Source organism: Pseudomonas sp. TAE6080 (assembly GCF_018732265.1).
Taxonomy (GTDB): Bacteria; Pseudomonadota; Gammaproteobacteria; order Pseudomonadales; family Pseudomonadaceae; genus Aquipseudomonas; species Aquipseudomonas brenneri.
This window is the reverse complement of record NZ_JAHIDY010000043.1, coordinates 1-51,668: the sequence shown is the minus strand read 5'-3', so window position 1 is coordinate 51,668 and position 51,668 is coordinate 1. Positions and strand designations below refer to the sequence as shown.

Below are 51,668 nucleotides of genomic sequence, written 5' to 3'. Positions count from 1 at the left end.
ACTCATGCTGCTGAGGCTGCTAGCTGAAACTGTCCAACTTTTCGGGGGCAGTCCAAAATGTGGGAGCGGGCTTGCCCGCGATGAGGGCGTGTCAGTCGATACATATAGTGACTGACACACCGCCTTCGCGGGCAAGCCCGCTCCCACATTTGTCCGCGTTGACCCAGGAATATCTGCCTCAGCCCGCAACCATCTCGGCCTTGACCTGCGCCTCCTTGGCCTGGGCATCGGCCAGTCGATACAGCTCGATATGCCCATCCCAGTGCTCGATCAATGCCGTGCACGACTCCACCCAATCCCCACAATTGAGGTAGTCCACCTCGCCCACCTTGCGAATCTCCGCGTGGTGGATATGCCCGCACACCACGCCGTGCAACTCGCGCTTGGTCACTTCATGGGCGATGGCTTCCTCGAAGTCACTGATGAAGCTCACCGCAGTTTTCACTTTGTGCTTGAGGTACGCCGACAGCGACCAGTAACCGTAGCCGTAGCGCGCCCGCCAATGGTTCAGCCAGCGGTTGAGGGTCAGGGTGAGTTCGTAGGCAGAGTCGCCAAGAAACGCCAGCCAGCGGTGGTAACGGGTGATCACGTCGAACTGGTCGCCGTGGATCACCAGCAAATGCCGGCCATCGGCGGTCACATGCACCGCTTCGTCGACCAGTTGGATATTGCCCAGGATCAGCTTTGAATAGCGGCGCAGGAACTCGTCGTGGTTACCGGTGACGTAGATCACCTCGGTGCCGCGCTTGCTCATGGTCAGCAGGCGGCGGATCACATTGGTATGGGCCTGGGGCCAATACATGCCGCCGCGCATTTTCCAGCCGTCGATGATATCGCCCACCAGGTACACCTTGTCGGCGTGGTAGCCCTTGAGGAACTGCGACAGGTGTTCGGCCTGGCAATCCCGGGTGCCCAGGTGCACGTCGGAGATCCACAGGGTACGAACCCGTTGCTTGCGGCTGGGTTTGGCGAGCTCGGCGCTGGTCATGGGCATACCTCAAGGGTGTTTTCGCCAGCTTGCTCCCGGGCAATTAATAGCCCATGACAGTCTTGCGTCAGTCAGATGACAGCGCCCGCCACTCATCGCTCGGTGTAAACTGCCGGCCTGCCCGGGAGATTGCGATGAGACCGACCCTCACGCTGCGCCATTACACCCATGATCTGATTGCCCATAGCCACGACCATGCGCAACTGGTGTTCGGCCTGGCCGGCTGCCTGGATTTCGAGGTGGAAGGCATCGGCGGCGAAATCCGCCCGCAGGGGGTGATGGTCCTGCCCTTCTCCACCCATCACAGCTGTGGCAGCCCCCGGGGCAGCCAATGCCTGGTGTTGGATGTGCCCGACGAACACTGGCTGGTGCAATCTTTGGGCGAACACGCGGATGCCAGCCGGCGCCTGCTGGATCAACCGCAACGGGTGACACTGGATGCCCGGCAAGGCCAATTGGTCAACTGGCTGGCGGGCAGCACACTGGACGACCCATTGATCGCCCAGCAAGGCGCGGTCTTGCTGCTGGCAACCCTCAATGGCCAATCGCCCGCCCAGCCTGGGGCACGACGCTTGCCTTATGGCGCATTCAACGCCCATATCGACCGGCATGCAGCCTACCCGCTGCAAGTCGCGGATCTGGCGCGCCTGGCAGATATCTCCGTCGCCCGCCTCCATGCACGTTTTATCGCCGAATGCGGGCTGACACCCATGGACTATATTCGCACCCGTCGCCTGCAAATGGCCCGTGGGCTGCTGCGCGACACCCTCCTGCCAATTGGCGAGATCGCTGCGCAGGTCGGCTATGGCTCGCAAAGCGCATTTGCTGCCGCTGTCTTGCGTGCGTTCGGCCACTCTCCCGGAGCCCTGCGCCGGCTCGACAACGGGCGCTAGTCCTGCGATAAAACCGGCGATTCCCACGACAGACACCCCAGCGCACGCCGCTCTAGACTGGATGCCTGCCTGTTTACTGTTTTAAGGACTGTCATGACTCCGCGCACTGCCCTCGGCGCCCTGCATATTGGTGCATTGATGTTTGGCCTCACCGGCGTCTTCGGCAAGCTCGCCGCCGCCTCGCCGAGCATTATCGTGTTCGGTCGCGCCGCTTTCGCAGTGCTCGCCCTGGCGCTGTTCGCGCGCTTTGCCAGCAGCACGCCGTGGCAAAAACTCTACAGCACCGACCTGCGGCGCCTGCTGCTCAGCGGCTTGCTGCTGGCCGGGCATTGGGTGAGCTTCTTTATTGCGGTGAAAGTGGCCGGGGTGGCGATTGCAACGTTGGGTTTTGCCACGTTCCCGGCGTTCACCGTGATTCTCGAAGGGTTGATCTTCCGCGAGCGGATCCGCGCCAATGAAATGGTGCTGGTGGTGCTGGTCAGCATCGGCCTGGTGCTGGTCACCCCGGACTTCGACCTCGCCAGTCAGGCCACCAGCGGCCTGATCTGGGCCGTGGCCTCCGGCCTGTTGTTCTCGCTGCTGTCGTTGAACAACCGGGCCAGCGGCAGCATCCCGCCGGTACAGGCGGCGCTGTGCCAGAACGTGGTGGTGGCGCTGTGCCTATTGCCCGTTGCCGCACCCGGTCTCAGCGAAGTGCGCGCCCTGGACTGGCTGTGGATCGGTCTGCTGGGGGTGTTCTGTACCGGCCTGGCCCACAGCCTGTTTGTCGCCAGCCTCAAAGTGCTCAAGGCACGCACCGCGGCAGTGGTGTTCGCCATGGAGCCGGTGTACGGCATCACCGTGGCCTGGTTGCTGTTTGGCGAAAACCCGACCTTGCGCATGCTGCTCGGCGGCACGCTGATCATTGCCGCCATCGTCGTCTCCGGCCTGATGAGCCGCCCCGCCAAGGCCAAACAGCCGGCAGTCGTGGCCTGATCTATACTTTTTGTATCCGCAACAGTCAGCAGTCGTTCAACGGATACAGACTCCTCGACGACAGCCGTGGTCCTTGAAGTTGCTGCATGCGAGTGGTCACTCCCCTAACGTTACGCAGGAGTTTCACCATGGACATGTTCATCACCCTGATCATTCAGATCATCAGTGGCGCAGTCGGCGGCAATATCGCTGGCCTGAGCAAGCAAGGCCTGGGCTCCGGGCTCAATACCGTGGTCGGCGGCGTCGGCGGCCTGGTGCTGGGGCAGATCCTCGCAGCCATCACGGGCATGCCCGCCGGTGGGGCGCTGGATATTGCCGCCGTCGGCAGCAATATCGTCGGCGGGGGCGTGGGCGGCCTGGTGCTGACGTTTGTCGTCAGCTGGATCAAAAACAAGATGGCGGCCAAATAAACCGCCTGTCACTGCCGGCCCAGCGCCGGCAGTGCCTTTTACTGCACGCGATCGTTGTGCCCCAGGTCGCGCTGCGGATCAATCTGGTCGCGCACCCGCTGCTTGAGCACCTTGGCCTCCGGGAACCCGCCATCGGCCTTGCGCTCCCAGATCTGCACGCCGTCACAAGTAATCCGAAATGCCCCGCCGGTCGCCGGTTCCAGCGCCACTTTGCCGAGGTCGTCGGCAAACGTGCTCAGCAGTTCCTGGGCCAGCCACGCGGCGCGCAGCAGCCACTGGCACTGGGTGCAATAGGTGATAACAATCTCGGGCTTGGACGCAGACATAAAATGAAGAACTCCTGAGATGACGAGACAGGGGAATCGGATGGCTATAATACCGACCTTTGCCGTCCAGCCCCGAGATTGATGATGCGCCGCCTGTTGTCCTGCCTGCTGCTGTGCCTGCTCCCTCTCCTTGCCCAAGCCGTTGAAGCACCACGCCCGAAGATCGGCCTGGTGCTCTCCGGCGGCGCCGCCCGTGGCCTGGCGCACATTGGTGTGCTCAAGGCCCTGGAAGAGCAAGGTATCCACATCGACGCCATTGCCGGCACCAGCATGGGCGCGGTGATTGGCGGGCTCTATGCGTCAGGCTACAAGATCGACGAACTGGAAAAGCTCGCACTGAGCATCGACTGGCAGTTGGCATTGTCCGATGCCCCGCCCAGGGAAGACGTACCGTTCCGGCGCAAGCAGGATGACCGGGACTTCCTGATCAAGCAGAAGCTGAGCTTTCGCGACGATGGCAGCCTGGGCCTGCCCCTGGGCGTGATCCAGGGCCAGAACCTGGCGCTGTTGCTCGAAAGCATGTTCGCCCACAGCAGCGACACCCGCGACTTCGACAAACTGCCAATCCCGTTTCGCGCCGTGGCCACCGATATCACCAGTGGCGAAAAAGTGGTGTTTCGCAAAGGCCACCTGCCCCAGGTGATTCGCGCCAGCATGTCGATCCCGGCGGTGTTCGCCCCGGTGGAGCTGGACGGCCGCCTGCTGGTGGACGGCGGCATGACCGACAACATCCCCCTGGATGTGGCGCGGGAGATGGGGGTCGATATCGCCATCGTGGTGGATATCGGCACGCCGCTGCGCAGCCGCAAGCAACTGGCGACGGTGGTGGACGTACTCAACCAATCCATCACCCTGATGACCCGCAAGAACTCCGAAGAACAACTCAAGGCCCTGCAGCCCGGCGACGTGCTGATCCAGCCGCCATTGGCCGCTTATGGCGTGACCGACTTTGGCCGCGCCGAGGACATGATCGACGCCGGCTACCGCGCCACCCGCGCGCTGGATACCCGCCTGGCACGCCTGCGCCCCACAGGCTCGGTGGATGCCGAACTGACCGCCGCCCGCACGCCCGGCCAGCGCAACCCGATAGTGACCGCGATCAAGGTGGAGAACGACTCGAAAGTCGGCGACGACGTGATCCGCTACTACATCCGCCAGCCAATCGGCGAACCGCTGAACCTGGCCCGCCTGCAATCGGACATGGGCACCCTGTACGGCCTGGATTACTTCGAGCAGGTGCAATACCGGGTGGTGAAGAAAGGTCCGGACAACACCCTGGTCATCAGCGCGCGCGGCAAACGCAGCGGCACCGACTACCTGCGCCTGGGGCTCAACCTGTCCGATGATATGCGCGGTGACAGTGCCTTCAACCTTGGCGCCAGCTACCGCGTCAATGGCATCAACCGCCTCGGTGCCGAATGGCTGACGCGGGTGCAGATTGGTGATCGCCAGGAGCTGTACAGCGAGTTCTATCAGCCGATGGATACCGGCTCACGCTACTTCGTCGCGCCCTATATCAGCGCCCAGGCGCAAAACGTCGAACTGATCCTGGATAACGACCCGATCTCCGAATACCGTCTGGAACGCTATGGTTTTGGCCTGAACGTCGGCCGACAGATTGGTAACAACGGCGAAATCCGCTTCGGCGTCGGCGAAGCCTGGGGCAAGGCCGATGTACGCATCGGCGACCGCGACTTGCCAAGCGTGAGCTTCAGCGAGGGCTTCTATGAATTGAAGTACTCGTTCGACTCCCTGGACAACGTGTACTTCCCCCACACAGGTGAGGATATTGGCCTGGCCTACCGTGAGTTCGAACCGGGCCTGGGCTCTGACCAACGCTACCGGCAATGGGAGTTCAAGCTGGACAAGGCCATGAGCCACGGCCCGGACACCCTGGTACTGGGCGGTCGCTACGGACGCACCCTGGATAATTCTGACGTGGTGATCTCCAGCTTCCTGCTGGGTGGCGCACGACAGCTGTCAGGGTTCCGCCAGGATGCGATTTCCGGGCAGAACATCAGCCTGATGCGCGCCGTCTACTACCGGCGCCTGACCCCACGCTCGTACTTGCCGCTGGACTTCCCACTGTACCTGGGCGCCTCCCTGGAACGCGGGCGGGCGTGGAACAACGACAATGAATTCGACAGTGGCTACATCAATGCCGCGAGCATCTTCCTCGGGTTTGATACGCCGCTGGGGCCGTTGAATTTCAGCTATGGGTTTAATGATGACAATCAGAAGGCGGTGTACCTGAACCTCGGCCAGACCTTCTAAAAACAACACTTAACCAATGTGGAGCGAGCTTGTGTGGGAGCGGGCTTGCTCCCACATTTTGATCAGCGGCGTAGTCGGCTCAGGTCTTTTCCAGATTAGCCAGGATGTGCCCGTGCACCCGCATGCACACCCGCATATCCTCTTCATCAACACCGACGAACAGTTCCTGGCGCAAGGCGGTGGCAATCGTCTCGATCTGCTCGATCAATGGCCGTGCGGTATCACACAGCACAATGCGCTTGGCACGCCGGTCTTCCACCACAGCCTGGCGTTGCACCAGGCCCTGGCCTTCCAGGCTATCGAGCAAACGCGCCAATGTGGGCCCTTCCACCCCGACACTCTGTGCCAATTCGCGCTGGGTCGGTGCTTCTTCAAAGCGGGCAAGATGCAGCAGTACCAGCCAGCGTGCCTGGGACAAACCCAGCCCCGCCAGGCGGCGATCCAGTTCGGCGCGCCAGCCACGGGACATTTGCGCCAACTGCATGCCAAAACGGTGTTGATCGGTTAACGGCATAAAAAACTCATGGGTTAGACTGAAAATAAAGTGTGGCTAATTATTAGTCAGCTAAGCATGACCCATGACAGTAGGCAAGGTTTGCAATGTACTGATTCGTTACATTGTCGTAATTGACGCATCAAATCTCGAATTCCGACTGCAAAGCGGCCCGTACGCAGTACAAAACGCCCTCGGGCACCCGGCCGGTAAACAGCGGCGCTATATCGGAAACAGGTGGTAATTCGCCTTCGCCGTCGAGAAACGCGTCCTGGATTTCACCGAGCAAGTCTTCCGGCAGGTCGAGGGCCTGCTCCAGTGACAGTTGCTGCTTGCCGATGGACTCGGCCAGCAAGGTGTAGACGTTCTTTTCCGAGCACTGCAACTGCCCCGCAATCTGGATCGGTGTCATACCGGCACGGGCCAGGCTGATCAGCTCGTGGCGGATATCGGCGACTTCCTTCGGCGCCTCGGCCTGGCCGCCAAGGACTTCCAGGAAGGCCTGGCCATAACGCTCCAGCTTGCGCGCGCCAACACCACTGACCCTGGCCATTTCGGCCATGGTGGTGGGCTGCTCGCGCAACATCTCCAGCAAGGTGGAGTCGGGGAAGATGACGTAAGGCGGCACGCTGTGCTCTTGCGCCAGCTTGCGGCGCAATGCACGTAGGGCTTCCCACTGTTCGCGTTCTTCGCCACGCACCAGTTGGCTGGCCTGGCTGGTGCTGTTGGACTTGGCAGTGGTCTGCGGCTTGAGGTCGCGGCGCAGTTCCAGGCTGACCTCGCCCTTGAGCAGTGGCCGGCAACTGTCGTTCAGGCGCAAGCCGCCATAGCCTTCGAGGTCGATATCCACCAGGCCACGGGCCACCATCTGGCGGAACAGCGAGCGCCATTCGCCTTCGGCACGCGCCTTGCCCACGCCATACACCGACAGGTGCTGGTGGCCAAAGCTGCGGATTTTTTCGTTGTCCTTGCCCAGCAGCACATCGACCAGATGACCAACGCCATAACGCTGGCCGGTACGAAAGATCGCCGACAGGCCCTGGCGCGCCGGCTCGGTGGCATCCCAGGTCTGCACGCCGTCCACGCAGTTATCGCAATGCCCGCACGGCTGGGGCATGTCTTCGTCGAAATACGCGAGCAGGGTCTGGCGACGGCAGCGGGTTTCTTCACACAGCGACAGCATGGCATCAAGCTTGTGCTGCTCCAGGCGCTTGTGGCGCTCATCGCCTTCGGAGTTCTGCAGCATCTGCTTGAGCATCACCACATCCTGCAGGCCGTAGACCATCCACGCGTCCGCCGGCAGGCCATCACGGCCGGCACGCCCGGTTTCCTGGTAGTACGCCTCAAGGGACTTGGGCAGGTCCATGTGAGCGACAAAGCGTACGTTGGACTTGTCGATGCCCATGCCAAACGCAATGGTCGCCACCATAATCAGGCCCTCCTCGTTGAGGAAGCGCTTCTGATGATAGGCCCGCAACTCGTTGGGCAGGCCGGCGTGATACGGCAATGCGGGGTAGCCCTGCTCACAGAGGAACGCGGCCACTTCATCGACCTTCTTGCGCGACAGGCAGTAGACAATGCCGGCATCGCTGCGCCGCTCCGAAAGGAACGCCAGCAACTGCTTGCGCGGCTGCTCCTTGGGTACGATGCGATAAAAGATATTGGGACGGTCGAAGCTGGAGAGAAAACGCTCGGCATTCTGCAGGTGCAGGCGCTCGACGATTTCTTCGCGGGTGCGCTTGTCGGCCGTGGCGGTCAGGGCGATGCGCGGCACATTGGGGAACAGCTCGGCCAGTTGCCCCAGTTGCAGGTATTCACGCCGGAAATCGTGGCCCCATTGGGACACGCAGTGGGCCTCGTCGATGGCGAACAGGGAGATTTCCAGGCTCTGCAAAAACGCCAGCATCCGCGGCTGCACCAGGCGCTCGGGCGCCAGGTAGAGCATCTTCACTTCGCCCCGGCGGATCCGCGCTGCCAGGTCGCGTTGCTGTTCGGCGCTCAGGGTCGAGTTCAATGCAGCGGCGGCGACACCCAGTTCTTCCAGGGTAGCCACTTGATCGTCCATCAGCGCGATCAACGGCGAGACCACCACCGCCAGCCCTTCGCGCAACAATGCAGGCACCTGGAAGCACAACGACTTGCCGCCACCGGTAGGCATCAGGACCAGCGCATCACCACCGCTGGCCACGCGCTCAATGATCGCACCCTGGCGGCCACGAAAGCTGTCGTAGCCGAAGATGTCCTTGAGGACGCGTTGAGCCTGTTCAAGCATGAAAAACTCCAAATTCCACCGAAATCCCTCTGTACAGGCTGGCTGAAAAAGCGCGCCCGACCGGAAAATAATCCGTAAGCGAACTTTTCCCGCAACCACCTCTGGCCTGCAGGGGCATCACAAAACGCGGCAGTATACCCGAGCACTCTGCGGCAAAGGGCGCCACTGACGAATAGCGGCCCATCTGAAAACCTTGCAAATATGCAGTGCGGCTGGCCTGCACGCTCAAGAAAGCCTAGAATTCAGCATCGTTTATTCCCAAGGTAGTCTTTCAATGTCCTTCGCTGAGCAACTAAACCGCCTGCAAGCCTTCCTCGATGCCGATGAGCTGCATGACGAGGCGCTGGACTACGTGGCCGCCCACGGCTACCTGACCGCGCTGTCGATCTGCTCGGAGCCGGTACCTGATCGCGAATGGATCGACGCACTGTTCGCCGAAGAGCCTCACTACAAGGACGAGGCCCAGCGCACCGAAATCGAAGAAACCCTGGTCCAGCTCAAGGCCCACATCTCCCGCCAACTGGCGTCCGATGAAGAATTCGAGCTGCCATGCGACCTCGACCTCGGCGAGGAGCCGGATGACTCCGACCTGCGCGGCTGGTGCATCGGTTTCATGGAAGGCGTATTCCTGCGCGAAGCGGCCTGGTTCGAAACCGCCGAAGAAGAAGTCAGCGAAATGCTGCTGCCGATCATGGTCGGTTCCGGCCTGTTCGACGACCAACCTGAGTTCGCCGATATCGCCAGCGATGCCAACCTGATGGACGACATGATCGTACAGATCCCGGAAGCACTGACCGCCCTGTACCTGCTGTGCAACGCCCCCGACGAAAAACCGGCGATCCTCAAGCCTCGCCACCACTGAGTCCCCCGCCCGTGGCGCCCATGGGCAACCGTTCCCCGATTGTGCGCTACGCACTGCTGGCCATTGGCTGGTTGAGCGTCACACTCGGGGTGATCGGGATCTTCCTGCCGGTCTTGCCGACCACCCCCTTCCTGTTATTGGCTGCCGGCTGCTTTGCCCGCAGCTCACCGCGTTTCTACAACTGGCTGGTCAACCATCCGCGCCTGGGCCCCTGGATTCGGGATTATCTGGATGGCAACGGCATCCCGCTCAAGGGCAAGGTGTACGCCATCGGCCTGATGTGGTTGAGCATCGGCCTGTCCTGTTACCTGGTGCCATTGCCCTGGGCACGTGGATTCATGCTGACTAGTGCGGTGCTGGTGACAATCTACATCCTGCGCCAGAAAACCCTGCCGCCACGACTGTAGGAGCCGGCTTACCAGCTCCTACACGACCTTCGTCGACACTGACTAACCCCGAGCATCATGCGAGACTGTCGTCCCGGGCCTGGAAGCCTGGGTGTTCTTATGTCCGGAGTACTCATGACGCTGTCCAGCGGGCTGATCGCCGCCGTTGCCCTGGCCTATATGGCCATTATGTTTGCCATCGCCTTCTACGGTGACCGCCGCCACGCGCCGCTGCCGCCACGGGTGCGTGCGTGGGTGTATAGCCTCTCGCTGGCGGTGTACTGCACCAGTTGGACCTTCTTTGGCGCTGTGGGCCAGGCCGCAGAACAATTGTGGGCATTTTTACCGATCTACCTGGGCCCCGTACTGCTGCTAGTGCTGGCGCCCTGGGTCCTGCAAAAGATGATTCTGATCAGCAAGCAGGAAAACATTACCTCCATCGCTGACTTTATCGCTGCGCGCTATGGCAAATCCCAGTCCCTGGCGGTGGTGGTGGCGCTGATCTGCCTGGTCGGCGTGCTGCCTTATATTGCCCTGCAACTCAAAGGCATCGTGCTGGGGGTCAACCTGCTGATTGGTGCCGGCGCCGATGCCACCGGCACACGGGCCCAGGATACCGCCCTGATTGTGTCCCTGGTGCTCGCGCTGTTCACCATTGTCTTCGGCACCCGCAACCTCGACGCCACCGAGCACCACCGTGGCATGGTGCTGGCGATTGCATTTGAATCCCTGGTCAAGCTGTTCGCATTTCTCGCCGTCGGCGCGTTTGTCACCTACGGCCTGTACGACGGTTTCAACGACCTGTTCAGCCAGGCGATGCTCGCGCCGAGGCTGGAGGAATACTGGAAAGAGACCGTCAACTGGCCGTCGATGGTGGTACAGACCGGCGTGGCGATGATGGCGATTATCTGCCTGCCCCGGCAGTTCCACGTCACCGTGGTGGAGAACATCGAGCCCCAGGACCTGCGCCTGGCCAAGTGGGTGTTCCCGGCGTATCTGGTACTGGCCGCACTGTTTGTGGTGCCGATTGCCCTGGGCGGCAAGATGCTACTGCCAAGCTCAGTGCTGCCAGACTCCTACGTGATCAGCCTGCCCCTGGCCGAAGCCCATCCGGCGCTGGCACTGCTGGCATTTATCGGCGGTGCTTCGGCAGCGACCGGCATGGTCATCGTCGCCAGTGTGGCGCTGTCGACCATGGTGTCCAACGATATGCTGCTGCCGTGGCTGCTGCGCCGCACCAACGCCGAGCGCCCGTTCGAAGTCTTCCGCCACTGGATGCTCTCGGTGCGCCGGGTCAGCATCGTGATTATTCTGCTGCTGGCCTATGTCAGCTATCGCCTGCTCGGCTCCACCGCCAGCCTGGCGACCATCGGCCAGATCGCCTTTGCCGCCGTAACCCAACTGGCACCGGCGATGCTCGGCGCGCTGTACTGGAAGCAGGCCAACCGTCGCGGCGTGTTTGCCGGCCTGGCGGCGGGCACCTTCCTGTGGTTCTACACCCTGGTGTTGCCGATTGCCGCCCATAGCCTGGGCTGGTCACTGGATATATTCCCGGGGCTGGCCTGGCTGCATGGCAACCCGCTGGGGCTACCGATCACACCGCTGACCCAGGGCGTGGTGCTGTCCCTGGCCGGTAACTTCACCCTGTTTGCCTGGGTCTCGGTGCTGTCGCGCACACGGGTCTCGGAGCATTGGCAGGCCGGGCGGTTTATCGGCCAGGAAACCAGCCAGCGCGCCAGTGCGCGGTCCATGCTGTCGGTGCAGATCAATGACCTGTTGAGCCTGGCAGCGCGCTTTGTCGGCGAAGAACGGGCACAGCAAAGCTTCATCCGTTTTGCCTACCGCCAAGGCAAGGGTTTTAACCCCAACCAGAATGCCGACAACGACTGGATTGCCCACACCGAGCGGCTGCTGGCGGGCGTACTGGGTGCCTCATCCACGCGGGCGGTGGTGAAAGCGGCGATTGAAGGCCGCGAAATGCAGCTGGAGGACGTAGTCCGTATCGCTGACGAAGCCTCCGAAGTGCTGCAGTTCAACCGAGCACTGCTGCAAGGCGCAATCGAGAACATCACCCAAGGCATCAGCGTGGTGGATCAGTCCCTCAAGCTGGTGGCCTGGAACCGCCGCTACCTGGAGCTGTTCAACTACCCCGACGGCCTGATCAGCGTCGGTCGGCCAATTGCCGACATTATCCGCTACAACGCCGAGCGCGGTCTGTGCGGCCCGGGCGAAGCCGAAGTCCACGTGGCGCGGCGCCTGCACTGGATGCGCCAGGGCCGCGCGCATACCTCAGAACGGCTATTTCCCAACGGCCGGGTGATCGAACTGATCGGCAACCCGATGCCCGGTGGTGGGTTTGTCATGAGTTTCACCGACATCACCGCCTTCCGCGAGGCCGAACAGGCCCTGACCGAGGCCAATGAAGGCCTGGAACAGCGAGTCACCGAACGCACCCATGAACTGTCGCAACTCAATGTTGCCCTGACCGATGCCAAAGGCGTGGCCGAGTCGGCCAACCAGTCGAAAACCCGCTTCCTCGCCGCCGTCAGCCATGACCTGATGCAGCCCCTTAACGCGGCACGCCTGTTCTCCGCTGCCCTCTCCCACCAGAGCGAAGGCTTGTCCGGCGAGGCCCGGCAATTGGTGCAGCACCTGGACAGTTCGCTGCGCTCGGCCGAAGACCTGATCAGCGACTTGCTGGATATCTCGCGCCTGGAAAACGGCAAGATCAATCCCCAGCGCCAGCCGTTTGCCTTGAGTGAGTTGTTCGACACCCTGGGTGCGGAGTTCAAGGTGCTGGCCCAGGAGCAAGGCTTGCGCTTCCGCCTGCGTGGCAGCCGCTTGCGCGTCGACAGTGATATCAAGCTGCTGCGGCGGATTCTGCAGAATTTCCTGACCAATGCCTTCCGTTATGCCCACGGCCCGGTGTTGCTGGGTGTACGTCGGCGTCGCGGCGAACTGCGCCTGGAGGTGTGGGACCGTGGCCCGGGTATTCCGCTGGATAAACAGAAAGTGATCTTCGAAGAGTTCAAGCGCCTGGACAGCCACCAGACCCGTGCCGAGAAGGGCCTGGGGCTTGGCCTGGCCATCGCTGACGGGCTGTGCCGCGTACTCGGCCACCGCTTGCGCGTGCGCTCGTGGCCCGGCAAAGGCAGCGTGTTCAGCGTCAGCGTACCGCTGGCCAAGGCGCAGGCCCACTTGCAGGTACAAGCCGCACCGGACAAGGGCCTGCCACTGAGTGGCGCCCAGGTGCTGTGCGTGGACAACGAAGACAGCATCCTGATTGGCATGCGCAGCCTGTTGAGTCGCTGGGGTTGCCAGGTCTGGACCGCACGCGACCAGGCGCAATGCGCGGCGTTGCTGGCCGAAGGTATGCGCCCGCAACTGGCCCTGGTGGATTACCACCTGGACCATGGCGAGACGGGGACCGAGTTGATGGGCTGGCTGCGTGCGCAACTGGCGGAGCCGATTCCGGGGGTGGTGATCAGCGCCGATGGCCGGCCGGAGATGGTGGCCGAGGTGCACGCAGCGGGGCTGGACTACCTGGCCAAGCCGGTAAAGCCGGCGGCGTTGCGGGCGCTGCTGAACCGGCATCTGCCTTTGTAGCGTGTGGGAGCTGGCTTGCCTGCGATGGCAGCACCTCGATACATCAGTTACACCGAGGTGCTGCCATCGCGGGCAAGCCCGACTCCCACAGAAGCCCTCTCCCACATTGGGGCTCTGCGTTTAGTCAGGGAGTTGGGCGACGCCATCTTCATCAGTCATCGCTTTTTCCAGCAGATCGGACGGCAGGCCTTTGCTGGCACGCGCTCCCAGCAGCTTCAACTGCTCGACCCGGCTGACCAGATTTCCGCGACCATCTGTAAGTTTATTACGCGCTGCACTGTAAGCCTTATCCAACTGCTGCAATCGATTGCCCACTTCATCCAGGTCCTGGATAAACAGCACGAACTTGTCGTACAGCCAGCCGGCGCGCTCGGCGATTTCCCGGGCGTTCTGGCTTTGCCGCTCCTGCTTCCACAGGCTGTCGATCACCCGCAGGGTCGCCAGCAAGGTGGTCGGGCTGACGATCACGATATGGCGGTCGAAGGCTTCCTGGAACAGGTTCGGCTCGGCCTGCAACGCAGCGGAAAACGCCGCCTCGATAGGCACGAACAACAACACGAAATCCAGGCTGTGCAAGCCTTCCAGCCGCTTGTAGTCCTTGCCGGCCAAGCCTTTGACATGGTTGCGCAGCGACAGTACGTGCTGCTTGAGGGCAACCTGGCCGATCACCTCGTCATCGGCCGCCACGTACTGCTGATAGGCCGTCAGGCTGACCTTGGAGTCGACCACCACCTGCTTGTCGCCCGGCAACATGATCAGCACGTCCGGCTGGAAACGCTCGCCATCCGGGCCTTTGAGGCTGACTTGGGTCTGGTACTCGCGGCCTTTCTCCAGGCCCGCATGTTCCAGCACCCGCTCCAGAATCAACTCGCCCCAGTTACCCTGGGTCTTCTGCCCCTTGAGGGCGCGGGTGAGGTTAGTGGCTTCGTCCGACAGGCGCAGGTTCAATTGCTGCAGGCGCTCCAGCTCCTTGGCCAGGGAAAAACGCTCGCGCGCCTCGTTCTGATAGCTTTCTTCCACGCGTTTTTCGAACGACTGGATGCGCTCCTTCAACGGGTCGAGCAATTGCCCCAGGCGCTGCTGGCTGGTTTCGGCAAACCGCTGCTCGCGCTCGTCGAAGATTTTCCCCGCAAGCTCGGCGAACTGCGCGCGCAGTTCATCCCGCGAGCCTTGCAGGTCGTTGAGGCGCTGTTGATGACTGTCCTGCTGCTCGCGCAGTTCGGCGCGCAGGGAGGCCGACAAGGCGTCCAGGCGACGCAGTTCCCCTTCCTTGCCGGAGCGCTCGATGTTCCAGGCGTGGGCCGCATCACGTGCGTTATCGCGGTCGATCTGCAGCAACTCGACTTCCCGGCGCACCGCTGCCAGATCCGCCTGTTTCGCCGCATTGGCCTGGCTCAGGTCGCTGATTTCGTCACGACTGGCGTCCAGTTGCGCGGCCAGTCCTTCCTGGGCCATCTGCGCCGTAGCCAGGCGCTCCTCCAACAGCTCCCAACCGGCGCTGCGTGCATTCAGGCGGCGCTGGATCTGCCAGCACAGGACCAACAAAGGCAACGCCGCAGCGGCGAGACCCAGCGCAACACTGGTCCAGTCAAAAGCCATAGCCATTCCTGCCATTACGGTAAAAGAGGAAGGTTAACCAAGCAGGCGCTTCGTGGACAGCTCAGTCTTTGATCTGACCCAGTTCACGCTGGGCGCCCAGGTCGCCGGCACGGGCGGCCTGGCGCAGGAGGTCGTGGCCGATGCGACGATCCCTGGCATTGCCGCACTCGCGACACATCAACAGGCCCAGGCGGCTCTGTGCCACAACCACCCCTTCACGCGCCGGTTGCTTGAGCAGACGCCCGGCAAAATGCTTGATATTGGGGTTGTCGCCAATGCGCGGGCTATCCAGCAGCCACAGGGCAACTTTCAAGGAGAAACGCTTGGGTGCGGTAACACTCGGAGGGTTGTCGGTAACAGAAGGTGATACGGAGCGAAACTTCATAAAGCACTGTAGGGCAGAACGGAAGGCGCGCCACTCTACTCCTTTTTTCGTACGCGTAAAGCTGAAAAAACCCTGCACGCCCGTTCTAGAGCAAGCGCTTGGGACAATCCACAGAAGCTGTGGATAACTCAGTGGACAACCGTGCTTTAACTCGCGCAAAGCCCCATGGAACGGGGGCCGCGCTTAAACTGACGATTTTTTCACCAATAAAAAAAAGCCAGGTTTTTCATTGACTTAAATTTTAGACGCAGGCATTCGCAAGCCAATCCTGCACGCTGCCATCCCGGTGACACACTGCGCAACCAATGTGCACAACTACCTGCCTGGCGGTTATATCCCCACCGTTTTGTGGCCCAACAGCACGGCAAAACGTTACGGGTGACATCTAAACGCCACTTTTCAAACGCCCCTGGTCTCGCCACACTGTTGGCCCTACAGCAAGGAGGCGCCGCTTCATGAAAGGGATCCTGGTGTTCGCATTACTGCTACTCGCCGTTTGTGTGATGTCCCTAGGGATCAATGCCGCACTGCCCTCCCCTGACGGCGCGCTGTTTGCCATCGCAATCCTGTTGTCGGCGGCCTTCACGGCAATCAGCCTGTGCATCGAGTTGGGGGATGGGCGGATCAATGCCATGCAGGATGTGATGAGAGTCATAGAAACCGGCCAATCCCTGCGCCTGACTTTGGCCGCCTACGCGCTGGGGTGTTCATTGGCTGCGGCGGCCACGGTGCTGGTTTATCGCGCGCTGATGGGCGGCTAACTGAAGTATTTTTGCTAACACACTTGCTTTACTCGTTTCAAGCCATTACTATCCGCGGCGTTAGTACCAAGCTGAAAGTCAATTCTGGTCGAACAAATCCCCGCGACGTAGCTTCCCTAAAGAGAAGTTCTGTCAATCTTGATGGGATCGACCACCTCGATGGTTTCCAGGTATCACTTGCGACGACACTGCCTTTGAACAATGCAAAGGGTGTCGCGAAGTTTTCATACTCTGACCGAACCAACCTGCAAATTGATCAGGATCTTCACCCTGGGCCCAGAACCTTTGCCCCTGTTGTGTTGCCTGCCCTCCTAAGTACCTACCTGCCAGCCCAAGCGCGCCAAACTATTCAGCGCTTCAAACTGGCTGCTTTGTTCCAGTCGGGTTCTTCGCATGATCAATGGTGATCAGCGTCACTGGAACGTTTTAACGTTGCACGGTTCTTATCCGTGTCATTTGTAGGAACACCCATAATATGTCCACTCAAATCCATACTCAGGATGCCATTCGCACCCTCACCAATGCTTTTGCCCCAATGAACTGCCTGATCATGGCCGCTCGCAAAGGCTGCTTCAGCTTCACCCTGGTCAACGAACACGGCATCGCTCGTCACAGCGAACGCCTGTACCCCGATCAATACTCCAGCGCAGAGCCGCTGCAGGCCGTGATCGAGCGTACCCGTCAGGCCCTGGTTGCCTGATTGACCCGACGCTGAACATCGAAAACCCTGCCCACAAGGCAGGGTTTTTTATTGCCTGCGATTCGCGGTTTTTGCTGGGGTCCTTTAGGCCAAACAGATATAACGCTTATAACCACCAGCCAGAAATATTTTAAAAACAGTCCTTTACGTCGTGAATCTGACACTACACTTCAACTCAGGCGGCATGTTCCGCCTCCGGCGAGCCTGAGATCCGATCCACCGCTGCCAAGCCCCCCCCTTCTCAGGACTCGTCGACCATTTATAGGGTTTCGAGGGTTTTATGGGCATTGCCGCCAGCGAATTGTGTCGCTATGTGATCCGCCCCACGCTGATCTACCTGGGCCGCCACAGCCAGACCGCAGAGACCCTGCTACTGGGGGTTGCCGCCAGCCAGTCGGAACTGGGCTCGGCCTTGCACGATCGGCGCGGCCACGGCCTGTATCGCATTACCGAAACCCGCCACAGAGCCCTGTGGGACGACTACCTCGCCCTCGACCCGGAACGTGCAAGCCTTGTGCGCGGCCTCGCCAGCCAGCATGCCTTCCTCAGCGGGCCGCAGCTGGAGCTGACCGTCAACTTGCGTTACGCCACCGCCATCGCCTGGTTACTGGTGGAACAACATCGTCCTCAATTGCCTCGATCCGACGATTTGCTGGCCATGGCCCGAATCTGGAAAGAAATATTTCACCCTCAGGGCCGGCTGCGCGATTACACCCAGGCCTGGCAAACCTGTGTATCCCCCATGAATCAGGTCGCCTGCTGATCGGGCACTTTGCAAGATTCGGCAAAAGCCGGCGATTTTGGTCGGATTGTCCTACAAAACCGCTCTATCTCCTACATTACAGCCTATAGCGCTAAGTGAATTTTATTGTTACTTTCCGCAGCGGTGATCACCTCGGAGTTCTAATAATGAAAAAAGTAATGCTCAAGACCACACTTAGCCTCGCCGTTGCCATGGCCTCTTCCCAACTGTTCGCAAGCGGCTTTGCCCTCAACGAACAAAGTGTCAGCGGGATGGGTACCGGTTTTGCGGGTCGTTCTTCTTCTGCCGATGATGCAAGTACTGTTTATGGCAACCCTGCCGGTATGGCTCGCCTGCAAGGCCAGCAAGTCACTGGCGGTGTTGCGGTGATTGACGCATCTACCGATATCAAAGATGTCAGCGGCCGTTCCCGCGGCACCAACAAAGGCGACATGGTCCCCTTCACGGCGGTACCGTTCGGCTTCTACACCAATAAACTCAATGACCAGTGGGCAGTCGGCTTTGGTGTGTATGCACCGTTCGGCCTGATTACCGACTACGAGAGCAAATATCAGGGTCGCGGCTTCGGCAGCAAGAGTGAAGTCCAAGTCATCACTTTCCAGCCGACTGTCAGCTACGCCTTCAACGATCGGGTTTCCATCGGTTTTGGCCCAACCTTCAACCGCATTGCCGGCACCCTGGAATCTGAGCTGACCCTTAACCCGGCCGTTCCAGATACCAGGATCAAGATCAAGGGTGACGATACTGCCATTGGTTTCAACGCAGGCGTATTGGTCCAGGCGACCGACACCACCCGTGTTGGCCTGACGTACCACTCGAAGGTCAAGTACAAACTTGAAGGCCACACCGAAGTCAACGCGCCTGCTGCGACCTCTGGCGCCCTGGCGACCGGTCGTTATGACGCTTCGCTGAAAATCGACACGCCTGAATCCTGGGATCTGTCGGTTACCCAGGACATGAACGACGCCTGGAAGCTGTATGCCGGTGCAACCTGGACACGCTGGAGCCGCCTGAAGGACATCACTGTCAACAACAAAGGCGTGAGCACAGCCGGTGGCGGCCTCGCCCCAGGTCTTGTGGGCACCATCAAGGAAGACCAGAACTGGCACGACACCTGGGCTTATGCCGTGGGCACCTCGTACCAGCTGACCAAGCAGGTTGTATTGCGCACCGGCCTGACCTTCGACCAGTCGCCAACCAACAACACTGATCGTTCGCCACGTATCCCTACCGGCGACCGGACCATCTTCAGTGTTGGCCTGGGCTACGCGGTCATGGATAACATGACCATCGACCTGGCCTACTCCTACCTCAAGGAAGAAGAAGTCAGCGTCAACCGCTCCAACGCTCTGGCTAGCTACAACGCCAAGTACAAAAACAGCGCCAACGGTTTTGGCCTGGGCATGACGTACAAGTTCTGATTCAACGCTGCATGAAAAAGCCCCGCTCTCCTGCAAAGGAGGCGGGGCTTTTTAGTGGCCGATAATCAGGGCTTGGAAGCCAGTGCCTGTTCCACAGCCTCGATCAGTTCCGGGCTGTCGGGTTTGGTCAGGCTGGAGAAGCTGGCAATCACCTTGCCCTGGCGATCTACTACGTACTTGTAGAAATTCCATTTCGGCGCGTTGCTCTGCTCGGCCAGCACCTTGAACAGGTGCACGGCATCCGCGCCCCTGACTTTCTGTGGCTCGGTCATGGTGAAGGTCACGCCGTAGTTCACATAACAGACCTTGGCCGTCTCTTCGCCCGTCTTGGCTTCCTGCTTGAAGTCATCGGAAGGCACGCCAATCACTTCCAGCCCGTCGCCCTTGTAGCGCTGATACAGCGCCTCCAGGCCCTTGAACTGTGGGGCGAACCCACAAAAGCTGGCGGTATTGACGATCACCAGAGGCTTGCCGGCAAAACGCTGGCACAGGTCGATGGACTCCTTGGCGCGCAACTTCGGCAATTGGCCTTCGAGCAACGACGGGCAATCGGCGGCCATGGCCACACCGCCAAAAGCCACCATCAGGGCAGGTACTGCAAGCCAGCGCATCAACATGTTGGGTGTCCTTGGACAAAGTCAGACAAGCAACTTAACAGATCGCCATGCCCAGTTGCATCAACGCCAGCCCGCTGCGCTGCCAGCCCCACCAGGCCAGCAGCAACAGCGTCAGCAGCCCCGCTGCGCCAATCCAGCCCCACGTCGAATTCATGCGACCCCCATCTGCGCCTGCAACCTTGCCACAGGCCGCTCACGCACTGGCCAGTTCAGGGCGGCCGCGACCAGGCTCAAGACGATCGCCACCTGCCAGATCAAATCGTAGTTGCCCGTTCGATCATAGACCACGCCCCCCAGCCAACCGCCGAGGAACGAACCCAACTGATGGAACAGGAACACAATCCCACCCAGCATCGACAGGTTTCTTACGCCAAACAAGGTTGCCACCGTACCGTTGGTCAGCGGTACCGTCGACAGCCACAAAAAGCCCATGGCCATGCCGAACAAGTAGGCACTGGTCTGCGTCACTGGCGCCCACAGAAACAACACAATCACCACCGCCCGCAGCAAGTACAACGCCGTGAGCAGACGCGGCTTGGACATCCGCCCGCCGAGCCAGCCTGCGGTGTAGGTACCGAAGATGTTGAACAGGCCGATCAGGGCCAGCACCGTGGTGCCAACGGTCGCCGGCAGATGCTGGTCTACCAGGTACGCCGGCAGGTGCACACCGATAAATACCACCTGGAATCCGCAGACAAAAAAGCCGAAGGCCAGCAACCAGAAACCGGAATGGGAACAGGCTTCATGCAGGGCCTCGCGCAAGGTTTGTTGACCGGCCACGGCCGGCAGCGGGCGGTCCTTGATCATCGTCACCAACGGCACGATCAACGCCACCAGCAGGCCCAGCACCAGCAAGGCGGCGGACCAGCCCAGCCAACCAATCAGGCCCAGGGTGCCTGGCAACATGGCGAACTGGCCGAAAGAGCCGGCAGCACTGGCAATGCCCATGGCCATGCTGCGCTTTTCCGGGGCCACGGCACGCCCGACCACGCCAAGGATCACCGAGAACGAGGTGCCGGACAGACCGATACCGATCAGCAAGCCCGCACTCAGGGACAGCGACCACGCCGAATCGGACAGGCCCATGAACACCAGGCCCAATGCATACAGCACGCCGCCGACCATCACCACTTTGGCCGCGCCAAACCGGTCGGCAAGGGCCCCGGTAAACGGCTGCGCCAGGCCCCAGATCAGGTTTTGCAAGGCGATGGCAAAGGCAAAGGTTTCACGACCCCAGCCGAACTCGCTGCTCATGGGCGACAGGAACAGGCCAAAGCCATGCCGTACGCCCAGGGAAAGGGCCAGGATCAGCGCACTCCCGACAAGAATCCAGCCACTGGTACGCCACATCGAGGTCATTATTATTCTCCGCTTACGGGTATATACCCGCTTGTATTCGAACCAGCTCGCGTTTAAGCGAGTTCGTCCAGCAAGGCCAACAGGGTTTCGCGTTTTTGCGCCCCCAATTTATCGATCAACTTCTGCTGCGCCGCTTCCCAGGCCGGCAACGCCGCTGCCAGGCGCTCCTTACCCATGTTGGTCAACACCACCAGGCGATTGCGCAGATCATTACCTTCGACCAACCGCACCAGGCCTTCACCCTCCAGCACCCGCAAGTTACGCCCCAGGGTGCTGCGATCCAGGCCCATGGCATCGGCCAGGCTGGAAATGCTCGGCTGATCCAGGCGTTGCAGGTTACACAACAAGGAATACTGGGCGACGTTGATCCCGAAGCCATCGAGGGCGCCGTCATAGTGCCTGCTGACGCCACGGGCGGCACGACGCAGGTTGGTGCATAAACATTGGGAGGCAAGCATAGAGCGTGTATATACCCGCGATTAAGGAAATGCAAGAAAGTGTTACAGGGCCAGGCCGATCAACACCGCCACTTCGAGCAGCTCCAGCAACGCGCCGGCCGTGTCGCCTGTGGTGCCGCCCAGCCGATTGATCATCACCTGGCGCAGACCCATAAAGCAGAGGGCTGCGAGCAGTACGGCAATCCCACCGCTGAAACCACCGATCAACACACAGGCCAGACCGGTAAGGATCAGTACTTGTTGCCCGACAATCCGCGGCAAATGGTCGGCCAGCGCCTGACCCAGTCCCCCGGCACGCACATAGCGAGTCGTGAGGAACAACGCCAGCAGCGAACCACGGCCGATCAACGGCGCAAGAATCAATGCCGCGCCGTTGTGCTGCTCGATCAAGGCCACCAGGGCAGTGAACTTGAGCAGCAGCACCAGCCCCAGGGTGACCACGGCAATCGGCCCGCTGCGCGGGTCCTTCATGATGGTCAGGGTGCGCTCACGGTCGCCAAAGCCGCCCAGCCATGCATCGGCGCTATCTGCCAGACCATCCAGGTGCAGGCCGCCACTGAGCAACACCCACGCTGTCAGCAGCAGCGCCGCGTGCAACAGCAAGGGCGCGCCCATCAGTACGCTGTTCAAGCCCCACAGCAGTAGCCCGAACAGCAACCCTACCAGCGGATAAAACAGCAGCGAGCGCCCCAACTCCTGGGGTTGCGGCATGCCCGGCAGGCGAATCGGCAGGCTGCTGAGGAACTGCAAGGCGATCCAGAATGGCAGCATTCAGGCGCCCTCGCTCAATACGCCATCAGCCTCGACCCGCAGGCTGAACAGGCCACCGTGCCCCACCTCGACATTCAACAACTGCTCACGGGGCAAGCCACGGGCCTGGGCCAGCAATAAACGCATGACACCACCATGGCTGATCAACAGCACCCGTTGCCCGGCATACCGCTGGTGCAGGCGTAGGACAGCGCCGCGCACACGCCGGGAAAACGCTTCGACAGGCTCGCCATCTGGCGGCGTAAAGCTATACGGGTCAGCCCAGAACAGCCCCAGTGCGTCGGCGTCGGTTTCCATCAACTTCGCCGCGCTCTGCCCTTCCCAGGCACCGAAATGCAGCTCCTGCAGATCCGGCTCCAGGCTCACCGGCAAATCCAGCCGTACGCCCAACTCTTCAGCGAAGCGCGCGCAGCGTTGCAGCGGCGAGCTGACCAGGCGATCCCACGGCCCTTGCGCCAGCACAGCCTGGCGCATCTGCTCCCAGCCGTTATCCGTCAGGGCATCATCCAGGCTGCCGCGCAAGCCGCCGCCCAGTTCGGTTTCGCCATGGCGCAGCAGGTCCAGGTGCAAGGTCATGCCGGGCGATCCGCCACAGCCGCCTCAGCAAACGTCGCCATCTGCCCGTGCAACGCACAGGCCAGGCGCAACAGCGGTACCGCCAACGCCGCACCACTGCCCTCGCCCAGACGCAGGCCCAGTTCCAACAGCGGCTCGGCGCCAAGGCTTTGCAGCACGTGGCGATGGCCCGGCTCAGCCCCGCGGTGGCCGAACAACAGCCATGGCCGGCAAGATGGATTCAGGCGTGTAGCGACCAGGGCCGCAACAGTGCAGATAAACCCGTCGACCAGCACCACCACACCCGCCTGGGCGCAGGCCAGATAAGCCCCCACCAGGCCGGCGATCTCCAGGCCACCGAGATTGAACAGGGTCTGCAACGGGTCACCGCGCTGCCCGGCATGCAAGGCCAATGCGCGCTCGATCACCGCTACTTTATGGCTCACGCCCTGGGCATTCAGGCCGGTGCCCGGGCCGGTCAGGTCGCTGACCTGACAATCGAGCAATGCACAGGCCAATGCGCTGGCGGCGGTGGTGTTGCCGATGCCCATCTCGCCGCCAATAAACAGTTGCGCACCGGCGTTGATCGCCCGCTGCACACTGTCACGCCCCGCCGCCAGGGCCAACCGACCCTGGGCCTCGGTCATGGCCGCACCCAGCACGAAGTTGGCCGTGCCTGGGGCGATATTCAGGTGACGTACGCCCGGCAGGTCCAGCGACGGTGTGACGGTGCCCAAGTCCACCACTTCCAGCTGTGCATCCAGTTGGCGCGCCAACACGCTGATCGCCGCGCCACCGCTGACGAAGTTGTGCAACATCTGCCCGGTGACTTCCTGGGGATAGGCCGAGACCCCCTCCGCGACCACACCGTGATCACCGGCAAAGATGGCGATCCACACCCGCTCGACCGTCGGTTTGACCTGGCCCTGCAAGCCGGCCAGTTGCACCGCCAGCGCCTCCAGTTGCCCCAGGGAACCTGCGGGTTTGGTCAGTTGCTGCTGGCGGGACAGGGCTTGTTCATGGGCCACGGCATCCAGCGCCTTGCAGGGTTCCAGCCACCAGGATTGGCTCATAACGCAGTACCTTTCAAAGTCAGGGGCAGGCCCGCAACGGTCAGCACCACACGCTGACACCGTTCGGCCAAGGCTTGATGCAGCCAACCGGCTTCATCTACATAGCGGCGAGTCAATTCGCCCAGCGGCACGACACCCAGACCGGTCTCGTTGCTGACAAAAATGATTTCACCTGGCAGCGACGCCAGGCAGTCCAGCAGTTGTTCGCGCTCCATGCCCAGGCGCTGCGGATCGTCCAGCATCAGCAGGTTGGTGAGCCACAGGGTCAGGCAATCGACCAGCAGGCACTGGCCAGGGGCGGCATGTTCGCGCAGGACCCGTGCCAGCTCAAGCGGTTCTTCGACCAGCCCCCAATGGCTCGGGCGACGCTCCCGGTGCAGGGCGACCCGCTGGTTCATTTCACCGTCCAGGGGTTGGCTGGTGGCGATGTAGGTGACAGGCAGGGCGCTGTCGCTGGCGAGCTTTTCAGCCAGGCGACTCTTGCCGGAACGGGCACCGCCGAGGATCAATTGCAACATGGTCAATCCCTCAAATCCCACATAACTGGCGCAGTAACCGGGTATCCAGATGCTGCTCCACCAGGTCCGCCAGGCGCTCGATATCGCGCTCGCGCAAGCCGTGGTAATCGACTTCCTGCACATCCTGCAAACCGGCCCAGCGCAACAATGCACTGCACGCCGCTGGGGTTTCGAACAGACCGTGCAGATACGTGCCGAGGATTTGTCCGTCGTCACTCTGCGCGCCGTCACTGCGACCGTCATCCAATAGCACCGCCGGACGCTCCAGGGCCGTGCCACGGGTCACGCCCGCATGGATCTCATAACCACTGACCGGCGCCTCTTCCAGCGCCAGCCGGCCGCGCACATTGCGCAATTGTTTTTCGGCTTCCAGGGTGGTGCTGAAGGCCAGCAGCCCCAGGCCATCACTGGAGCCCTCGGGCCCTTCCAGGCCCAGCGGGTCATGAACCTGCTCGCCGAGCATTTGCAGGCCACCGCAGATGCCCAGGACCTTGCCGCCATAGCGCAGGTGCCGGGCAATCGCGCTGTCCCAGCCGTTGGCGCGCAAGTAGGCCAAGTCGCTGCGCACGCTTTTCGAGCCGGGCAGGATAATCAGGTCTGCGGCAGGAATCGCCTGCCCCGGCCCGACAAATTGCAAGTCCACCTGGGGATGCAGGCGCAACGGGTCGAAGTCGGTGTGATTGCTGATGCGCGGCAATACCGGCACCACCACCCTGAGCACCTGCGCCGCCTTGTCGGTCTGGCGCTGGTCGATGCCGTCCTCGGCCTCCAGGTGCAGGTCCATCACATAGGGCAACACGCCGATTACCGGTTTGCCGGTGCGCGCCTCAAGCCAGTCGAGACCGGGTTGCAACAGCGCGATATCGCCGCGAAAGCGGTTGATCACAAAGCCCTTGATCCGCGCCTGCTCCGACGGCGACAGCAACTCCAACGTGCCCACCAGATGAGCGAACACCCCGCCGCGATTGATATCGGCAATCAGCAGCACCGGGCAATCCACCGCTTCGGCGAAGCCCATGTTGGCAATGTCATTGGCCCGCAGATTGATCTCGGCCGGCGAGCCCGCGCCTTCGACCATCACCACTGGGTAAGCGGCGCTCAAGCGTGCATGGGAAGCGAGCACCGCTTGCATGGCGATGGCTTTGTAGTCGTGATAGGCCACGGCATTCATGCTGGTCACGGCACGGCCATGGATGATGACTTGTGAACCGGTGTCACTGTTGGGCTTGAGCAGCACCGGGTTCATATCAGTGTGCGGCGCCAGGTTGGCGGCCTGGGCCTGCACGGCCTGGGCGCGGCCGATCTCGCCACCTTCTGCCGTGACTGCGCTGTTGAGCGCCATGTTCTGCGGCTTGAAGGGCACCACGGGCACGCCCTGGCGCACCACCCAACGGCATAACGCGGTCACCAAAGTGCTTTTGCCCGCATCGGAGGTGGTGCCTTGCACCATCAACGTACTCATGAGGCTTGCTTCCAGGCAGCCAGGGCTTGTTCAAGGCGCTGCCAATCGGCGTCAGTCCCGGGCAGGCCAAAACGCAGGCTGCTGTCGTGGACAAACAGGCGCAGCAGGATGCCACGCTGGGCCATGAACTCATGCAACTGCTCGGCGCGATCGGCGATCAGCCACTGGAACAGCGCGCAGCCGCCCTGGGGGCGCAGACCATACTGCTCCAGCAGGCTGAACAGACGCTGGCTGGCTTCTTCGCAGCGCTGGCGCTGGTGGGTGTGGCCAGCGCTGTCGCGCAGGCAAACCTGGCCCAACTCCCGGGTCGGACCACTCACCGCCCATGGCCCGACCTGTTCGGCCAGCAGCTTGAGCAGCTTGCGCTCGGCCAACACAAAGCCCAGGCGCACCCCCGCCAGACCGAAAAACTTGCCGAACGAACGCAACACAATCAACCCCACCTGATGGGCCTGGTTCGCCAGGCTCAACTGCGGGGTGGTGTCCATAAAGGCTTCATCCACCACCAACCAGCCACCGCGCTGGGCCAGCCGTGCATGCCAGTCCAACAGGCGCTGGGGCGCAATACTCAAGCCCGTAGGGTTGTTGGGGTTGACCACCACCAACACGTCGAGGCTGTCGAGGAAGAAGTCCACTTCCTGCTCCAGCACTTCGCGCACGATGTAACCGGCGCGACGCCAGGCTTCGGCATGCTCGGCATAGCACGGCGACAACACGCCGACCTTGCCCGCCCGACGCAGACGCGGCAGCAACTGGATGGCCGCCTGGGAGCCCGGCACCGGCAACACCTGGGCCGCACCGTAGTAATCGCAGGCCGCCTGTTCCAGGCCGTCATCGGTTTCTGGCAAACGCGCCCAGGCCCGCAGTGAGATAGGCGGGATTGGCCAAGGCCAGGGCGCGAGGCCACTGGACAGGTCCAACCAGTCTTCCTGGGCGATGCCGTACTGCATCGCGGCTTTGCGCAGCCGGCCACCATGTTCAAGCATAGAATTGTGCCCCCGCGCACAGGATCAATACCCACAACCACACGCCGCGCTGCACCAGTTGCCAGCCACGCTCGATGGAATCGGCATCGGCTGGAGGCCCTTCACCCAGGACTGGACGTTGGTGCAATTCACCGTGATAAATCGCTGCACCGCCCAACTCGACGCCCAGGGCGCCAGCACCGGCGGCCATCACCGGGCCGGCATTCGGGCTGTCCCAGGTCGGGCCCTGGCGGCGCCAGCATGTGAGCGCCAGGCGCGTCTTGCCGAGCACGGCGTAGGTCAACGCGACCAGGCGCGCGGGAATGTAATTGAGCAGATCGTCAATTTTTGCCGCCGCCCAGCCGAAGCGTTCAAAGCGTTCGTTGCGATAGCCCCACATGGCATCCAGGGTATTGCTCAGGCGGTACAGCACCACGCCAGGCACGCCGGCCACGACAAACCAGAACAGCGCGGCGAACACCGCGTCACTGCCGTTTTCCAGCACCGACTCAGTGGCGGCGCGCGCCACTTCAGTGCTGTCCAGTTCGCTGGTCTGGCGGCTGACCAGGTAACTGACGCGCCTGCGCGCTTCGTCCAGGTCACCACTGCGCAGGGCCTGGGCCACCGGCAACACGTGTTCACCCAGGCTGCGCATGCCCAGGGCCAGGTACAACGCGAGGATCTCGATCACCCAACCGAAGTAAGGCGCCCAGGACAACGCCGTGGCCAGCAACGTCAGCGGTATCACGGCGATAAACCACGCGGTCACGCCATGGCTGCGCCAGCCACGCCCAGCGGAGTTGAAACGTTGCTCGATGCGCCCGGCAAAGTTGCCGAACGCCACCAGCGGATGCCAGCGCCTGGGTTCGCCCAGCAGCGCATCCAGCGCCACGGCAGCGACACTCAGCAAGGCCACACTCATTGACTCACTCCCCAATAATTCTCATACAGCATGTCACTCAGCGGACGCGGTTCGGTCCAGCCTTCGAGTTGCAACATCGGTGCCGGGTAGAACTGCTCTACCGGGCCCAGGCACAGCACGGCCAGTGGCTTGGCGCCGGGCGGCAGGCCCAGCAGGTCGGCCAGCTCCTGGGGTTCGAACAGCGACACCCAGCCCATGCCCAGGCCTTCGGCGCGGGAGGCCAGCCACAGATTCTGGATCGCGCAGGACAGCGAGGCCAGGTCCATTTCCGGCAAGGTGCGACGGCCAAAGATATGCCGCTCGCGATCATCCATCAGCGCCGCGACCAGCACCTCGGCGCAGTCGTTGATGCCTTCGACCTTGAGCTGCATGAAGTCGTCCGAGCGCTCGCCCAGGGCCGCCGCGGTGCGTAGGCGCTCGGCTTCCACCAACTGCTGGATCTGGCCGCGCAGGGTCCGGTCGCTGATACGGATAAAGCGCCAAGGCTGCATCAGGCCGACACTGGGGGCCTGGTGCGCAGCCTGCAGCAAGCGCTGGAGCAGTTCGGGGGCCACCGTGCCGCCGCTGAAGTGGCGCATATCGCGGCGCTCGGCGATGGCGCGGTAGATGGCCTGGCGTTCAGCCTGGGGGAAGGCGTTGTCGGTCATGGCCCTATCGCGGGCAAGCCCGCGCCTACAGTTGCAATGCAATCGCCTGCGATGGCGGCCTCAGCGCCTGGCGCAAAAAGCGCGGCCACCGCAGCCGGGTTCGACGGGAAATAAAAGTGCACATAGGAGGCCGTCATCCGCCCCTGGCGATACACCGCCTCGGCACCGCGCCCGCCATTGGGGCTCAGGCCACGGGCAATCGGCTGCCATTGCGTGCTGGTCAGGGAATGATGATAGGTGTGGCCGCGCAGCACGCCTTCCGGCAACTCGACTGCTTGCAGGGCCAGGGCCGCCAGGCGTTTCTGCATGACTGCATCGCCCTGGAGCAACCCCAGCAGTTCAGCGCGGCAACCCTCGACATCGGTCAATGAGTCGAGCAGATAGAGCATGCCGCCGCATTCGGCCAGCAACGGCTTGCCGGCGGCGTGATGGGCACGGATCGCCTGCAACATCGCGGTGTTTTGCGACAACGCCTGGTGATGCAGTTCCGGGTAGCCACCGGGCAGGTAGAGGCTGTCGGCGTCGGGCAACACCGGGTCGTGGATCGGCGAGAAGAAGCGCAATTCGGCGCCCATCGCCCGCAGCAAGTCGAGACTGGCGCCATAGGTGAACGCGAAGGCTTCATCACGGGCCACGGCAATCCGCACCCCGTCCAGCAAAGGTTCGGCCTCGATAAGCTCGGGGGCGGCGAACGCCACCGGTGGTGGCAGCGCTACCTCGCAACTGCTGGCCAGGGCCTCGGCGGCCGCATCCAGGCGCAGGTCCAGGTCATTCAACTCGCTGGCCTGCACCAGGCCCAGATGGCGACTGGGCAGCTCGATACCGGTCTCGCGGGACAACGCACCGTACCAGCGCAGGCCTTCGGTCAGGCTGCCTTCAAGCAATTGCGCGTGGCGCACGGTACCGACGCGGTTGGCCAATACCCCGGCGAACGGCAAGTCCACCTGATAACGCGCCAGTCCCAACGCCAGGGCGCCAAAGGTCTGGGCCATGGCGGTGCCGTCGATCACCGCCAGCACCGGCACGCCAAAATGGCGGGCTAGGTCGGCGCTGGACGGCGTGCCGTCGAACAGCCCCATCACGCCCTCGATCAGGATCAGGTCCGCCTCCCCCGCCGCTTCCCACAGCAGGCGGCGACTTTCCTGCTCGCCGACCATCCACATGTCCAATTGATAGACCGGCGCGCCGCTGGCGCGCTCATGAATCATCGGGTCGAGAAAGTCCGGGCCGCATTTGAATACCCGGACCTTGCGCCCCAGGTTGCGGTGCAAACGGGCCAGGGCGGCGGTGACGGTGGTCTTGCCCTGGCCCGACGCCGGCGCGGCGATCAGGACGGCAGGGCAATGGCGCGGCTGATTCAAAGTTCGATGCCCTTCTGTGCCTTGATCCCGGCCTGGAACGCGTGCTTGAGCATGCCCATTTCGGTGACGGTGTCGGCCATTTCAATCAGTTCCGGCTTGGCGCCGCGACCGGTGACCAGCACATGCTGCATCGGTGGGCGGGCTTGCAGGTCGCCCAGGACCTGGTCCAGGTCGAGATAACCGTGCTTGAGTGCGATGTTCAGCTCATCCAGCACCACCAGGCCAATGGACGGATCCTGCAACATTTCCCGGGAGACTTTCCAGGCCGCTTCGGCGGCAGCGATATCACGCTGGCGGTCCTGGGTTTCCCAGGTAAAGCCCTCGCCCATCACATGGAAACGTACCTGCTCGGGGAAACGCCGGAAGAACAGCTCTTCACCGGTGCTGTTACGGCCCTTGATGAACTGCACCACGCCGCATTGCATACCGTGCCCCATGGCACGGGCCAGCATGCCAAACGCCGAACTGCTCTTGCCTTTGCCATTGCCGGTCAATACCAGCAGCAATCCGCATTCATTCGGTGAATTGGCAATACGCTCATCAATCACCGCTTTTTTGCGCAGCATGCGCGCCAGGTGGCGTTCGTCACGATCAGGGGAATCAGTCATGGCAGCTCTCCGTTGGGGCTGGACAAAAACGGCGGGCAGGAAAAGACAATCTACATGAAGCCAAGCATCGCCCACCGTGATGCTGTTGGATGAATCAGGCCGGTCTCCGGGCTCATGAGTGGCGCCCTGTTGAACAGGGCAGTCCGACGATGCGCCTTCCCATATCGCAGGCGATACAGTGGCAAAAGCAGCGTCTTGACTCATTTACCGTTGCGGGGGCAGCGCCGGGATCGTGGCCGCACTGTAGAAAAGTGCGCGCACTCACCGGCTTCCCTGTTTCACTCGGTCGACGCGCACGCCACAGAGCACCTGAAACAAGCGGCGAAGGTTAGTGGGTTGGGGGTACAGCGTCAATTAAAGCCGGCCACACACTTGAACCATCGCCACGCGCTGTACCTCTATGACTACAGGCATTGAGGAGAAAAACATGCACAAGACCCGACTCGCCCTACTGATCATGGCTGCAGGCGCACTCGCCGCCTGCGGGGAAAGCTCAACCTTGCAGGTCTCGGATGGCACCGGGCCTTCACCGAAACTGCCGGAACCGAACAAAACCCTGATCCCCACCGTCAACATCGCCCCGGCGATTGGCTGGCCCGCAGGCGCCAAGCCAACCGCCGCCGCCGGCACCCAGGTCGCAGCCTTTGCAGAAGGCCTGGATCACCCGCGCTGGCTGTATGTATTGCCCAATGGCGATGTACTGGTCGCCGAGACCAATGCACCGCCCAAGCCGGAGGATGGCAAGGGCATTCGCGGCTGGGTCATGGAGAAGGTCATGGGCCGCGCCGGCGCTGGTGTACCCAGCCCGAACCGCATCACCCTGCTGCGCGATGCCAACCATGATGGCGTGGCAGAAACCCGCACGGTGTTCCTGGAAAACCTCAACTCACCGTTTGGCATGACTCTGGTCGGCAACGATTTGTATGTCGCCGATTCAGACAAGCTACTGCGCTTTCCCTATCAACCAGGAGAAACCGCAATCAAGGCCCCAGGCACCAAGGTCGTGGACTTGCCGGGCGGTCCGCTCAACCACCACTGGACAAAAAATGTCATCGCCAGCAAAGACGGGAGCAAGTTGTATGTGAGCGTCGGCTCCAACAGCAATGTCGGCGAAAACGGCCTGGAGGCCGAACAGGGACGCGCTGCCATCTGGGAAGTCGACCGGGCCAGCGGCCAGCAGCGGATCTTCGCCTCCGGCCTGCGCAACCCCAACGGCATGGCCTGGGAGCCACAAAGCGGCAAGCTGTGGACGGCGGTCAACGAGCGCGATGAAATCGGCAGCGACCTGGTGCCGGACTACATCACCTCGGTCAAGGATGGCGGCTTCTATGGCTGGCCGTTCAGCTACTACGGCCAGCATGTCGATGTGCGGGTCACGCCGCAGGACCCGGACCTGGTGGCCAAGGCGATTGCGCCAGACTATGCCGTCGGGCCGCATACCGCATCATTGGGCCTGACCTTCGCGCAAGGCAACACGCTACCCGCGCAGTTCAGCAACGGCGCGTTCATCGGCCAGCATGGCTCGTGGAATCGCAAACCGCACAGTGGCTACAAGGTAATCTTTGTGCCATTCGAAGGCGGCAAGCCGAAGGGGCAACCGGTGGATGTGCTGACTGGGTTTCTCAACAGTGATGAGAAAGCCATGGGGCGGCCGGTGGGCGTGGTGATCGGCCCACAAGGTGGGTTGCTAGTGGCGGATGATGTGGGGAATAAGGTGTGGCGGGTGTGGGCCGCTAAATAGCAAGACTCGACAACGCCACAAAACCAATGTGGGAGCGGGCTTGCTCGCGAAAGCGGTGGATCAGTCAGTGCATCTGTTACTGATTCACCACTTTCGCGAGCAAGCCCGCTCCCACATTTTTGATCGGTGCAGGTCTTAAGGGTTACGCGCCAGGTGCTCCGCCGGCAATACGCGCTTGGCGCTCAAATAGGCATTCTGCCAATAGGCCTTGGACAAGGTATCAAGCTTCACCGTGCCGCCGGTTTGTGGTGCATGGACGAAACGCCCTTCGCCCACATAGATGCCGGCATGGCTGACTTGCGAGCCGCCACCCGTGGCAAAGAACAGCAGGTCGCCGGTTTGCAGCGCATCTTCACGCACGTCCTGGGCACGCATCACGATCAGCTCGCGGGTGGTGCGCGGCAGCGAGATGCCCGCCGCATCGCGGTAGACAAAACCAATCAGGCCACTGCAATCAAACCCTGAGTCCGGTGTATTGCCGCCCCAGCGATAAGGCGTGCCGACCAGGCCCAGGGCGCGAAACAGCACGTCTTCGGCAACCGGCGAAAAGTTCTGGGTGGTGTAGTTGAACACCGGCTTGGGCTTGACGGCCACAGGCGCGGGTGGAGGACGATTTGCGCAGGCACTGAGCAGTGCGGCGCAAGCAAGAAGAATTAGGCGGGCCGAGGTCGACATGGGCAGAACAATCCTGATCTGGATGCGGCTTTCGCTGCCGAACGCTGAAAACTAGACCGCGCAAGCAAAGCTTGCGCGGTCAGGTTCGCAACAATATCTCAGGATTCTAGCGCTTACGCGTCAAACTTCAAGTATCACTTTAACTTTACTTGCGAGCGGTAACGCTAGTAGGGGCCATGGCCAGGGCGCGCTTGGCTTCGATGAAGGTTTTGCTCCAGTAGCTATCGCCCAATTTATCGACCCGTACCCCACCGCTGCGGCGGCTGCTGGAGTGGATGAACTGGTCATCGCCCAGGTAGATACCGGCGTGGCTGACACGACCACGACCATTGGTACTGAAGAAAAGCAGATCGCCAGGCTTGAGGTTGTTCCGTGCGACCAACGGTGCATCCACGTTGATCATTTCGCGGGTTGAACGCGGCAGGTTCATGCCGGCTTCCTCACGGAACAGGTAACCGATAAAGCCACTGCAGTCGAAACCGGCTTCAGAGGTACCGCCGAAACGGTAACGAGTACCGATCAGGGACATGCCGCGTTCGAGGATGCTATCAGCCAGCAAAGGCAGCTGATAAGGCTTGCTATCGGAGAATTCGGCCAGTTCTTTTTCGGTTGCCACCTCTTCTTCATAAACAGAAGAAGACTGTGTTGCAACGAATTTGGCTTGGTGCTGTTGTTGTGGTTTTTGCTGCTCAGCCACTTGTTGAGGGTGGGTGGCGCAACCAAACAACAGGGTAACGAGTGCGAGAGGCACGAGGGGTGCGAAGCGATTTAGCATGGGCACGACCGTGGCTGATGTGTAAAGAAGCCGAGACTATGCCTTCTATGACATCGATTTGCAAATTCAATCGTGATCTATGTGACTTCTTGTTTGACCTATGTCATCTAAGCCCTTACACCCCATTTAGACCCTTTTGCGTGGCCAAGCCGGCCAAAACGCAGGTTTTCTGGCGCCTGTAATTTGCCAGAAGCCCCGATTTCAAAGGGCTGGCTACCAGCCGAGGGTTTCTTTGAGGAAGGGAATGGTCAGCTTGCGCTGGGCCTGCAAGGAGGCCTGGTCGAGTTGTTCGAGCAAGTCGAACAGCGCGCTCATGCTGCGGGTGCCACGGGTGAGGATGAAATGCCCGACTTCATCGGTCAGGTGCAAGCCACGGCGCGATGCTCGCAATTGCAAGGCGCGCAATTTGTCTTCGTCGGACAGTGGGCGCATCTGGAAAATCAGCGCCAGGGTCAGCCGCGACTTGAGGTCGGCCAGCTTGACCGGCAACTCCCGAGGCGAGGTTGATGCAGCAATCAGCAGGCGTCGGCCACTGTCGCGCAGGCGGTTGAACAGATGGAACAGCGCCTCTTCCCAGTCCGCCCGACCGGCAACCGCTTGCAGGTCATCCAGGCACACCAGTTCGTATTGCTCAAGGTTGTCGAGGATGCCGATGCCACGGTCCAGCAGTTCGGCCAATGGCAGGTAGACCGCCGGCTCGCCCATCTGCTCAAAGCGCAGGCAGGCAGCCTGCAACAGGTGGGTACGCCCCACGCCGTCCTTGCCCCAGAGGTAGATCAGGCTTTCCGTCCACCCGGCGTCGGCTTCGCAGAGCCGCTCGACATAGCCGAGTGCAGCGGCATTGGCGCCTGGGTAGTAATTGATGAAGGTAGCGTCGTCACGCAGACGCACACCTAGGGGCAGCTGAATCGGTTTCATGCTGACTGAACGGCTCCAATCGAACCGTTAGTGGCCTCTGTGAAAAGTTTGCAAAGTTTATACCCGTGACGCCGGGCGCACAATGCAACAGACCATAAGCAAAATCAAAGGTTTGCGTTAACTCATTGGATTTTTTGGAGATTGTTTGACGCGATGGCCAAATGCCAAGCCCCACAGGCAACAAACCCGGCGTTTAGCCGGGTTTGTGTCAAGCCTTACAGCTGGGGGTCATCGGCGCCGGTATAGACGTCCGAATCCTTGTACACATCATGCACATGGCGCACCAACACCATGATCACTGCCGCCACCGGCAATGCCAGCAGGATGCCGGTAAAGCCGAACAGCTCGCCGCCAGCCAGGATCGCAAAGATCACAGCCACCGGATGCAGGCCAATACGGTCACCCACCAACAAGGGCGTCAGCACCATGCCTTCCAGGGCCTGACCCACCATGAATACCGCAACAATCCCCAGCATCGGGTACAAGTCGCCGCCAAACTGGAACAGGCCGGCCACCAGCGCTGCGCCAATACCGATGACGAAGCCCATGTACGGCACAATCGCCGCCAGGCCGGCAATCATGCCGATCAACAGGCCCAGCTCCAGGCCAATCGCCATCAGCCCGCCAGAATAGATAATGCCCAGCGCCACCATCACCAGCAATTGCCCACGGACAAAGGCGCCCAGCACCTCATGGCACTCTTCGGCCAGGGACACGATGCGTTCCTCGCTATCACGGGGCAGCAGGCTGCGGATCTTGGCAATCATGATGTCCCAGTCGCGCAGCAGGTAGAACGCCACCACCGGGATCAGCACGAGGTTGGTCAGCCAGCCAATCAACGCCAGGCTCGACGCCGTGGCCTGGCTGAGGATCACCCCGACAATATCGGTGGTCTGGCCCATATGCTCGCTGATCGCGGCCTTGACCTTGTCGAACTTCCAGAAGCCATCGGCCAGGCCCAGCTTGGACTGCGCCCACGGCATCGCCGTGTGTTGCAGCCAGTCGAGCATCTGCGGCGCCAGTTCGTACAGGCGGATCAGTTGCTTGGCCAGCATCGGCACCAGCACCAACAGCAGCGCCATGACGATCAGGGTAAACAGCGCAAACACCGCGACCACGCCCCAGGTACGTGACAGGCCGGCCTTCTCCAGGCGATCCACTACCGGATCGAACAGATAGGCCAGCAGCAAGGCGACCAGGAACGGCGTCAGGATCGAATGCAGCAGGAACACAAAAACGCACAGCAGGACAATCCCGCCAAGCCACACCCAACGACGCGTATCCGCCATAAACCACTCCATCTTTCAGTTGCTTCTATATAAGGAAGATCATTTACCAACGAAAACGCAGTTGCGGCTCGGGCTCGGCCTGCGGCACGGGCGCAGGTTGTGCGCCTTCGGCCACGGGTTGCTGCACAGGGGGTGGCGCAAGCGCTTCACCCGCTGGCACTTCCTGCAACTTCGCCAGGCTCAGTTGGCTGCGCAATTGCTCGCTGCTGCCATTGATCCGATAGACAATTCGGTCGCCATCCACCCGCTGCAACTGCGCACCAAAAGGCTCCAGCAGATGACCGAGGGCGGCGTAGCGCTCCAGGGTCATGCCTTGCACTTGCAGCAACTGCTCGCTGGAAACCCCGGCTTTTACGGCGAAGCGCGGCGCAAGACGCTCACTGACCGCCAGCAGAACGGCATCGGCCAAGGCCGCAGTGTCCGCGCCTTGTACGGTGCCGTTCTCGGCCTTGTCGCCCAGCCACAGGCGCCATTTGGCTTGCCATTGGCCCGACTCTTCACGGGCATGCACCGCCAGCAGCGCGTCGGCGCCGTAACGCTCGGAGGCCGAGCGCAGGGGCGCCGGATCTGCGCTTTCAAGATTAGGCGCGGTGGCGACGATCTGCTCATCGAGGTCGCCCAGCGGCAGGCGCAACGGCAAGCCACGGTGTTGCGCCGCACGACGCAGCGGCTCGGCGGCCGACTGGCCATCACCCACCAGGCTGCTGCCTTCAGTGGAATCGTTCAGCCACCAGCCGAGGATTGACGGGCGATTGTTGCCCCACAACGCCAGGCCGGCATCGCGCAGGGCGCGGTCGGTGCTGACCGGGTCGAAATCCACTTGCAGGCTTTCCGGGGGGCCCGCGTCGTAGCCGTACTGGCTGATGATCTGTTGCGGATCCTTGCGGATCGCCGCCAGGCCCGGGCCCTGGGCGGCCTTGGCGTCGCCGGTCAGGCGCATCACCAGGGTCTGCAGGGCGCGCTGGGTGGCTTGTTCGCGCTCCTGTGGCGCCTGGCTGCTGACCGGCTCCAGCACTTGATAGAGGCCATTGAGGGTTTCGGCATGACTCGCCAGGCTGACCAACGACAAACAGCCGACAAAAATGTATCTACTCAGACCCATGAAAAAAGATTCCCGAACGACAAAAAAGCGGCTGGAACAGACCGCGTGAAGAAGGTTAAGCAAGGCTGTGACCACAGCGACCGGCAAAACATTCACAAGGCCCCGGTAAGTTTTCGTACTGTCATAACGATAGCGGGTTAAAGGCTATACCTTAATACAGGCGATCGCGGTGCCGATTAAGGTTTTTTTAGCGCCATATGCCTCTGCCCGTCGGCCCGAGGATGGCCGCTGCCCCTCAAGCCTGATAAAATCGCGCGCCTTCGCAGACCGTCAACGGTTGGGCGTCCTGAAGTGTTCAACTTCCGTACCCCCACCGCATCGGTCGTTACCCCTGAATCCCCCCCTAAAGGCCTGGATCATGAGCAAGCAACCCTCCCTGAGCTACAAGGACGCCGGTGTAGACATCGACGCCGGTGAAGCATTGGTCGAACGCATCAAGAGCGTCGCCAAGCGCACTGCGCGCCCCGAAGTCATGGGCGGCCTGGGCGGTTTCGGCGCCCTCTGCGAGATCCCGGCCGGCTACAAGCAGCCTGTGCTGGTCTCCGGCACCGACGGCGTGGGCACCAAGCTGCGCCTGGCGCTGAACCTGAACAAGCACGACACCATCGGCATCGACCTGGTCGCCATGTGCGTCAACGACCTGGTGGTGTGCGGCGCCGAGCCGCTGTTTTTCCTCGACTACTACGCCACCGGCAAGCTGAACGTGGAGACCGCGGCACAAGTGGTTACCGGCATCGGCGCGGGCTGCGAGCTGTCGGGTTGCTCCCTGGTCGGCGGCGAAACCGCTGAAATGCCGGGCATGTACGAAGGCGAAGACTACGACCTGGCCGGCTTCTGCGTCGGCGTCGTAGAAAAAGCCGAGATCATCGACGGCTCCAAGGTTGCCGCTGGCGACGCCCTGCTGGCCCTGCCATCGTCCGGCCCGCATTCCAACGGCTACTCGCTGATCCGCAAGATCATCGAAGTGTCCGGTGCCGACATCGAGAACACCCAGCTCGACGGCAAACCTTTGACCGACCTGCTGATGGCCCCGACCCGCATCTACGTCAAGCCATTGCTCAAGCTGATCAAGGACACTGGCGCCGTCAAGGCCATGGCCCACATCACCGGTGGCGGCCTGCTGGACAACATCCCGCGCGTGCTGCCAAAAGGCGCACAGGCCATTGTCGACGTGGCCAGCTGGCAGCGCCCGGCAGTCTTCGACTGGCTGCAAGAGAAAGGCAACGTCAACGAGACCGAGATGCACCGCGTGCTGAACTGCGGCGTGGGCATGGTCATCTGCGTGGCTCAAGAGCACGTTGAAACCGCGCTGAACGTACTGCGTGAAGCCGGCGAGCAGCCATGGGTGATCGGCCAGATCGCCACCGCTGCCGAAGGTGCTGCCCAGGTTGAACTGAAGAACCTCAAGGCTCACTGATGCCAGCAACCTGTGATGTCGTGGTGCTGCTCTCCGGCACCGGCAGTAACTTGCAGGCCCTGATCGACAGCACGCGCGCCGGCGACAGCCCGGTGCGCATCGCTGCGGTGATCTCCAACCGCAGCGACGCCTACGGCCTGCAACGCGCCCAGGACGCGGGTATCGATACCCGCTCCCTGGATCACAAGGCGTTCGAAGGTCGCGAGGCCTTCGATGCAGCCTTGATCGAACTGATCGACGCCTTCAAGCCCAAGCTCGTGGTCCTCGCCGGCTTCATGCGCATTCTCAGCGCTGATTTCGTGCGTCATTACCAGGGGCGCCTGCTGAATATCCACCCTTCCCTGCTGCCCAAATACAAAGGGTTACACACCCACCAACGGGCCCTTGAGGCCGGCGATACGGAGCACGGCTGCAGCGTGCACTTTGTCACCGAGGAACTCGATGGCGGGCCACTGGTCGTACAGGCAGTAGTTCCGGTAGAGTCTGCGGACTCGGCGCAGAGCCTTGCGCAACGGGTTCACACCCAGGAACACAGGATTTACCCGCTGGCGGTTCGCTGGTTTGCCGAAGGACGCTTGGTGCTCGGTGAACAAGGTGCATTGTTGGACGGCCAGTTACTTGCGGCCAGCGGCCACTTGATTCGTACCTAGGAGATTTTATGCGTCGCGCCCTGCTCTTCGCTTTTGCTCTGCTTGCCCTGCCTACCGTGCACGCGGCAGATCTTCAGCCTTTCTCCGCCAGCTACACCGCCGACTGGAAGCAGTTGCCCATGAGCGGCCAGGCCTCCCGCAGCCTGGAAAGCACCGGCAACGGCGTCTGGAAGCTCAGTTTCAAGGCTTCGATGATGATCGCCAGCCTGACGGAAGAAAGCACCCTGACCCTGGACAAGGACACCCTGCTGCCCCAGTCCTACCACTTTGAACGCGGTGGCCTGGGCAAGGCCAAGAAGGCCGACCTGGACTTCGACTGGACCGCCAAGATGGTCACCGGCACTGATCGCGGCGACGCGGTCAAGATCCCGCTGAACCGTGGCATGGTCGATAAATCCACTTACCAGTTGGCCCTGCAACATGATGTGGCCGCTGGCAAGAAAACCATGAGCTACCAGGTGGTGGATGACGGCGAAGTCGAGACCTATGACTTCCGCGTACTGGGTACCGAGAAAGTCGATACCAAGGCCGGCAAGATCGACGCCATCAAGGTTGAGCGCGTGCGCGACCCGACGCAAAGCAAGCGCACCACCGTGATGTGGTTTGCCAAGGATTGGGACTACTTGCTGGTTCGCCTGCAACAAGTCGAAACCGACGGCAAGGAATACAACATCATGCTGTTGGACGGTACGGTCAATGGCAAGGTTGTGAAAGGCAGCTGATTGTTGGCTGATTGAAAGAGCCTCGCTGAACGCGGGGCTTTTTTTCGCCTGGCGTTTGTAGTGAAGCGATAGCGGTGGGCTGCCCGGCACAAGGCCAAAGCCTTACTCAAACATGAAACTTTTGTCATAAAACCCAGCCCCCTGCGACGTGATGTCGCGGTTTACGCGGCCTGGAGCATTGTTGCGTTTACTGCAATGAATTGTTGCACGCAAAGTCAGTTTACTTAGCAAGCTAACAAAATATATAACAAAGGCCTGCGACGCCTTGCCGCAGATCAACCAGAGACTGGAGCAAGCAGATGACTGTAAAAGTAACTGAACGCGACGATGCCCATATGTCCCATGAAGCCCTGGCCCACGGGATTCACATCTGGGATGTGCACCAACAAGACCTGCTGGTCGGCATGTTTCACAACGAGTGCGATGCTCATAATTATAAAAACGAGCTCGAAACCCTTGAGATGAGACGCCAGGCATCCAGCTCCTGAAGCGCTGAAATCCCATGGCCGCCCGGCCCACGCAGCCGCAGCGGCTATAAACACAAACCCCGCCTTTTGAGCGGGGTTTGTTGTTTTTAAAGCCTTACCACATCAGATCATCAGGGATCTGGTAGGCGGCGTATGGATCGTCCTCATCCGGCACTTGGGCCTCAGTGAGGATGTTGAGCTGGACGATACGCTCAGGCGCACGCTCCTGGATTTTCAGCGCTGCTTCGCGCGGGATCACTTCGTAACTACCGCCGTGATGGACAATCGCCAACGAGCCGTTACTCAGCTTGTTGCGCATCAAGGTATTGACCGACAGGCGTTTGACCTTCTTGTCATCGACGAAGTTGTAGTAGTCCTCGGTGGTCAACTTGGGCAGGCGCGAGGTCTCGATCAATTGCTTGACCTGCGCGGCACGGGCCTTGGCCTCGGCCTTTTCCTGCTGTTGACGGTTGAGTTCCTGGTCACGCTTGACCTTCTCGGCCTGCGCTTCCTGGGCCAGGCGTGCCTGGGTGTCGTCAGCCTCGGCCTGCCCCTTGTGGACCAGGCGCTGTTGTTTCTGCTTCTCTTTGCCGACCTGCTTGGCCTGCTTCTGGTTGACCAGACCTGCTTTAAGCAACTGGTCGCGAAGGGAAATGCTCATGGTGCTTACTCACTTAGGCAGCTATTCAACCGCAGCTGGACACATTCTTTTCCTGACGTTTGGCTTCGCCCCACAGGGCGTCCAACTCTTCGAGGGTGCAATCTTCCATGGGACGGTGGGTGTCGCGCAATGCCTGTTCGATAAATCGGAATCGCCTTTCGAATTTGGCATTGGCACCGCGCAGGGCAGTTTCCGGGTCGACCTTGAGGTGCCGGGCCAGGTTGACTGCGGCAAACAGCAGGTCACCGACTTCATCGGCAATGGCTGCCGGGTCGTTATCGGCCATGGCTTCGAGTACTTCATCGAGCTCTTCACGCACGTTATCCACCACCGGCAATGCCGCTGGCCAGTCGAAGCCGACCTGGCTGGCGCGCTTTTGCAATTTGGTGGCACGGGACAGGGACGGCAAGGCACTGGGCACGTCATCGAGTAGGGACAGTTGCTCGGGGGCGTCAGACTTTTCTGCGCGCTCCTCTGCCTTGATGGCTTCCCAGCGCTCCTTGACCTGCTCTTCGCTCAGCTTCGGGATATCCAGCGGCGCATACAGGTCGCCGCTAGGAAACACATGGGGATGCCGGCGAATCAGCTTGCGAGTGATGCTGTCGACAACCCCGGCGAATTCGAAGCGCCCTTCTTCCCGGGCCAGTTGGCTGTAATACACCACCTGGAACAACAGGTCGCCCAACTCGCCTTGCAGATGATCAAAATCCCCGCGCTCAATGGCATCGGCGACTTCGTAGGCTTCTTCCAGGGTGTGGGGCACGATGCTGGCGTAGGTTTGCTTGATGTCCCACGGGCAACCGTATTGCGGGTCGCGCAGGCGGTTCATCAGGTGTAGCAGGTCTTCAAGTGAATACATCGGTCAATCTCTGTCCGCTGAAATGGTCATGCCACCGATCAATGTGGGAGCCGGGCTTGCCCGCGATGCAAGCGCCTCGGTGTGCCTGGCAGACCGAGTCGATGCGATCGCAGGCAAGCCAGCTCCCACACAAGCCGGCTCCAACAAGGGATCAGGTCATGGCGTGCGGTTGCGCCGCGTCTCGATGATGTTCGGCAACTGGGAGATACGCCCCAGCAGCCGCCCCAACGCGTCCAGCCCCGGAATCTCGATGGTCAGGGACATCAACGCCGTGTTGTCCTCCTTGTTCGAGCGGGTATTGACCGCCAGCACGTTGATCCGCTCGTTGAGCAGCACTTGCGAGACGTCGCGTAGCAACCCCGAACGGTCGTAGGCGCGGATAATGATGTCCACCGGATAGGTGAGTACCGGCACCGGCCCCCAACTGACCTGGATGATCCGTTCCGGCTCGCGCCCGCCCAACTGCAGCACCGAGGCGCAGTCCTGGCGGTGAATGCTCACCCCACGGCCCTGGGTGATGTAGCCGACGATGGCATCGCCCGGCAACGGCTGGCAGCAGCCGGCCATCTGGGTCATCAGGTTGCCCACACCCTGGATCTGGATATCGCCGCGCTTGCCCGGCTTGTAGCCGGTGGCCTTGCGTGGGATCAGCTCCAGTTGCTCGCTGCCACGCTCCGGCTCCACCAGTTGCTGGGCCAGGTTGACCAATTGCGCCAGGCGCAAATCGCCAGCACCGAGGGCGGCGAACATGTCTTCGGCAATCTTCATGTTGGCCTTTTCGGCCAACTTGTCGAAATCCACCTGGGGCAGGCCCAGGCGACCCAGTTCGCGTTCGAGCAGGGTCTTGCCGGCGGCGACGTTCTGGTCCCGCGCCTGCAGCTTGAACCAGTGGACAATCTTTGCCCGCGCCCGCGACGTGGTGATGTAGCCCAGGTTCGGGTTCAGCCAGTCGCGGCTCGGCGTACCGTGCTTGCTGGTGATGATCTCGACCTGTTCACCGGTCTGCAGGCTGTAGTTGAGCGGCACGATGCGCCCGTTGATCTTGGCGCCACGGCAGTTGTGGCCGATCTCGGTGTGTACGCGGTAGGCAAAATCCAGCGGCGTCGCGCCCTTGGGCAAGTCGATGGCGTGGCCGTCGGGGGTGAAGATGTAGACCCGGTCGGGCTCGATATCCACCCGCAACTGTTCGGCCAGGCCGCCGATATCGCCCAGTTCTTCGTGCCACTCCAGCACTTGGCGCAGCCAGGAGATTTTCTCTTCGTACTGGTTGGAACCCGACTTGACGTCGGTGCCCTTGTAGCGCCAATGCGCGCACACGCCCAGTTCCGCTTCTTCGTGCATGGCGTGGGTGCGGATCTGCACTTCCAGCACTTTGCCCTCGGGGCCGATCACCGCAGTGTGCAGCGAGCGGTAGCCGTTCTCCTTGGGGTTGGCGATGTAGTCGTCGAACTCTTTGGGGATGTGCCGCCACAGCGTATGGACGATACCCAGCGCGGTGTAGCAGTCGCGCATTTCCGGCACCAGCACGCGTACGGCGCGTACGTCGTAGATCTGGCTGAAGGCCAGGCCCTTGCGCTGCATTTTGCGCCAGATCGAATAGATGTGCTTGGCCCGGCCGCTGATATCGGCTTCGACGCCGGTAGCCTGCAACTCCGAGCGCAACTGGCCCATCACATCACTGATGAAACGCTCACGGTCCAGCCGCCGCTCATGCAGCAGGGTCGCGATCTGTTTGTATTGATCAGGCTCCAGGTAGCGGAAGGACAAGTCCTCCAGCTCCCACTTGATATGACCGATCCCCAGGCGGTGAGCCAGGGGCGCGTAGATGTCGAAGACCTCACGGGCGACGCGGTTGCGCTTTTCGTCATCGGCGGTTTTCACCGCACGGATCGCGCAGGTGCGTTCGGCCAGCTTGATCAGCGCGACGCGTACGTCGTCGACCATCGCCACCAGCATCTTGCGCAGGTTTTCCACCTGGCCCTGGGTGCCCAGCACCATCGACTGGCGCGGGCTGAGGCTGGCGCTGATCGCCGCCATGCGCAGCACGCCATCGATCAGCTTGGCCACCACCGCGCCGAAACGCTGGCTGACCAGCGGCAACGCAATGTGCCCTTCGCGCACGCCGCGATAGAGCACCGCGGCGATCAGCGAATCCTGGTCCAGCTTGAGGTCGGCGAGGATCTCGGCGATTTCAAGCCCGGTACGAAAACTCGATGTTCCTTCGGCCCACAGGTTCTTGGCCGCATTGTCTTGCTGTTCTGCCTCGCGAGCGAACTCGCAGGCGGCTTTCAAGGCTTCACGGTCCAGTGCCGGATCGACACTGACGGCATGATCCAGCCATGCCTCGAGATTGATACTGCCGTCGGTGTTGATCGGCTGGTGTGCTCTCACCTGTACCATCTTGCTTACCTTCCCTACGACGCGCCTTGAGCGCGTCAAAATCGCTGACCCTTGTAACGCGAACTCCCTGGCAGGTCACAGGCCCTGGAGAACGCAGGCCAGTCGGACTAAGCGAGCATCCTAGCTCGCTTCAAATAACGCCATCGCCTCGACATGCGCCGTTTGCGGAAACATATCGAGGATCCCGGCACGTTTTAGCCGGTAGCCTTGCTTGACCAACTCGACAGTGTCCCGCGCCAGCGTGGCTGGATTGCAGGACACATACACCAGGCGATCAGCCCCCAGAGTGGCGAGCTTGCGCACAACCTCCAGGGCACCATCGCGGGGTGGGTCCAAGAGTACCGCAGAAAAGCCTGCTTTGGCCCATTCGGCATCAGCCAGCGGCTGGGACAAATCGGCCTGAAAAAACTGCACATTATGCAAATTATTGCTGACGGCATTCGCGGCCGCGCGGTCCACCATGGCCTGCACGCCTTCTACCGCCACCACTTCACGCACTTTGCCAGCAAGGGGCAAGGCAAAGTTGCCCAGGCCACAGAACAGGTCCAGAACCCGTTCGTCGGGTTGCGGTGCCAGCCAGTCCAGCGCCTGGGCCACCATCGCCTCGTTGACCCCGGCATTGACCTGCACAAAATCCCCCGGCCGGTAAGCCAGCTCCAGGCCCCACTGCTCCAGATGATAGCCCAGCGCCTGCCCAGTCTCGAACGGCTGCGGCTCGCCTTCACCGTGCAGCCACAACTGCGCGTGATGGAATGCACAGAACTCTTGCAGCACCACCAGGTCAGCGTCCGACAGTGGCGCCATGTGCCGCAGCAACACGGCGATGGACGAGCCACTGAACAGCTCCACATGCCCCAGGGCCTGAGGTTTGCTCAGGCGCCGCAACATGTTGGGCAGACGCTGCATGATCGGTTGCAAGGCCTGTACCAGCACCGGGCAATCATCAATGGCAACGATGTCCTGGCTGGCCACGGCGCGAAAGCCCACGTCCAGGCGCTTGGCCTTGACGTCATAGCGCACGGCCACGCGGGCCCGGCGGCGGTAGCCGAACTCGGGCCCGCTCAACGGCGCCGCCCATTCCTGGGGCTCGACCCCGGCAACACGGGACAATTGCTCGGCGAGCATGCGCTGTTTCAGGGCAAGCTGTTCGTCATGGGGCAAGTGTTGCAGGCTGCAACCGCCACAACGACCGGCCTGGGCACACGGTGCCGGACGGCGCAGTTCGCTGGCCTTGAATACCCGCTCGGTACGGGCCTCGACCACTTTGCCATGAGCCCCCAGCACCCGCGCCTCGACCTCTTCGCCGGCCAGTGCACCCACTACAAACCAGGTGCGGCCCTCGAAAAACACGATCCCCCGGCCATCGTTGGCCAGGCGCTCGATGGTCAGGCGCTGTTTTTTACCGACCGGGATTTGTGGCGCCCGATTACCGCCCGTTGGCTGGAAACGCAGGCCTCGCTCTTGCTTGGCCATCAGTTGGGCGCGTCGAAAATGCCGGTCGACAGGTAGCGGTCGCCTCGGTCACAGATGATCGCGACGATCACCGCGTTTTCCAGTTCTGCGGACAAGCGCAACATGCCGGCCACTGCCCCCCCGGAGGACACGCCGCAGAAGATGCCTTCTTCACGGGCCAGGCGACGGGTGGTGTCTTCGGCTTCACGCTGGGCCATGTCGATGATGCGGTCGACGCGGGCGGCGTTGTAGATCTTTGGCAGATACTCTTCGGGCCAGCGGCGAATCCCCGGGATCGCCGCGCCTTCCATTGGTTGCAGGCCCACGATCTGGATCGCCGGGTTCTGCTCCTTGAGGTAGCGCGAGTTGCCCATGATGGTGCCGGTGGTGCCCATGGAGCTGACGAAATGGGTGATGGTGCCCTGGGTCTGGCGCCAGATTTCCGGGCCGGTGCTGGTGTAGTGCGCCTCGGGGTTGTCACCGTTGGCGAACTGGTCCAGGACCTGGCCACGGCCTTCGGCGGCCATGCGCTCGGCGAGATCGCGCGCACCTTCCATGCCCTCTTCCGGGGTGACCAGCAGCAGTTCGGCACCATAGGCGGTCATCGCCGCCTTGCGCTCGGCGCTGCCGTTGTCGGGCATGATCAGGATCATCTTGTAGCCCTTGATCGCCGCGGCCATGGCCAGGGCAATCCCGGTATTACCGGAGGTGGCTTCGATCAGGGTGTCGCCGGGCTTGATCTGCCCACGCAACTCGGCGCGGGTGATCATCGACAACGCCGGGCGGTCCTTGACCGAACCTGCCGGGTTATTACCCTCAAGCTTGAGCAACAAGGTATTGCTGGTGTTACCCGCCATGCGCTGCAAGCGGACCAGAGGGGTGTTGCCGACGCAATCGGCGATGGTTGGGTACTGCAAGGTCATGGCGTATTCGCAATCCAGACTGCGGGGGCGCCTATCATACCGGCAAACGCTGGCAGGCCATATCACGCAATTCGCGGTGCTTATAGCTGCAAGTTATAAGCTACAAGCTGCAAGCTTGGCGCTAACAGCTTGCAGCTTGTCGCTGTCTTCAGACCGTATCGACCTTCAATGAATGGTCATTCAACATCCCATTGATGATCGTCGCCGTATCCGCACCGCTCGCAATCAAGCCTCCGGCCCCCGGCGTCACGCCGTATTGGGTCGCCAGGTTGACGCCGGCCAGGTCGATGGTCTGGGTCGGCGTGGCACCTGCAACGGCGCTGATATCAATGGTGGTCGTACCACCCAGCACCTTGAAGTGCAGGTAGTCATCCAGGGACGCCGTCGTCGCGTTCTCTCCTTGCAACAGTTGTGACAAGTCCAGTTTGTCGGTGCCCACGGCAAAGTCGGTGATGACGTCGTGCCCACTACCGCCTGCCAGGTATTGGAAGGTATCGGCACCCGCGCCGCCGGTCAGGGTGTTGTTGCCCGGACCACCAATCAGGATGTCATCACCGCCCTCGCCCTTGAGGGTGTCATTGCCCAGTCCGCCCGAGATCAGGTTGTTGTTGCCGTTGCCGGTGAGGAAGTCGTTGAAGTTGGAGCCGATCAGGTTCTCCAGGGCCGTCAATGTATCGGTCCCGGCCCCACCTGTAACTTGCCCCCCTGCCAAGCCAAGGTTGACGGTCACCCCTGACGTGGCATTGGCGTAACTCAGCGTATCGATGCCTGCTCCGCCATCGAGCAGGTCGTTGCCGATGCCGCTGAACAACAGGTCATTGCCGTTGCCGCCGTGCATCTCGTTGTTGCCGTTGCCAGCGCTCAGTACATCGTTGCCATCGCCGCCATTGAGGATATTGTTGCCGGGGCCGGCCATGATGATGTCATCCCCGCTGGTACCGGTGAGGGTGGTGCCGGCCTGGTAGGTGATGTCTACGGCGGCGCTGTCACTGCCGCCGTGGTTATCACTGACCGAATAGTTACCGTGGTAGTCCGGCGTGTAGTCCTGGGCGCCGGCATAGTTGATGGTCATGTCCAACTCGTAGTTTTCTGTGCCATTGGCGTTGCCGCCTGATGGATTGGTGGTGTTGGCAATGTGAATCTCATAGGTAGCGTTCGCTAACGCAGTCAGCGTCGTGCCATCCGCGAGGGGGAGCTCGCCGCCCCCATTGATCGAATAGGTCATGAGGACGTTACCGAACGGCCGATTGTGATCCAGGTTAAGGGTTTCCCCCGCCTTGAGGCTGACCGTTATGCGATCGTCGGCCGTACTGCCGCTGACATTGCCGAGACTGCCAGTGATCACAAGGACTGCGGTCATGGCCCCGATATCGGCAAACGAGGTGCGTACATCCGCCAGGGTTGTACCGCTGAGCGTTCTGGCTCCCGTCCCGGTAAAAGCCGCGCCCTTGGCCACCCAACCGGTTGGAAAACTGGTTGGGATAGCCGTCAGGTTGTCATGGTTGGCATCGCTGTCATTGGCCAGCAGCAACTGCGCAGGTACCACGATATTGCTCGACAGGATATTGGTGATCACATGGTCATCACCGGCCACCGGCGCCGCGTTCGGGTTGACCTTGACCACCAGGCTGGAAGTCGCGAGATCGCCGTCGTTATCACTGATGGTGACCCCGAAGTTCTCGGTAATCAGCGCGTCCGTCAGCTTCGGCGGCGTGTAGCGGAACTCGCCGTTGTCCATGTCTACCACCAGCGTGCCACCCTGGCTGGTGGTGATGCTGATGCTGTTGCTCACCGTATCGAACGTGCCCTGGCCACCCGGCAGGTTGGCGCTCATCGAACCTCCTGCCGCCGGGTTGTAGGTGTAGGTAATGCCGTCCACCGTAAGGGACTTGATAAAACCACCATCGGCGCCAAACGTCCCGTCTGTCATCAGGCTGCCCGTCACCGGAGCGCCTTGTATCGTGCCGGCCAGCACCGCGTCCAGGCCCGCCAGGTTGGCCACTACCACCGCGTTGGTGTTGGTGTGGGTGCTGCCATCGTAGGCCACCGGGTCCAGGTAAATGCTGTTGACCCCTGCCCCCAGGCCAATGGCATAGGCCTTGATGCCGTTGGCGTCGAGGAATGCCCTCCATACCCCTTCTTCGGTGACATCAATACCATCGCCGTATTCCGGGTTGACCGCGTTGCCGGGGTTGTTCGGGTTATTGGTGTTGGACGTGGTGGGGTTACCGTCCGAGAAGAAATACGCCACGTTCTGCGCGCCGTCCAGCTTGCCGGCGGTGCCATAGGCGGTCTGCGCGGTGCCCAGGGCCGAATCGTAGTTGGTGCCGTTGAAGGCCGTAAGGTTGTTGACCAGGGTCTTGGCCGTGGCAACGCTGACCCACTGGCTGCTCAACTGTTGCGAGCTGTCGTTGAAGGTCACGATCTGCACCTTCACATCGCCCATCTCGTCATAACGGTTGAGCAACTCGGTGATGGACGCCTTGGCCAGGTCCAGCCGCGTACCACCGGCCCCCGATGCATCGTTCATGCTGCCGGAGATATCGATGATCAGCAGCAGGTTGGAGTCCACCTCGGTCGCCGTGACCATGCGTTCACTGGACACGGCACTGGGCACGTCGTCGATGATAGTGATATCGATCACACCCGTTGCGGTGCTGGTGTCATTGTCGCTGGCCGTGACGGTGACCTGCTCGACGAGGCTGTTGGTTCCGGCCCCCGTGGCATGGGCCTCGTTGTCGAGCAAGGTGTAGCGATAGCTGACCACCCCCGTGGTGGCGTTGTAGCCCGTCACGGTAAAGGTGTTGCCCAGACCTGTGGCCTCAGATTGCGGGAAGGTTGCGGTGACACCGTTGGTGACCACACTGATGCCGCCCACTGTCAGGTTTTTCAAGCCATCCAGGGCAGTGACCGTGAAGGTGCCGGTCTGGGTCAGTGCGGGGCTGTTCGGGCTGGTGCCGTCGAACAGGTTTTTTTCGTAGACGGTCAACTCGCCGCCGTTCAATTGAAGACCGGTGAGTACAACAGGGTCGTTGTTGTTATGTACCTGCAAGACCAGGTTGGCGGGGCTGGTATCACCGTCGCTATCGTTGAGTTGATAGGTGAAGGTTTCAGTCCCGTTGCCTCCGCCGTTCAGGGCCAGGAATTGCGTATCGGTTTTGTCCAGGGTGTAGGTGTAGCTGCCATCAGCCAGCAAGTTCAGGGTGCCGTAGGTGCCGACGATGGTTGCGGGTGTAACAGGGCCGGTAGGGATGCGGTCGGCGCCTTGCACATCGTTGCCGAGTACGCTGCCGGTCAGGATTAGCTGGCTTTCAGAGGCCACTTGGCCGTTGGTGTCGTCGTTGGCCTTGGGCACATCGTCAACCACGTTGACATCCAGCAAGCCGGTGGCGCTGCTGTTGTTGCTGTCCGTGGCAGTGACCGTGAACGACTCGCTGATGCTGTTGGCATTGGCACCGGTTGGGTGGCTATCGGTGCCATTCAGGGTGTAGCTGTAGCTGATCACGCCAGTGATGGCGTCGTAGTTGGTGATGGTCAGCGTATTACCAAAACCGGTGGGTTCGGATTGCGGGAAAGTCGAAACCGCACCATTCGTGACGATGCTGATACCGCCCACGGTAAGGTTTTTCAAACCATCCAACGCCGTCACAGTGAATGTCCCGGATTGGGTCAACGCCGAGCCATCATTGGCACTGCCCAGCGGTAGGTTTTTCTCGTAGACGGTGACTTCGCCGCCATTCACTTCAAGGCCGGTCAACACCACCGGATCGTCGTTGTTATGCACCTGCAAGACGAGATTGGCCGGGCTGGTATCACCGTCGGCGTCCGTCAACGTATAGGTGAAGGTTTCAGTCCCGTTGCCACCACCGTTCAGGGCCAGGAATTGCGTATCGGTCTTGTCCAGGGTGTAGGTGTAGCTGCCATCAGCCAGCAAGTTCAGGGTGCCGTAGGTGCCGACGATGGTTGCGGGTGTCACCGGACCTGTAGGAATGCGGTCGGCGCCCTGCACATCGTTGCCCAGCACGCTACCGGTCAGGATCAGTTGGCTCTCAGAGGCCACTTGCGCATTACTGTCATCGGCCGCCGTCGGAACATCGTCGACCACGTTGACATCCAGCGAGCCAGTGGCGCTGCTGTTGTTGCTGTCGGTCGCGGTTACCGTGAACGATTCGCTGATGCTGTTGGCATTGGCGCCGGTTGGGTGGGTATCGGTGCCGTTCAGGGTGTAGCTGTAGCTGATCACGCCGGTGGTGGCGTTGTAGTTGGTAATGGTCAGGGTGTTGCCAAAACCGGTGGGTTGCGATTGCGGGAACGTCGCGGCGATGCCATTGCTGACAACGCTGATACCGCCCACGGTAAGGTTCTTCAGGCCGTCCAGCGCCGTCACGGTGAAGGTCCCGGATTGGGTCAACGCAGAACTATCATTGGCGCTGCCCAGCGGCAGGTTCTTCTCGTAGACGGTGACTTCGCCGCCTGTGACATTGAGACCGGTCAACACCACCGGATCGTCGTTGTTATGCACCTGCAAGACGAGATTGGCAGGGCTGGTATCACCGTCGGCGTCCGTCAACGTATAGGTGAAGGTTTCAGTCCCGTTGCCACCACCGTTCAGGGCCAGGAATTGCGTATCGGTCTTGTCCAGGGTGTAGGTGTAGCTGCCATCAGCCAGCAAATTCAAGGTGCCGTAAGTGCCGACGATGGTCGCGGGTGTAACAGGGCCAGTAGGAATGCGGTCGGCGCCTTGCACATCGTTGCCGAGTACGCTGCCGGTCAGGATTAGCTGGCTTTCAGAGGCCACTTGTTCATTGCTGTCATCGGCCGCCGTCGGAACATCGTCCACCACGTTAACGTCCAGCGAACCGGTTGCGCTGCTGTTGTTGCTGTCGGTCGCGGTTACCGTGAACGACTCGCTGATGCTGTTGGCATTGGCACCGGTTGGGTGGCTGTCGGTGCCGTTCAGGGTGTAGCTGTAGCTGATCACGCCGGTAGTGGCGTTGTAGTTGGTGATGGTCAGGGTGTTGCCGAAGCCCGTAGGTTCGGATTGCGGGAAGGTCGAAACCGCACCATTCGTGACGATGCTGATACCGCCCACAGTGAGGTTTTTCAAACCATCCAACGCCGTCACAGTGAATGTCCCGGATTGGGTCAACGCCGAGCCATCATTGGCGCTGCCCAACGGCAGGTTTT

At 61.4% G+C, this 51,668-nt stretch carries 46 protein-coding genes and 1 riboswitch; of the genes, 16 read left to right on the top strand and 30 right to left on the bottom strand.

Features of this window, described 5'->3' with window-relative positions:
• Positions 1-178: 178 nt before the first annotated feature.
• Entirely contained in the window at positions 179-988 is an 810-nt protein-coding gene (locus tag KL786_RS24665) for a UDP-2,3-diacylglucosamine diphosphatase (protein ID WP_215519284.1), read from the bottom strand.
• A gap of 134 nt (positions 989-1,122) precedes the next feature.
• Here KL786_RS24665 and KL786_RS24660 point away from each other — a divergent pair, with 134 nt between their 5' ends.
• The 3 genes from KL786_RS24660 (at position 1,123) to KL786_RS24650 (ending at position 3,266) form a co-directional block, all read left to right on the top strand.
• Positions 1,123-1,881 carry a helix-turn-helix transcriptional regulator gene (locus KL786_RS24660; protein ID WP_215519283.1) on the top strand — a complete coding sequence of 253 codons (759 nt, stop codon included), beginning with the start codon at positions 1,123-1,125 and terminating at the stop codon, positions 1,879-1,881.
• Between the two features lie 93 nt (positions 1,882-1,974).
• Positions 1,975-2,856: a DMT family transporter gene (locus tag KL786_RS24655; protein ID WP_215519282.1), complete on the top strand. Its 882-nt coding sequence runs from the start codon at positions 1,975-1,977 to the stop codon at positions 2,854-2,856.
• 128 nt (positions 2,857-2,984) lie between these two features.
• Positions 2,985-3,266 (top strand): hypothetical protein, encoded by a 282-nt coding sequence (locus KL786_RS24650; RefSeq protein ID WP_215519281.1) that lies wholly within the window; start codon positions 2,985-2,987, stop codon positions 3,264-3,266.
• Positions 3,267-3,304: 38 nt separating this feature from the next.
• On the opposite strand, the gene KL786_RS24645 is transcribed toward KL786_RS24650, so the two are convergent.
• On the bottom strand, positions 3,305-3,592 hold the full coding sequence (locus tag KL786_RS24645; protein WP_032857076.1) for an Rdx family protein: 288 nt from the start codon (positions 3,590-3,592) through the stop codon (positions 3,305-3,307).
• Between the two features lie 84 nt (positions 3,593-3,676).
• On the opposite strand from KL786_RS24645, the gene KL786_RS24640 reads away from it, so the two are divergent.
• On the top strand, positions 3,677-5,866 hold the full coding sequence (locus KL786_RS24640) for a patatin-like phospholipase family protein (RefSeq protein WP_215519280.1): 2,190 nt from the start codon (positions 3,677-3,679) through the stop codon (positions 5,864-5,866).
• Between the two features lie 79 nt (positions 5,867-5,945).
• On the opposite strand, the gene KL786_RS24635 is transcribed toward KL786_RS24640, so the two are convergent.
• Entirely contained in the window at positions 5,946-6,380 is a 435-nt protein-coding gene (locus tag KL786_RS24635) for a MarR family transcriptional regulator (protein ID WP_032857073.1), read from the bottom strand.
• 121 nt (positions 6,381-6,501) lie between these two features.
• The gene (gene recQ, locus KL786_RS24630) at positions 6,502-8,631 is read right to left on the bottom strand and encodes a DNA helicase RecQ (RefSeq protein ID WP_032857071.1); all 2,130 of its coding nucleotides are present in this window, start codon (positions 8,629-8,631) and stop codon (positions 6,502-6,504) included.
• Between the two features lie 274 nt (positions 8,632-8,905).
• On the opposite strand from recQ, the gene KL786_RS24625 reads away from it, so the two are divergent.
• From KL786_RS24625 to KL786_RS24615, 3 genes are all read left to right on the top strand, one after another.
• Positions 8,906-9,493 (top strand): YecA/YgfB family protein, encoded by a 588-nt coding sequence (locus KL786_RS24625; RefSeq protein WP_032857069.1) that lies wholly within the window; start codon positions 8,906-8,908, stop codon positions 9,491-9,493.
• Between the two features lie 20 nt (positions 9,494-9,513).
• On the top strand, positions 9,514-9,900 hold the full coding sequence (locus KL786_RS24620; protein WP_215519279.1) for a YbaN family protein: 387 nt from the start codon (positions 9,514-9,516) through the stop codon (positions 9,898-9,900).
• Between the two features lie 114 nt (positions 9,901-10,014).
• Complete coding sequence (locus tag KL786_RS24615) at positions 10,015-13,485, top strand: hybrid sensor histidine kinase/response regulator (protein ID WP_215519278.1); 3,471 nt, start codon at positions 10,015-10,017, stop codon at positions 13,483-13,485.
• A 120-nt stretch (positions 13,486-13,605) separates the two neighbouring features.
• Here the strand turns inward: KL786_RS24615 and KL786_RS24610 are convergent, their stop codons facing one another.
• Together KL786_RS24610 and KL786_RS24605 are read right to left on the bottom strand one after the other, a co-directional pair.
• Positions 13,606-14,970, bottom strand: a complete 1,365-nt coding sequence (locus KL786_RS24610) for a DNA recombination protein RmuC (protein WP_215519286.1) — start codon at positions 14,968-14,970, stop codon at positions 13,606-13,608.
• A gap of 175 nt (positions 14,971-15,145) precedes the next feature.
• The gene (locus KL786_RS24605) at positions 15,146-15,469 is read right to left on the bottom strand and encodes an SEL1-like repeat protein (RefSeq protein WP_032857064.1); all 324 of its coding nucleotides are present in this window, start codon (positions 15,467-15,469) and stop codon (positions 15,146-15,148) included.
• A 455-nt stretch (positions 15,470-15,924) separates the two neighbouring features.
• Between KL786_RS24605 and KL786_RS24600 the strand changes: the two genes are divergently transcribed.
• From KL786_RS24600 to KL786_RS24585, 4 genes are all read left to right on the top strand, one after another.
• A complete protein-coding gene (locus tag KL786_RS24600; RefSeq protein WP_032857063.1) occupies positions 15,925-16,230 on the top strand; it encodes a hypothetical protein in 306 nt (101 codons plus the stop codon).
• A 475-nt stretch (positions 16,231-16,705) separates the two neighbouring features.
• On the top strand, positions 16,706-16,930 hold the full coding sequence (locus KL786_RS24595) for a hypothetical protein (RefSeq protein WP_007898912.1): 225 nt from the start codon (positions 16,706-16,708) through the stop codon (positions 16,928-16,930).
• Positions 16,931-17,210: 280 nt separating this feature from the next.
• Positions 17,211-17,693, top strand: a complete 483-nt coding sequence (locus tag KL786_RS24590; protein WP_154841533.1) for a hypothetical protein — start codon at positions 17,211-17,213, stop codon at positions 17,691-17,693.
• A gap of 146 nt (positions 17,694-17,839) precedes the next feature.
• Positions 17,840-19,114: an OmpP1/FadL family transporter gene (locus tag KL786_RS24585; RefSeq protein WP_215519277.1), complete on the top strand. Its 1,275-nt coding sequence runs from the start codon at positions 17,840-17,842 to the stop codon at positions 19,112-19,114.
• A gap of 65 nt (positions 19,115-19,179) precedes the next feature.
• Here the strand turns inward: KL786_RS24585 and KL786_RS24580 are convergent, their stop codons facing one another.
• The 13 genes from KL786_RS24580 to cobO form a co-directional block, all read right to left on the bottom strand.
• Positions 19,180-19,731: a glutathione peroxidase gene (locus tag KL786_RS24580; protein WP_215519276.1), complete on the bottom strand. Its 552-nt coding sequence runs from the start codon at positions 19,729-19,731 to the stop codon at positions 19,180-19,182.
• A 150-nt stretch (positions 19,732-19,881) separates the two neighbouring features.
• Entirely contained in the window at positions 19,882-21,081 is a 1,200-nt protein-coding gene (locus KL786_RS24575) for an MFS transporter (RefSeq protein WP_215519285.1), read from the bottom strand.
• Between the two features lie 62 nt (positions 21,082-21,143).
• Entirely contained in the window at positions 21,144-21,548 is a 405-nt protein-coding gene (locus KL786_RS24570) for a MarR family winged helix-turn-helix transcriptional regulator (RefSeq protein ID WP_032857058.1), read from the bottom strand.
• Between the two features lie 42 nt (positions 21,549-21,590).
• Positions 21,591-22,319 carry an adenosylcobinamide-GDP ribazoletransferase gene (locus KL786_RS24565; RefSeq protein ID WP_215519275.1) on the bottom strand — a complete coding sequence of 243 codons (729 nt, stop codon included), beginning with the start codon at positions 22,317-22,319 and terminating at the stop codon, positions 21,591-21,593.
• Positions 22,320-22,895, bottom strand: coding sequence for an alpha-ribazole phosphatase family protein (gene cobC / locus KL786_RS24560; RefSeq protein ID WP_215519274.1), 576 nt, complete (start codon positions 22,893-22,895; stop codon positions 22,320-22,322).
• Positions 22,892-23,947 (bottom strand): nicotinate-nucleotide--dimethylbenzimidazole phosphoribosyltransferase, encoded by a 1,056-nt coding sequence (gene cobT, locus KL786_RS24555; RefSeq protein WP_215519273.1) that lies wholly within the window; start codon positions 23,945-23,947, stop codon positions 22,892-22,894. Before cobT ends, cobC begins: the two co-directional genes overlap by 4 nt.
• The gene (gene cobU / locus KL786_RS24550) at positions 23,944-24,465 is read right to left on the bottom strand and encodes a bifunctional adenosylcobinamide kinase/adenosylcobinamide-phosphate guanylyltransferase (protein ID WP_032857054.1); all 522 of its coding nucleotides are present in this window, start codon (positions 24,463-24,465) and stop codon (positions 23,944-23,946) included. Before cobU ends, cobT begins: the two co-directional genes overlap by 4 nt.
• A gap of 10 nt (positions 24,466-24,475) precedes the next feature.
• The gene (locus KL786_RS24545; protein ID WP_215519272.1) at positions 24,476-25,927 is read right to left on the bottom strand and encodes a cobyric acid synthase; all 1,452 of its coding nucleotides are present in this window, start codon (positions 25,925-25,927) and stop codon (positions 24,476-24,478) included.
• Positions 25,924-26,913, bottom strand: coding sequence for a threonine-phosphate decarboxylase CobD (cobD, locus tag KL786_RS24540; RefSeq protein WP_215519271.1), 990 nt, complete (start codon positions 26,911-26,913; stop codon positions 25,924-25,926). The genes KL786_RS24545 and cobD overlap by 4 nt, the downstream gene beginning before the upstream one ends.
• Positions 26,906-27,814 (bottom strand): adenosylcobinamide-phosphate synthase CbiB, encoded by a 909-nt coding sequence (gene cbiB, locus KL786_RS24535; RefSeq protein ID WP_215519270.1) that lies wholly within the window; start codon positions 27,812-27,814, stop codon positions 26,906-26,908. The genes cobD and cbiB overlap by 8 nt, the downstream gene beginning before the upstream one ends.
• Positions 27,811-28,461, bottom strand: coding sequence for a 5,6-dimethylbenzimidazole synthase (gene bluB, locus KL786_RS24530; RefSeq protein WP_215519269.1), 651 nt, complete (start codon positions 28,459-28,461; stop codon positions 27,811-27,813). The genes cbiB and bluB overlap by 4 nt, the downstream gene beginning before the upstream one ends.
• Positions 28,458-29,822 (bottom strand): cobyrinic acid a,c-diamide synthase CobB, encoded by a 1,365-nt coding sequence (locus KL786_RS24525; RefSeq protein WP_215519268.1) that lies wholly within the window; start codon positions 29,820-29,822, stop codon positions 28,458-28,460. The genes bluB and KL786_RS24525 overlap by 4 nt, the downstream gene beginning before the upstream one ends.
• Positions 29,819-30,430: a cob(I)yrinic acid a,c-diamide adenosyltransferase gene (cobO, locus tag KL786_RS24520; protein WP_032857045.1), complete on the bottom strand. Its 612-nt coding sequence runs from the start codon at positions 30,428-30,430 to the stop codon at positions 29,819-29,821. The genes KL786_RS24525 and cobO overlap by 4 nt, the downstream gene beginning before the upstream one ends.
• Positions 30,431-30,510: 80 nt before the next feature.
• Positions 30,511-30,758: riboswitch (cobalamin riboswitch) on the bottom strand.
• Positions 30,759-30,857: 99 nt separating this feature from the next.
• Between cobO and KL786_RS24515 the strand changes: the two genes are divergently transcribed.
• Positions 30,858-32,171 (top strand): PQQ-dependent sugar dehydrogenase, encoded by a 1,314-nt coding sequence (locus KL786_RS24515; protein ID WP_215519267.1) that lies wholly within the window; start codon positions 30,858-30,860, stop codon positions 32,169-32,171.
• Positions 32,172-32,306: 135 nt separating this feature from the next.
• Here KL786_RS24515 and KL786_RS24510 read toward each other — a convergent pair whose 3' ends face one another.
• The 5 genes from KL786_RS24510 to KL786_RS24490 all read right to left on the bottom strand — a co-directional run bounded on the left by KL786_RS24510 (position 32,307) and on the right by KL786_RS24490 (position 36,930).
• On the bottom strand, positions 32,307-32,846 hold the full coding sequence (locus KL786_RS24510; protein ID WP_215519266.1) for a C40 family peptidase: 540 nt from the start codon (positions 32,844-32,846) through the stop codon (positions 32,307-32,309).
• 145 nt (positions 32,847-32,991) lie between these two features.
• Positions 32,992-33,621 carry a C40 family peptidase gene (locus tag KL786_RS24505; protein WP_215519265.1) on the bottom strand — a complete coding sequence of 210 codons (630 nt, stop codon included), beginning with the start codon at positions 33,619-33,621 and terminating at the stop codon, positions 32,992-32,994.
• A 213-nt stretch (positions 33,622-33,834) separates the two neighbouring features.
• Positions 33,835-34,539, bottom strand: coding sequence for a DnaA regulatory inactivator Hda (gene hda / locus KL786_RS24500; RefSeq protein ID WP_032857040.1), 705 nt, complete (start codon positions 34,537-34,539; stop codon positions 33,835-33,837).
• Between the two features lie 215 nt (positions 34,540-34,754).
• Positions 34,755-35,828, bottom strand: a complete 1,074-nt coding sequence (locus KL786_RS24495) for an AI-2E family transporter (RefSeq protein ID WP_032857038.1) — start codon at positions 35,826-35,828, stop codon at positions 34,755-34,757.
• Positions 35,829-35,871: 43 nt separating this feature from the next.
• Positions 35,872-36,930 carry a DUF2066 domain-containing protein gene (locus KL786_RS24490; protein ID WP_215519264.1) on the bottom strand — a complete coding sequence of 353 codons (1,059 nt, stop codon included), beginning with the start codon at positions 36,928-36,930 and terminating at the stop codon, positions 35,872-35,874.
• 358 nt (positions 36,931-37,288) lie between these two features.
• Between KL786_RS24490 and purM the strand changes: the two genes are divergently transcribed.
• The 4 genes from purM (at position 37,289) to KL786_RS24470 (ending at position 40,207) form a co-directional block, all read left to right on the top strand.
• A complete protein-coding gene (purM, locus tag KL786_RS24485; RefSeq protein WP_032857036.1) occupies positions 37,289-38,347 on the top strand; it encodes a phosphoribosylformylglycinamidine cyclo-ligase in 1,059 nt (352 codons plus the stop codon).
• On the top strand, positions 38,347-38,997 hold the full coding sequence (gene purN, locus KL786_RS24480; RefSeq protein ID WP_032857034.1) for a phosphoribosylglycinamide formyltransferase: 651 nt from the start codon (positions 38,347-38,349) through the stop codon (positions 38,995-38,997). Before purM ends, purN begins: the two co-directional genes overlap by 1 nt.
• An 8-nt stretch (positions 38,998-39,005) precedes the next feature.
• Positions 39,006-39,719 (top strand): DUF3108 domain-containing protein, encoded by a 714-nt coding sequence (locus KL786_RS24475; RefSeq protein ID WP_032857033.1) that lies wholly within the window; start codon positions 39,006-39,008, stop codon positions 39,717-39,719.
• A gap of 299 nt (positions 39,720-40,018) precedes the next feature.
• Positions 40,019-40,207 carry a hypothetical protein gene (locus KL786_RS24470; protein ID WP_032857031.1) on the top strand — a complete coding sequence of 63 codons (189 nt, stop codon included), beginning with the start codon at positions 40,019-40,021 and terminating at the stop codon, positions 40,205-40,207.
• 94 nt (positions 40,208-40,301) lie between these two features.
• Here KL786_RS24470 and KL786_RS24465 read toward each other — a convergent pair whose 3' ends face one another.
• From KL786_RS24465 to KL786_RS24440, 6 genes are all read right to left on the bottom strand, one after another.
• Positions 40,302-40,847, bottom strand: coding sequence for a DUF2058 domain-containing protein (locus tag KL786_RS24465; protein ID WP_032857030.1), 546 nt, complete (start codon positions 40,845-40,847; stop codon positions 40,302-40,304).
• Positions 40,848-40,872: 25 nt separating this feature from the next.
• Positions 40,873-41,706, bottom strand: a complete 834-nt coding sequence (gene mazG, locus KL786_RS24460) for a nucleoside triphosphate pyrophosphohydrolase (protein WP_215519263.1) — start codon at positions 41,704-41,706, stop codon at positions 40,873-40,875.
• Between the two features lie 156 nt (positions 41,707-41,862).
• On the bottom strand, positions 41,863-44,106 hold the full coding sequence (gene relA, locus KL786_RS24455; RefSeq protein WP_032857027.1) for a GTP diphosphokinase: 2,244 nt from the start codon (positions 44,104-44,106) through the stop codon (positions 41,863-41,865).
• 120 nt (positions 44,107-44,226) lie between these two features.
• The gene (rlmD, locus tag KL786_RS24450; protein WP_215519262.1) at positions 44,227-45,579 is read right to left on the bottom strand and encodes a 23S rRNA (uracil(1939)-C(5))-methyltransferase RlmD; all 1,353 of its coding nucleotides are present in this window, start codon (positions 45,577-45,579) and stop codon (positions 44,227-44,229) included.
• Positions 45,579-46,481 (bottom strand): cysteine synthase CysM, encoded by a 903-nt coding sequence (cysM, locus tag KL786_RS24445; protein WP_032857024.1) that lies wholly within the window; start codon positions 46,479-46,481, stop codon positions 45,579-45,581. Before cysM ends, rlmD begins: the two co-directional genes overlap by 1 nt.
• A 148-nt stretch (positions 46,482-46,629) precedes the next feature.
• Positions 46,630-51,668: beta strand repeat-containing protein (locus KL786_RS24440; protein WP_215519261.1), on the bottom strand; the 5,039-nt coding region annotated here is incomplete at its 5' end.

Coding starts and splice junctions, on each gene's coding strand:
- purM (WP_032857036.1), top strand. CDS start 37,289: ATGAGCAAGCAACCCTCCCTGAGCTACAAGGACGCCGGTGTAGACATC.
- KL786_RS24510 (WP_215519266.1), bottom strand. CDS start 32,846: ATGTCGACCTCGGCCCGCCTAATTCTTCTTGCTTGCGCCGCACTGCTC.
- KL786_RS24515 (WP_215519267.1), top strand. CDS start 30,858: ATGCACAAGACCCGACTCGCCCTACTGATCATGGCTGCAGGCGCACTC.
- rlmD (WP_215519262.1), bottom strand. CDS start 45,579: ATGGCCAAGCAAGAGCGAGGCCTGCGTTTCCAGCCAACGGGCGGTAAT.
- KL786_RS24495 (WP_032857038.1), bottom strand. CDS start 35,828: ATGGCGGATACGCGTCGTTGGGTGTGGCTTGGCGGGATTGTCCTGCTG.
- relA (WP_032857027.1), bottom strand. CDS start 44,106: ATGGTACAGGTGAGAGCACACCAGCCGATCAACACCGACGGCAGTATC.
- KL786_RS24595 (WP_007898912.1), top strand. CDS start 16,706: ATGTCCACTCAAATCCATACTCAGGATGCCATTCGCACCCTCACCAAT.
- cysM (WP_032857024.1), bottom strand. CDS start 46,481: ATGACCTTGCAGTACCCAACCATCGCCGATTGCGTCGGCAACACCCCT.
- KL786_RS24625 (WP_032857069.1), top strand. CDS start 8,906: ATGTCCTTCGCTGAGCAACTAAACCGCCTGCAAGCCTTCCTCGATGCC.
- KL786_RS24580 (WP_215519276.1), bottom strand. CDS start 19,731: ATGTTGATGCGCTGGCTTGCAGTACCTGCCCTGATGGTGGCTTTTGGC.
- cbiB (WP_215519270.1), bottom strand. CDS start 27,814: ATGAGTGTGGCCTTGCTGAGTGTCGCTGCCGTGGCGCTGGATGCGCTG.
- KL786_RS24600 (WP_032857063.1), top strand. CDS start 15,925: ATGAAAGGGATCCTGGTGTTCGCATTACTGCTACTCGCCGTTTGTGTG.
- KL786_RS24470 (WP_032857031.1), top strand. CDS start 40,019: ATGACTGTAAAAGTAACTGAACGCGACGATGCCCATATGTCCCATGAA.
- KL786_RS24585 (WP_215519277.1), top strand. CDS start 17,840: ATGAAAAAAGTAATGCTCAAGACCACACTTAGCCTCGCCGTTGCCATG.
- bluB (WP_215519269.1), bottom strand. CDS start 28,461: ATGACCGACAACGCCTTCCCCCAGGCTGAACGCCAGGCCATCTACCGC.
- KL786_RS24635 (WP_032857073.1), bottom strand. CDS start 6,380: ATGCCGTTAACCGATCAACACCGTTTTGGCATGCAGTTGGCGCAAATG.
- purN (WP_032857034.1), top strand. CDS start 38,347: ATGCCAGCAACCTGTGATGTCGTGGTGCTGCTCTCCGGCACCGGCAGT.
- KL786_RS24660 (WP_215519283.1), top strand. CDS start 1,123: ATGAGACCGACCCTCACGCTGCGCCATTACACCCATGATCTGATTGCC.
- recQ (WP_032857071.1), bottom strand. CDS start 8,631: ATGCTTGAACAGGCTCAACGCGTCCTCAAGGACATCTTCGGCTACGAC.
- KL786_RS24590 (WP_154841533.1), top strand. CDS start 17,211: ATGGGCATTGCCGCCAGCGAATTGTGTCGCTATGTGATCCGCCCCACG.
- cobD (WP_215519271.1), bottom strand. CDS start 26,913: ATGCTTGAACATGGTGGCCGGCTGCGCAAAGCCGCGATGCAGTACGGC.
- KL786_RS24490 (WP_215519264.1), bottom strand. CDS start 36,930: ATGGGTCTGAGTAGATACATTTTTGTCGGCTGTTTGTCGTTGGTCAGC.
- KL786_RS24565 (WP_215519275.1), bottom strand. CDS start 22,319: ATGCTGCCATTCTGGATCGCCTTGCAGTTCCTCAGCAGCCTGCCGATT.
- cobO (WP_032857045.1), bottom strand. CDS start 30,430: ATGACTGATTCCCCTGATCGTGACGAACGCCACCTGGCGCGCATGCTG.
- hda (WP_032857040.1), bottom strand. CDS start 34,539: ATGAAACCGATTCAGCTGCCCCTAGGTGTGCGTCTGCGTGACGACGCT.
- KL786_RS24465 (WP_032857030.1), bottom strand. CDS start 40,847: ATGAGCATTTCCCTTCGCGACCAGTTGCTTAAAGCAGGTCTGGTCAAC.
- KL786_RS24620 (WP_215519279.1), top strand. CDS start 9,514: ATGGGCAACCGTTCCCCGATTGTGCGCTACGCACTGCTGGCCATTGGC.
- KL786_RS24640 (WP_215519280.1), top strand. CDS start 3,677: ATGCGCCGCCTGTTGTCCTGCCTGCTGCTGTGCCTGCTCCCTCTCCTT.
- KL786_RS24615 (WP_215519278.1), top strand. CDS start 10,015: ATGACGCTGTCCAGCGGGCTGATCGCCGCCGTTGCCCTGGCCTATATG.
- cobU (WP_032857054.1), bottom strand. CDS start 24,465: ATGTTGCAATTGATCCTCGGCGGTGCCCGTTCCGGCAAGAGTCGCCTG.
- KL786_RS24570 (WP_032857058.1), bottom strand. CDS start 21,548: ATGCTTGCCTCCCAATGTTTATGCACCAACCTGCGTCGTGCCGCCCGT.
- cobC (WP_215519274.1), bottom strand. CDS start 22,895: ATGACCTTGCACCTGGACCTGCTGCGCCATGGCGAAACCGAACTGGGC.
- KL786_RS24475 (WP_032857033.1), top strand. CDS start 39,006: ATGCGTCGCGCCCTGCTCTTCGCTTTTGCTCTGCTTGCCCTGCCTACC.
- KL786_RS24655 (WP_215519282.1), top strand. CDS start 1,975: ATGACTCCGCGCACTGCCCTCGGCGCCCTGCATATTGGTGCATTGATG.
- KL786_RS24605 (WP_032857064.1), bottom strand. CDS start 15,469: ATGAAGTTTCGCTCCGTATCACCTTCTGTTACCGACAACCCTCCGAGT.
- mazG (WP_215519263.1), bottom strand. CDS start 41,706: ATGTATTCACTTGAAGACCTGCTACACCTGATGAACCGCCTGCGCGAC.
- KL786_RS24665 (WP_215519284.1), bottom strand. CDS start 988: ATGACCAGCGCCGAGCTCGCCAAACCCAGCCGCAAGCAACGGGTTCGT.
- cobT (WP_215519273.1), bottom strand. CDS start 23,947: ATGAGCCAATCCTGGTGGCTGGAACCCTGCAAGGCGCTGGATGCCGTG.
- KL786_RS24575 (WP_215519285.1), bottom strand. CDS start 21,081: ATGTGGCGTACCAGTGGCTGGATTCTTGTCGGGAGTGCGCTGATCCTG.
- KL786_RS24545 (WP_215519272.1), bottom strand. CDS start 25,927: ATGAGTACGTTGATGGTGCAAGGCACCACCTCCGATGCGGGCAAAAGC.
- KL786_RS24645 (WP_032857076.1), bottom strand. CDS start 3,592: ATGTCTGCGTCCAAGCCCGAGATTGTTATCACCTATTGCACCCAGTGC.
- KL786_RS24650 (WP_215519281.1), top strand. CDS start 2,985: ATGGACATGTTCATCACCCTGATCATTCAGATCATCAGTGGCGCAGTC.
- KL786_RS24505 (WP_215519265.1), bottom strand. CDS start 33,621: ATGCTAAATCGCTTCGCACCCCTCGTGCCTCTCGCACTCGTTACCCTG.